This is a genomic window from Salinispora pacifica CNR114, from assembly GCF_000514775.1.
GTDB lineage: Bacteria > Actinomycetota > Actinomycetes > Mycobacteriales > Micromonosporaceae > Micromonospora > Micromonospora pacifica.
The window spans coordinates 1-57,069 of the sequence record NZ_AZWO01000006.1 but is presented as its reverse complement, the minus strand read 5'-3'; the positions used below and the strand labels follow the sequence as shown (position 1 = coordinate 57,069).

Genomic DNA, 57,069 nt, shown 5'->3' with positions numbered 1-57,069 from the left:
GCTCGGTACGCGATCGAGCACGGGGGCTGGTTCGGCACCGGGTTGGGCAAGAGTTCCCTGAAGTGGGAGGCGCTTCCGGCGGCGGAGAATGACTTCATCTTCGTGATCATCGCTGAGGAGTTGGGTGCGGTCGGGTGCGGTGTGGTCGTGGCGCTGTTCGCGGTGCTCGCGTACACCGGGCTGCGGATCGCCCGCCGGGTGGCCGGCCGGTTCCGGCAGCTCGCCGCCGCCGGGGCGACCGCCTGGCTGGTCGGCCAGGCGGTGATCAACATTGGTGGCGTGACCGGGTTGCTACCGCTGACCGGCGTGCCGCTGCCCTTCATCTCCGAGGGCGGGACCGCCCTGGTCGTCACGCTCGCCGCGGTCGGCATGCTCGCCTCGTTCGCGCGGGCCGAACCTGATGCGGCGAGAGCCCTGCATGCCCGTCCGCCGGCCCGATGGGTCCGACTAGTCTGGGCCCCGTTGCCGCCGCTCCCCGGCCGGCGCCGCCCGGGTTCCCCACCAGCTCCCCGGGGCCGGGTGCCCCGGGGGCGGCATGAAGACGACCAAGCCGCGCCGCGTGCCGTCCGGGCGAACCGGGCCCGGCGTGGGTCGGCCGAGGAGAGGAGACGGTGATGGGTCCGCTGCGTTCGGTGGTGCTTGCGGGAGGTGGCACCGGGGGGCACATCTACCCGCTACTCGCCTTCGCCGACTGCCTGCGCCGGCACGACTCCGGTATCCGGATCACCTGCCTGGGCACCCCAAAGGGGCTGGAGAACGAGCTGATCCCACCCGCCGGGTACGACCTGCGTCAGATCCCCGCGCACCAGCTGCCCCGCTCGGTCAACCTGGACCTGGTGAAGACCCCGGGCCGGATGTGGACCGCGGCCCGGGCAGCTGGCCGGGTCATCGACGAGGTGCAGGCCGATGCGGTGGTGGGGTTCGGCGGGTACGTCTCGGTCCCGGCGTACCTCGCCGCCTGGCGACGTGAGCTGCCGATCGTCATTCACGAGGTCAATGTGCCACCGGGGGTGGCCAACCGGCTGGGCATGAAGTTCACCAAACACCTCGCGGTGGGCTTCCCGCACCAGCCCGCGCAGGCCGAGTCGCTACGCAGGGCCCGGGTGGTGGGGGTGCCGCTACGCCGGGGCATCGCCGGTCTGGACCGGGCCGCCATGCGTACCGCCGCCCGCGCCCACTTCGGGCTCCGGCCGGACCTGCCGGTGCTCTTCGTCGCCGGCGGATCGCAGGGCGCCCGCTCGATCAACCTGGCGGTCGCCGGGGCGGCCAAGGAACTGGCCCGGAACGGAGTGCAGGTACTGCACGTGGTAGGCGCACGGAACGAGGCGGTGTCGGTGCCGACCGACCTGCCCGCGCCGTACGTGACGGTGCCGTATCTGTCGCAGATGGAGCTGGGGTACGCGGCGGCCGATCTGATGCTCGGCCGGGGTGGGGCGATGACCTGTGCGGAGGTGGCGGCGGTCGGGCTGCCGACGGTCTACGTGCCGTACCCACACAGCAATCAGGAGCAGCGACGAAACGCGGTGCCGGTGGTGGAGGCCGGGGGCGGACTACTCGTTGACGACGCCGAGCTGACCCCGGCCTGGGTGGAGAGCACGGTGATCCCGCTGATCCGGGACCCGCAGCGGCTGGCCACGATGGGGAGTGCCGCGGCGGCGTACGGGCATCGTGACGGCGATGAGGCGTTACTCAACTTCGTCTACGAGGCGGTGGCCCGGTGAGCGGGAACAGTACGGCGAAGTTCTCCCCGGCCGGTCAGCTGACGGCGGAGGACCTCGGCGCCATCCATCTGATCGGGGCTGGCGGGGTCGGGATGAGCGGCCTGGCCCGGCTCTTCCTCACCCGTGGGATCTCGGTCTCCGGCAGCGAACTGCGCGAGTGGCCATCCCTGGCGGGCCTGCGGGCGCTGGGTGGCACCATCCACATGACTCACGAGGCGGCCAACCTCGACGGTGTGGACACCGTCGTCTACTCCTCGGCGATCCCCTCCGATCACCTGGAGCTGGTGGAGGCGCGCCGGCGTGGCCTGCGGGTGCTGCACCGTTCCGAGGCGCTTGCGGCGGCGATGACCGGCCGCCGGACGGTCGCGGTGGCGGGCACCCACGGCAAGACCACCACCACCTCGATGGTGACCATGGTGCTTCAGCAGGCCGGGGTGGATCCGTCCTTCGTGATCGGCGGGGAGATATCCGAGGTCGGTTCCGGTGCGCACCATGGCACGGGTGAGTACTTCGTGGTGGAGGCGGACGAGAGTGACCGTTCCTTTCTGATCTATCGACCGTTTGTCTCGATCATCACCAATATTGAGGCCGACCACCTGAACACCTACGGTGACCTGGCCAATCTGGAGGCGGCCTTCGCCGACTTCGCCCGCCTCACCGACCCGGACGGCTTCATCATCACCTGCGCTGACGACGCGGGCAGCCGGCGACTGGCCGAGACGCTGCGCGCCGAGGGACGACAGGTGTACACGTACGGCACCTCGGCCGACGCGGATCTTCAGCTGACCGAGATGGCCTCCTCCACCCGGGGTATCCGTTACCTCGCCGAAATCGACGGCCGGTCGCTGGGCGAGTTCCGGCTGCCGGTGCCGGGGCGGCACATGGGGCTCAACAGCGCCTCGGCGGTGCTCGCCGAACACCTGTTGGACCTGCCGCTGGAGGCGGCGCAGGCCGCGCTGGCGGCCTTTCCCGGCGTTCGGCGGCGCTTCGAGCGTAAGGGTGTCGCGGACGACGTGCTCGTCTATGACGAGTACGCCTACCACCCGACACCGATTGCGCTGGCGTTGCGGACGTTGCGGGAGGTGGCCGGCGAGGGACGGTTGCTCGTGGTGTTCCAGCCCTATCGGCTCTACCGCACCCGCGACCTGCAGGCGGAGATCGCCGAGGCCCTCGCCATCGCCGACGAACTGGTGCTGTTGGAGGTCTTCGGCCCGGGGGAGCTCCGGGGGCCGGGGGAGGGCTCGGCGGAGCTGATCGAGGCGGTGCCGCTGCCGGCCGACCGGAAGATCTTCGTGGACTCCTGGGAGGCGGCGCCGGTCGAGGTGGCCCGCCGGGCCAGGTCGGGCGATGTCGTGGTGACGATGGGCGCGCCACCCAGCTCGCTCCTGGGCGACCAGCTACTTGACGCGCTGGCGAAGCGGGGCGTGGCGGGCACCGCCGGCGCCGTGCCCGGCGGTGACGTCGGGGGTGCGACGACGATCGGGGGTACCGTTCCCGACCTCCCGGGTAGCTCCACTCCCGACGCTTCTACCGCCGGATGACCTCGCGGCCTGGGCGTCGGCGTACCTCCGGGGTGGAGGGGGGCGTCGGTCGCCGGGGGCCGGCCCGCCGCTGGCAGCTGGTTCGGGCCGGTCGGGACGCGGTGCCCGCCTCAACCCGACGGTTCATGGCCCGTGCCCGGCGGCGCCGAATGCGCGCGGTTCTGCCCTGGGCGCTTACCACTGGCGGGCTGGCGCTGGCGGGTTTGGTCGGCTGGGTGCTGGTCGGCACTGGCCTGTTTGGGGTGCGTGAGGTGCGGGTGGAGGGGGCCGAGTTGGTGACCCCGGTGGAGGTGCGTGAGGTCGCGGGGGTGCCCGACGGCACGCCGCTGGCCCGGGTGGACCTTGCGGCGACCGCGGAGCGCATCGGTGGCCTGCCGGCAGTCGAGCGGGTTGACGTGACGCGGGACTGGCCGGATGTCCTTGTGGTCCGGCTAACCGAGCGGACCGGTGCGGCGGTGGTGCCGCAGGAGGGCCAGTTTCTCGTGGTGGACGCTGCTGGGGTTGTCTTCCGTCGGCTGTCGGTTCCCCCCGACGGCCTACCGGTGATCCGGCTGGCGACGCCGGGCCCGGCCGATCCGGAGACCCAGGCCGCTCTGGCGGTGCTCGCCGAGCTCACCCCGCAACTGCGGGCCGAACTCGTGGACGTCACGGTGGAAGGGCTGGCCCGACTCACGCTCCACCTGCGCGATGAGCGGCAGGTGGTGTGGGGGGATGCGACCCGGGGGGCGGACAAGGCGCGAATCGCCACCTCGTTGCTGAACGGGGCGGCGGCCACGATCGATGTCAGCGCTCCGGACGTGGTGACCGTCCGGTGATGTGTGATCTGCCCGCGGGGGCGACACGCCGCCGGGTTGCTTGGCACATTGGGCGGAGGCGCTTACGTTGCCCCGAAGAGGATCAGTGGTTGACATAAATGTAACCCTCTAGTAGAGGGTGAGGGTTTACACCCGAGCCCTGGTGATGGCCGCGTCGTCAACCGTTGATCCTGGGCAAGCCGAGTGGCGCGGCCCATGCCAATCTCGAGGGGGAAAGGACCTTCAGATGACACCTCCGCACAACTACCTGGCGGTCATCAAGGTCGTCGGTATCGGTGGCGGCGGCGTGAACGCCGTCAACCGAATGATCGAGGTTGGGCTCAAGGGCGTCGAGTTCATCGCGATCAACACCGATGCACAAGCACTGCTGATGAGTGACGCCGACGTCAAGCTCGACGTGGGGCGGGAACTGACCCGTGGTCTGGGCGCTGGTGCCAACCCAGATGTCGGAAAGAACGCGGCCGAGGACCACCGCGACGAGATCGAGGAAGTCCTGAAGGGCGCCGACATGGTCTTCGTGACCTGTGGCGAGGGCGGTGGCACCGGCACCGGCGGCGCTCCGGTGGTGGCGAACATCGCCCGCAAGCTCGGCGCGCTCACCATCGGTGTGGTCACCCGGCCGTTCTCGTTCGAGGGTAAGCGCCGCCAGGTGCAGGCAGAGGCCGGCATTGACGAGCTGCGGAACCAGTGCGACACGCTGATCGTGATCCCGAACGACCGGCTCCTTGCGCTCGGTGACCGGAACATCTCCATGATGGACGCCTTCCGTACCGCCGACCAGGTGCTCCTCTCCGGTGTCCAGGGGATCACCGACCTGATCACCACTCCCGGTCTGATCAATTTGGACTTCGCCGACGTCAAGAGCGTGATGAGCGGTGCCGGCAGCGCGCTGATGGGAATCGGTAGTGCCCGGGGTGAGAACCGGGCGGTGGAGGCGGCCGAGGCGGCCATCTCCAGTCCGTTGCTGGAGCAGAGCATGGACGGCGCGCGCGGCGTGCTGCTCTCGATCGCTGGCGGTTCTGACCTGGGGCTGTTCGAGATCAACGATGCGGCGCAACTGGTCACCGACGCGGCCCACCCGGAAGCCAACATCATCTTCGGCGCGGTGATCGACGACGCCCTCGGCGACGAGGTGCGGGTCACTGTCATCGCCGCGGGCTTCGACGGAGGCGCGCCCGCATACAAGGCGGCCGAGCCGGCGCGCAAGACGAATCAGAATCAGCCGGCACCGGCCACACCCGCGGCACCGGCGCCGCCAACCACTCCCGCCCCGCAGCAGTCGCCGCGTCGGGTTCTCTTCGACGACGTCGATGTTCCCGACTTCCTCAAGAACGGTTCCTGAGTCCCGCCGATGACCAACACCCCCGCCGCGGCGCCCACCGACCGGAGCGCCGATCTCGCAGCTGGCCTTGCCCGAGTCCGTACCCGAATCGCCGACGCCTGTGCGGCGGCCGGTCGGGACCCGGGGGAGGTGACCATGATCGCAGTGACCAAGACGTACCCGGCGAGTGACGTCGTCGCCCTGGTGGGGCTCGGGGCGACCGAGGTCGGGGAGAACCGGGACCAGGAGGCCGCGGCGAAGGCCGCCGAGGTGGCCGCGGCGGGGGTGACGCCCCGGTGGCACTTCGTCGGCCAACTGCAGCGGAACAAGGCGAAGTCGGTGGTCCGGTACGCCGACGTGGTGCACTCGGTCGACAGCGTCCGGTTGGCCCGGGCGCTGGATCGGGCGGCGGCCGAACGGGACCGACCGTTGGAGGTCCTCCTTCAGGTCAGCATCGACGGGGCGCTGGGTCGCGGTGGCGCGTTGCCCGGCTCCACCGACCTGGACGCGGGGCTCGATCCGGTGGCCGAGGTGGTGGCGGGTGCGGACGGGCTGCGGCTTGGCGGGTTGATGGCGGTGGCACCGCTGGGCTGGGAACCGGACCGGGCGTTTGCCCGGTTGGCGGAGGTAGCGGCCGGGTTCCGGGCCCAGCATCCGCAGGCGACGTTGGTGTCGGCCGGCATGAGTGGGGACCTGGAATCGGCGATCCGGTACGGCGCGACACATGTCCGGGTGGGCAGCGCGTTACTCGGAATGCGCCCCACGCTGCGGTAGCCTGGCCGCCAGGAGCAAATTACATCGGTGTTGTTTGGTAGGAGTGGCACTCCACTCGTCGGGTTGTGGCGCGCGACGCGAAACGCGCGCCCAGGGGGGTGCCGACCCGGCGAGCAGAAATGATCCACTTGCGGCAGGCGACGCGGCACGGGGGTGCGTGCCGCAGGGCGGACGGGAAGGGCGCGGGATGGGTGCGCTGCGCAAGGCGGGGGTCTGGCTCGGTCTGGTCGAGGAGGACGACGAGCGGGCTTACGACGACGGTGGCTACGACAAGGGTGACTACCGCGAGTCGCGGTATCGGTCGAGCCGATACTCCGAGGACTTTGGAGACGACGACGATGAGGAGGCCGCTCCGCCCCGCTCGCGGCTTGGCGACCGGGGGCGTCTGGAGCGGGCTGCGGCGCGGGCTGGCGACGCGGACCAAGACGAGGAGAACGAGCAGCCGGAGCGGGCCGAGCGCTCCAGTGTCCGGTCGATCACCCGGTCCGTCCCCGAGGCGACTGGTGCCCTGACCTACCACACCCGCGACAATCTGGCCCTGGCGCCGCAGGCGTCGGCTCGGGAGCGGGTCTCGGTGGAGGAGGAGCAGCGCTACCAGATCACCACGCTGCACCCGACCACCTACCGGGAGGCGCGGACCATCGGCGAGCACTTCCGAGATGGGGTCCCGGTTATCATCAACCTGACGGAAATGGACGAGGCGGATGCACGGCGACTGGTGGACTTCGCCGCTGGGCTCGCGTTCGGGCTGCGTGGCGGGTTCGAGCGCGTGACCAATCGGGTGTTCCTGCTTTCGCCGGCCAATGTCCAGGTCACCGCGGAGGACAAAGCCAAGATCGCTGAGGGCGGTTTCTTCAGCCTCAGTTGATCAGCCCGAGTGCAAGGGACGTCGCCAGCCGTGTTGTCAATCCTGCTCCAGGTCTTGTATCTGGTCTTGTATGTCTTTCTTCTTATCCTGTTGTCCCGATTTGTGTTAAGTGCGGTGCTCCAGTACGGTCGGCGTTGGCAACCAGGGCGTGGGGCTTCGGCAGGGCTGGAAACCGTGTGGAGCGTCACTGATCCCCCGCTCCACGCGTTGAGGCGTGTGATCCCTCCGCTGCGAATTGGTACCGTGAGCATCGACCTGGCCTCCCTTGTGCTCCTGGTTATCCTGTTCGTGCTGATGGAGTTCGTGTTAGGGCCGTCGATCACCAGCACCGCTGGATGACCGATGCGCTTTCGCGGCCGCAACTGACCCGAGGAGTTTCGATGCCGCTGACCCCGGCCGACGTCCACAACGTCGCCTTCAAAAAGCCGCCGATCGGCAAGCGGGGGTACGACGAGGAGGAGGTCGATGCCTTCCTGGACGAGGTCGAGCGTGAGCTGGCCCGTCTGATCGAGGAGAACAACGAGCTGCGCGCTCAGGTGGAGCGCGGTGGTCGCGGCGCTGGCCCCGCCGGTCCGGTCGGCCCCGGTGGTGACGCCCGGCTCGCCGCCGAGCTCAACGACGTGAAGGCGCAGCTCGACCGGGTCCAGCGGGACAAGGCCGGAGCCGAGCAGGCCGCCCGCGCGATGCAGGCGGAGCTGGAGCAGGTCCGTGGTGCCGGTGCCGTGCCAGCCGGCGGCGACGGCGAGCAGCAGGCGCTCCGGGTGCTGATGATGGCCCAGCGGACCGCCGACGAGCACGTCACTGACGCCCGCCGCGAAGCCGACCAGGTGCTCTCCGAGGCTCGGTCCAAGGCCGAGGAGGTCACCCTCGAGGCGCGGGCCAAGGCCGACGCCCTGGAGCGGGATGCCCGTCAGCGGCACCAGGAGGCCATGGGCGGCCTGGACACCAAGCGCACCGCGTTGCAGGAGCACATCGAGGGGCTCAAGCAGTTTGAGCGCGAGTACCGCACCCGCCTCAAGGCGTACCTCGAGAGTCAGCTGCGTGACCTTGACAGCCGTGGGCAGGGCCCGGATGTCGAGATTGACCGGACCGATGGTGGGGGCCGTGCCGGTGGCGGCAACGGACTTGCCGCAGCCGGTCTCGCCGGCTCCTACGGCGGCGGTCGCTCTGGTGCGTTGGAATCCGGTCGCTGACCACACCGGCGGGCGGTCGCCGCACTGACGGTTGCCCGGTCGCAGAATCGGAACGAGACGCGGGGGGTGGGCTTTGATAGTCGCCAGTATCCTGCTCATTCTCGTTGCCGTGGTGCTGCTGGTGGTGGGCCTCGCTGATGGATCCAGCAGCCTGCTGATCGTCTCCATCGCGGCCAGCCTGTTGGCTGCCGTCGCGCTCGTCATGGGTGCCCGCCAGGCAGCCGCGGCCCGGGCAGCGGCGGAGCAGACCCCGGCCGAGGCGGATCAAGGTGGTGGGAGCGCCGACCGGCAGCCGGGCGGCCGCATGCCTCCCGGCCAGCATGTTCCTCCGTCGATCGACCATGGCGGCACCGGGTGGCGGCAACCACCCGGGCCGCCGGTCGTGGGCTCCGCACCGGTTGTGGACGGCGAGCCAGCTCCAGCGGCGGTCACCCCGGCGGAGGCAGCACTGCTGGCCCAACTCGACCGGGAGGTGTGGGTGGTTGACGCCCACCCCCGCTACCACCTGGCCGGCTGTAGGGAGCTACTCGGCGAGCCCGAGCCGCTTCCCGTGGCCGAGGCGACAGACCTCGGCTTCACCCCTTGTGCCCACTGCGCCCCGGTCGCCGCCTTGTTGAGTGCGGAAGGGCGGATCGCCAGCGGCGGTGCCGGTGCCGGTCCCTGAGGCTGAGGCGCCAGCCGCCCACGGCGGTGACTCGTTGACTGTCGCGGTCCGGATCAAACCGGGATCGTCTCGGTCCCGAGTAGGGGGCTGCTACCTGGGTCCGCATGGCCCTGCTCTGATCATCGCGGTGACGGCACCACCGGTGGACGGGCGGGCCACCGAGGCAGCGCGCCGTGCCCTGGCCGAAGCGCTCGGTGTCCGGCGGGGAGCGGTCTTGCTGGGCGCTGGGGCGGCCAGCCGAAACAAGATCTTTTATGTCGGTGGGGTCAGTGCCGAGATCGCCCAGAGGCTGCGCCAACTCCGCGACGGATAGGGCGGGCCGGTCACCGCGCGCCCAGGCCCTGCGTCCGCAACTCGCCCTGGCTCCCGCTGCTACCGGCCCCGGCCTCGGTTCTGAGCCATCGCCCTGCCCGGCCCAAACCTGCTGTGCTGGGCAGCGGGTGCTGCTGGTTGGATGCGGGTGACCACTTTCCGTCGCGGCCGGCAACAACCTGCTCGCCGGGCATCCGAGGCGGTGGGACGCTTCCGCGGCGGCGGACCGAGGTGCAGCGGTGGCTGCGGCCTCTTATCCGGCAGCGGCGAGTGGGGTACGGGTTTGGCGATTACGGCGAGGGCCGGAGCGATCAGTCTGCTAGCGTTCTTTTTGCCCGAGATGTGTAAATTCGGGGTGGGCGTCAGGGCGTCGGTGCGCCACATTGTCCGACGCCTGTACGTTCCGTATCCTTGCGAACCTCCGGAGTGCGCGGCCAATGGCTGCGCGCCCGTTTTGTACCTGGGGGCGCCGAACGCGGCGGCCCCTGTCCAGGTGCCGCGGCCCTCCGCGGCTCCGCGGCTAAGGGAGCGACGATGGCGAAGCCAGCCGACACCAGGACCGCCGGCCGTAAGCCGGCGACCAAGTCCACCCGCAGCGCGGCGGAGACCGAGAAGATCCGGGCAGCCCTGGCGGCACGGCGGGACGAGCTTCGTGCCGAGTATGATCAGACGTTGAGCGAGATCACCGAGCTGCAGCGCGACCGGCTGACCGACTCGGCCGGGGATGACCAGGCCGACACCGGCACCAAGACGTTCGAGCGGGAGCAGGAGATTTCCCTCGCCAACAGCATCCTGGAACGGATCACGCAGGTCGAGCGGGCATTGGAACGGCTCGATGAGGGTGGCTACGGCTGGTGCGAACGGTGCGGCAACCCGATCCCGGTGGAGCGGCTGGCCGCCTTCCCGTCGGCGACCCTCTGTGTGACCTGTAAGCAGCTGGCGGAGCGGCGCTGAGACCTCGCTCTCCAGTAGCCCGGTGAGGCGGCGTCCGCCGCCGCGAGCGTCGATGGGGAGTAGATGACCGCAGGACCGACCCCGGGATCCGGCCGTGCCGAGGCGACCGGGTCAACCGGGCCCGCCGAGGGCCGTCCGGCCCCCGGGCCGGATGGCGCCGTCGAGGCGGATGGGCCGCCCGTTGCCGCCGAGTTGCCCGGTGCCGTCGAGTCGCCCGGCGCCGCCGACGGTGCGACGACCCGGCGCCGCGCCGCGTCGGTCCTGCTCGGCATCGGCCTCACCGTGCTGGCGCTCGACCTCGGGACCAAGCATCTGGCACTTCAGGCGCTGGAGGGCCGAGAGCCGGTCCAGCTCCTGGGCGGCCTGGTCTATCTCAGCCTCACCCGCAACAGCGGCGCGGCGTGGAGCATCGGCGCCGACCACACCTGGATCTTCTCGCTGATCACCATCCTCGTGATCGGCTGGATCCTCTGGACCGCGCTGCGCCTGCGCTCCCTGCCCTGGGCGGTGTCGTTGGGGCTGGTGCTCGGCGGGGCACTCGGAAACCTGATGGACCGCATCTTCCGTGCTCCGGGCTGGTTCGTCGGTCACGTGGTCGACATGATCAGTGTCCTGGAGCCGTACGGCCGGGCGTTTCCGGTGTTCAACGTGGCCGACAGCGCTCTGGTTTGCGGCGTCTTCCTCGCGGTGTTCCTGGAACTGACCGGCCGCCAGCGCGACGGCAGCCGGCTCGGCCGGGGCGGACGGCAGGCGACCCCCACGGCGCCCCGGGAGCGGGCATGACGGCGGCGTATGCGGCCGGCGGTGACCAACGATCGCTGCCAGTCCCGGACGGGCTCGACGGACTCCGCCTCGACCAGGCCGTTGCGCGGCTCTTCGGGCTCTCCCGGACGACCGCGGCGGCCCTGGTTGACGAGGGCGCCGCGCTGGTCGACGGCACGGTGCGGGCTAATTCCTACAAGATTCGGGCCGGGTCCTGGCTGGAGGTGACGCTGCCGGCGCCGGCGGCTCCGCCGGCCGTCGTGCCGCAGGCGGTATCCGGCCTGGGCGTCGTGTATGCCGACGACGACATCGTGGTGGTGGACAAGCCGGTTGGCGTGGCCGCTCACCCCAGTCCCGGTTGGACCGGACCGACCGTGATCGGTGGGCTTGCCGCGATCGGCCACCGGATCGCCACCAGCGGCGCGGCCGAGCGGCAGGGCGTGGTGCACCGGCTCGACGTCGGCACGACTGGGATCATGGTGGTGGCCAAGAGCGAGCAGGCCTACACCTTCCTGAAGCGGGCGTTCAAGTACCGCGAGGTGGAGAAGCGTTACCACGCCGTGGTGCAGGGGCACCTCGATCCGTTGCGGGGCACCATCGACGCTCCGATCGATCGGCACCCACACCACGACTACCGCTGGGCGGTGGTCTCGGGCGGTAAGCCCAGCATCACCCACTACGACACCCTTGAGGCGTTTCCGGCGGCCAGTCTGGTGGACGTACGGCTGGAGACGGGCCGTACCCACCAGATCCGCGTGCATTTCTCGACGCTGCGGCACCCCTGTGTGGGCGACCTCACTTATGGGGCCGATCCCACCCTCGCCAAGCGGCTCGGCCTGGATCGGCAGTGGCTACACGCCCGGGAGTTGGGGTTCCGCCATCCCCGCACAGGGGAGGAGGTCTGCTTCGTCAGCGGCTACCCTGACGACCTGGACCGTGCTCTGGGAATCCTGCGGGAATGAGCGCGGCCATGACCTGAACGATCCAAACGCGACGAGGGGGTCTCCGTCCGTGCGCTCCGGTGACCTGCTGCGCCAGCTGGACCAGCGGCTGTTACCCCACCTCGTGGGCGCGGCGAACCGGCTGGCCCAGGGTTCTGCCCAATTCGGGCTCCTCCTCGGGGCCGTGCTGCTCTCCTGCCTTGCGGTAGCGGTCACCGCGGTGTGGGGAACCGGCGCTCCGCCGGCCGGTGCTCCCACTGCGGACGAGATGACCCGGGTCGGGGTGGCCGCCGGGGAATCAATTCCCGGCTATCTGCAGGATGCCACGGATGACCTGGCAGCGCTACCGACGGCGGTCCCGTCCCCAGCGAGCGGCACCTTCGCGCTGGTCTCGCTGTCGGCGTACCTGACGCCGGATCAGGCCGCCAACGTCCTCGGTGACGTGCCGGTCGCCGCTGTCATCGGCCGGGTGCCGTTACCTGAGCGGCAGCCGGAGGTTGTCCGGATCGACGTGCCGGGCCTGCCGAAAGATGTGATCACCGCCATGGCTGACCTGGCGGCCCGCAAGGAACGGGAGGCGGGTGACTACCGGTCCCGGGCCGCCGCGGTCACTGATGAGAGACCGGAGCAGCGCGAGCAGCGCGAGTTGTACCTGAGCGCAGCGCAGATGGCGGAGGCCGAGGCAACGGCATACCGTGGCGGGTGTGCCTGCGTCTACGCGGCGGTGGTCCGCGCGGAGCCGGTCGAGTTGCGCCAGGTGGCGTCCCAGCCGGACGTGCGGGTCGTTGATCCCGCGCCGGAGGTGCGTCGGCTGGACCGTACCGTCTTCACCCCGCCCCTGCCAGAGCAGGATGCGGTGGCGCACCCCCTTGCGGACTCCGATCTGACCACCCCCGATCCGGTCTTCCCTGACCCGGTTGTTCCTGACCCGGTGGTCCCGGATCCAGCGGTTTCCGACCCGGTTGTTCCCGACCCGGCGGTCCCGGATCCGGTCACCACCCCCACCCCGGTGGTCCCAGACCAGGCCAGCCCCACCCCGAGCCCCGAACCGGTCACTCTCAGCCCGCCGACGCCGACGGAGGAACCCGTTCCCGGCCCAGCCCCAGAGGCGAGGAAGTCACCATCAATTTCACCAACCTCCGACCTCGCGTCTGGGGCGCCGCCCACGCCGGCCACCTCGGCGAACGTGGTCAGCAGCGGTGCCTCCGGGCCGGTTTCGGAAGCTGAGGTCGGCCCGGTGGCAGGCGGATCGGTATAGCCCTAATAGGCTTTCGTTCGTAGCCTGTCAGACGGGGCGGCAGCATGGAGCTGGGAGGGCGAGCCGTGGAGGGCAGCGAGACCGGCTGGGGCCAGCCCGCCGAACCGGCACCGCGGTGGCGGGCGTTGCTCGACCGGGCGAGGCTCGGTAGCCGTGCCGCTGAGCCAGCCGGGCCGGACCGGTCGGGGCATGCGGCTCAGGCCGAGTCATTGCCCCGACGGGCCGACGGCAACGGCTACGCGGCCCGCGTGCCGGCAGTCGGGTCGCACGTGCCGGGCTCGGGCTTGCCGCCCGCCGAGGTGTCGTATGGCGCGGAGGCGCGAACCTACGGGGCCGATCCGCGGGACGCGGGGCACCGGGGTGCTTACCGGGCCGAGCGGGGATTACCGGCCGATCCGGCGTATGGGGCTGATCCGGGCTACCGGGCCCCGCTGCCGCCGGCTCCGGAGCCCCGCTACTCCGAACCGGAGGCAGCGCCGGCGCCGTCCCGCTATGCCTTGCTGGACAACGGCTACCGGCATGCTCCGCCGGCAGCGAACGGCTACCGGACTCAGCCGGCGCACCCGGCTGAGCCCGGGTATCGGCCGGGGAACGACTATCGGCCTGAGCCGGCGTATCGGCCTGAGCCGGCTTACCAGCCCGCGGTAGGCCGGGGCTACGCTCGACTGGAGTGGCGGCCGCAGTCGGCGCGGAGTGGATCGGAGCGCGCGGCAAACGTACTCCGGGGGGAGCTCGGCGGCCCCCGGGTGCTGGCGTTCGCGAATCCCAAGGGTGGAGTGCACAAAACCACCGCGACCGTGCTGGCCGCCGCGACCGTCGGCAGCGTACGCGGCCGGGGCGTACTGGCCTGGGACGACAACGAGCTACGGGGCACGCTCGGGCTGCGTGCGGGCAGTGCCCGGCACGCCCGTACCATTCGGCACCTGATCAGCGACCTCGCGCACATCGAGATCAAGGATGGGCCGCAGCTGCTGGAGCAGCTCGACGACTATCTCCGGCACGCCTCAGACGGCTCGTACGACGTGCTGGCGGGTGAGGAGAGTCCCCGGTTCGCCCAACGGCTGGACCAGTTCACCGTCCGGCGGGTGCTGGAACTGCTCCGCCGCACCCACGACGTGATCTGCGTGGACACCGGCAACAACGTGGAGAGCCCCAACTGGCGTACCGTCATGCAGGCCGCCGACCAACTTGTGGTCACCACGGTGCCGCGGGAAGACGCCGCGTTCAGCGCGGACTGGATGCTCGACCTGCTACACGAGGTGGGCATGGGGGAGTTGGCTGACAACGCGGTGACCCTGATCTCGTGCCCGACCCCAGGGCACAGTGAGCTCCGGGCCGACCTGGAACGACACTTCGCTACCCGGACCCGGGCGGTGACTGTGGTGCCATATGACCCGATCCTGGAGTCCGGCTCGTCAATCGAGTACCACCAGCTCCAGCCGGCGACCCGGGAGGCGTGGTTGAGCGCCGCCGCGGTGATGCTGGAGCCGTTCGCCCGCTGAGTGGCGTGTCGTCCACCGGCGCCCCATGGCGCCGCCACTCCTGAGAGGATCATCGGGTGAGCGCGGACACCCCCGACCCCGACCGGCCCAGATCCGGGGCCGAACCGCCGTACGTCGAGTCGCTGGGCGATGGCCGCACGTCGCCGTACCCAGATCGTGCCTCGGCCGTCGGGCCGGTACCACCGGCCTCATTGACCTGGTACGAGGCGCCGTCCGTTGCCGCGGCGCCGCGGCAACGGCTCCGGCCGCAGCTCGGGTGGGCGGCGGCGGGAGCGTTCGGGGTGATGATCCTCGGGGTTCCGCTGGGGTTGCTCTGGGCCACGCTGGCCCCCGACACCCCGGTGCTGCAGACCGAGTCGGGTGCTGTCTACGGCGAGTCGCAGCCGGAGCAGCCGATCGCTGCCGACGGCTGGTTCAGCCTGCTCGGTCTCGGCTTCGGCGTCCTGGTCGCGGTCGGCCTCTGGTTCCTGCTGCGCCGCTCGCGGGGCCCGATCGGACTGGCTGCCGCCGTGCTGGGGTCGCTGGGCGCGGCGCTGGTCGCCTGGCAGGTTGGCCAACAGGTGGGGCTGGCCACCTTCGAGCACCTGTTGGCGACCGCCGCGGAGGGGCAGACCTTCGGACAACCCGCGCAACTGCGAGCCGGGGGAGTGAGGTGGGTGGGTCCCCTGCCGGTGCCGTACGGCAACGTGCTGCTGCCCGCGTTTGGCGCGGCGGTCGGCTACACCCTGCTGGCGGGCTGGTCCCGTTGGCCGTCGTTGCGCCCGGAGCCGACACCCGACTGGTCGACCGGGCCGGGCGTCAGTTGGGCGTCGGCGGAGACGCCAGCTCCTTCAGCGGCACCGGAACCGCCCGGACCCGGCGCAGCAGAGCCGCCTCGCGGGTGAGCAGTCGCAGCTCGGCGCGGAGCCGGTCAGCGGTGCCGTCGATGGCGAGTAGCCGCTGTCGGTCGGCGAGGGTCAGCGCGGCCGTCGCGGCGACCAGGTGCGACAGGACGGTTGGGTCCTCCGGGAGCTGCTCCGAGGCCTCCTCCGGTTCGGCGCGGATCAGGCCCAGGTACTGGCGGAAGACCGCGGTCACCCGGGCGGACAGCTCTCCCGCCTGGTCCGGGGGGTGCGGCTCGGGCAACCACTCGACCTCGGCAGTCAGGTACGGCGCGCTGGCCCGGTGGACGCTGTCTATCCGGAACCGCTGCCGACCCACGGTGACGATGTCGTAGCCCCCGTCCGGCAGCTCGGTCACCTGGCGCAGCTCGGCGGTGCAGCCGACCTCGTGCAGCGTGACGTCGGCGTCGGGCAACGGGCGGCCGTCCGGCGCGGTGGGAGCGACCTCCCAACCGGTCCGGATCGCCACCACGCCGAACTCGCGTGGCCGCTGCTCCGGGAGGGTGAGTAGGTGGCGCACCAGGGCCCGGTATCGGTCTTCGAAGATGTGTAGCGGCAGCACCAGACCGGGGAAGAGAACGGTCCCGAGCGGGAACACCGGCAGCCGCGCAGTCACGGGTCGAGGGTAGCCCGATCCGGCTCCGGAGGGTGTGTCTCGGCTCATCGTCTCGCCGTGTGGGCGGTGCCGGTCAGCCCGGACCCGAGCCGCCTAGACTCGCAAGGGTGTTGCACCGGATTGACCTACGTGGCGGGGTTCGTGACCCGCGCCGCCTGCTGCCCCGTGCCCGGCTCGACGTCTCCGCGGCTGTCGAGCAGATCCGTCCGCTCGTGGCGGCGGTGCGGGAGCATGGTTACCCGGCGATCCGGGCGGCGAGCGAGCGGTTCGACGGGGTCTCGCCGGAGGTGCTGCGGGTCCCGGCGGAGGCGATAGCCGAGGCTGAGGGCACGCTCGACCCGCGGGTTCGCGCCGCGTTGTCGGAGTCGATCAACCGGGCCCGCCGGGTGCACGCCGCGCAGCGTCGCAGCGACCACACCACGCAGGTCGTACCGGGCGGCACGGTGACCGAGCGCTGGGTGCCGGTTGACCGGGTCGGGCTCTACGTGCCCGGTGGTCTGGCGATGTACCCGTCAACGGTGGTCATGAACGTGGTGCCCGCGCAGGAGGCCGGGGTACGTGAGCTGGTTGTGGCCAGTCCACCGCAGAAGGACAACGGCGGGTTGCCCGAGCCGCGGGTACTCGCCGCCTGCGCCCTGCTTGGGGTGACCGAGGTGTACGCCGTCGGCGGCGCGCAGGCGGTGGCGATGCTCGCGCACGGCAGTGCGGTTGACCCGGACAGCACCGCCTTCTGTCCGCCGGTTGATCTGATCACCGGGCCGGGCAATATCTGGGTCACCGCCGCCAAACGGTTGCTGCGGGGTGTGGTGGGCATCGACGCCGAGGCGGGTCCCACCGAGATCGCGATCTTGGCCGACCACACCGCCGACCCGGTGCATGTGGCCGCCGACCTGATCAGCCAGGCCGAGCACGACCCGCTCGCGGCGAGTGTGCTGGTCACCCCGTCGGTGGAGCTGGCCGACGCGGTGGACCGGGAGTTGGCCCGGCAGGTACCGGCGACCCGGCACACCGAGCGGGTGAGCACCGCGCTCACCGGAGAGCAGAGCGGCGTCGTCCTCGTCGCGGACCTGGCGGCCGGGCTGCGGGTGGTGGACGCCTATGCGGCCGAGCATCTGGAAGTCCAGACCGAGAGTGCCCGCGAGTGGGCGCTGCGGGTGCGCAACGCCGGAGCGATCTTTATCGGGGCCTGGTCACCGGTGTCGCTCGGCGACTACTGCGCCGGCTCCAACCATGTGCTGCCCACCGGGGGCTGCGCCCGGCACTCGTCGGGCTTGTCGGTGCAGTCCTTTCTGCGCGGTGTCCACCTGGTGGAGTACACGCAGGACGCGCTGCGGGATGTGGCGCCGCACGTGGTCGCCCTGGCGACGGCGGAAGACCTGCCGGCACACGGCCAGGCGGTCACCGCCCGGCTGCCGGAGGGAGCGTCGTGACCAGCTGGGACGACCTGCCGATCCGGGCGGATCTGCGCGGGCTGACCCCGTACGGGGCGCCGCAGCTGGATGCCTCGGTTCGGCTGAACACGAACGAGAACTCGTACCCGGTGCCGGAGGCGGTGGCCGAGACGATCGGCCGGGCGATCGCCGCCGAGCTGCGGGACCTCAACCGGTACCCGGACCGGGACGCGGTGGCGCTCCGTGGCGACCTGGCGGCGTACCTGGGCGCCGGGTTCAACCTGGACCACATCTGGGCGGCCAATGGCTCCAACGAGGTCCACCAGCAGTTGCTCCAGGTCTTCGGCGGGCCGGGACGGACCGCGCTCGGTTTCCTGCCGGCGTATTCGATGCATCCGCTGCTGGCGCTCGGCACCGGCACCCGGTGGGCGCCGGCCCGGCGCGGCGTCGACTTCGGGCTGACCGTCGCCGCGGCGGTGGCACAGGTCCGTGAGCACCGCCCGGACGTGGTCTTTCTCTGCTCACCGAACAATCCCACCGGCACCGTCCTGGACCTGGCCGTGGTCACGGCGGTGCTGGCCGAGGCGCCGGGGATGGTGGTGGTCGACGAGGCGTACGCGGAGTTTGCCCGGGCCGGCACGGTCAGCGCCCTGTCGCTGTTGAGCGACCATCCCCGGCTGGTGGTGACCCGCACCATGAGCAAGGCGTTCGGGTTCGCCGGCGGCCGGCTGGGCTACCTGGCCGCCGACCCGGCGGTGGTGGCGGCCGTGCAACTCGTCCGGCTGCCCTACCACCTGTCGGCGCTGACGCAGGCGGCGGCGCGGGCCGCCCTGGCGCATCGCGACGAGTTGCTGAGCACTGTCTCGGCGATCCGGGTGCAGCGGGACCGGATCGTGACCGAGCTCCGGGCCCGCGGTCACCGGGTCGCCGACAGCGACGCCAACTTTGTGCTGTTCGAGGTCGGCGGGGACCAACGGGCCGCCTGGCAGGTCCTGCTCGACGCCGGGGTACTGGTTCGCGATGTCGGCCTGCCCGGCTGGCTGCGGGTCACCGCCGGCACCCCCGCCGAGACCGATGCCTTCCTAATCGCTGTGGAGAAGCTTTCGTCATGAGTCGCACCGCCCGGGTTGAGCGGGTCACCAAGGAAACCAAGGTTCTCGTCGAGGTCGACCTCGACGGTAGCGGCAAGGCCGACATCGAGACCGGTATCGGCTTCTATGACCACATGCTGCACCAGGTCGCCCGGCATGGCGGGTTTGATCTCACCGTGCACACCGTCGGCGACCTCCACATCGACGCGCACCACACGATGGAGGACACGGCGTTGGCGCTGGGCGTCGCGGTTGATCGCGCGCTGGGTGACCGGGCGGGCATCCGGCGGTACGGCTCGGCTACCGTTCCGATGGACGAGGTGTTGGTCCGGGCCGCCGTTGACCTCTCGGGTCGGCCGTACGTCGTGCACGACGAGCCGTCGCTCGCCCCGTACATCGGACCGGTCTACCCGACGAGCATGACCCGACACATCTGGGAGTCCTTCGGTCAGTCGGCCCGGGTCACGCTGCACGTTGACGTGCTGCGGGCGGCCCGGCCGGGCGGACATCCGGACGCCCATCACGTGGTGGAGGCCCAGTTCAAGGCGGTGTCCCGGGCATTGCGCGAGGCGACGGCCGTGGACCCGCGGACTGCCGGCGTGGTGCCCAGCACGAAGGGGAAGCTGTGAAAGTCCTGGTCGTGGGTGGAGGGTGGCGCTGATGGGTGGGGTGCTGCCGATCCTGCTGCTGATTCTGGCTGGGGTGCTGGTCGGCGGGGCGGTCTCGTTGCACCGACAGGGGGTGCCGCGGGGCGCGGTGCTCACCACCGCGGCGCTGGCCATGTTGGCGGCGGTTGCCGGGGGCCTGTGGTTGCTGCCGGGGGAGGGCTCGTGAGCAGGGTCGTGGTGCTGGACCACGGGTCGGGGAATCTCCGCTCCGTGGAGCGCGCCCTCGCGGCGGCCGGCGCGGAGGTGACGGTGACCGACGATCTGGCCGCCGCTGCCGAGGCGGACGGCCTGGTGGTCCCCGGTGTCGGGGCTTTCGCCGCCTGCATGGCGGGAATAGCGGCGTTGGGCGCCGGTCCGGTGATTGTCGAGCGGGTCGCCGCCGGCCGCCCGGTGCTCGGCATCTGCGTCGGGATGCAGGTGCTCTTCGAGCGCGGTGCCGAGCACGGTGTGGTGACCGATGGTCTCGGGTTGCTGCCCGGGCAGGTGGGTCAACTCCCCGCTGCGCGGCTGCCGCACATGGGCTGGAACACGGTCGCTCCGCCGGCCGATTCGGTGCTCTTCGCCGGTCTGGCCGAGAGCCGGTTCTACTTCGTGCACTCATACGCAGCGGACGGGGTGGCCGCGTTGGCTGCTGCCGGTGTCGCCGTAACCACCGCCCACCACGGGGCGGAGTTCGTGGCGGCCGTGGAGCGGGGTCCACTCAGCGCCGTCCAGTTCCATCCGGAGAAATCCGCCGATACTGGTGCCGCGCTGCTGCGCAACTGGTTGCGCACGCTTTCGTCGAGCGGTCAGCCGGCGACCGGCCACGCTGCTGGGGGCCGTCGGTGAGCAAGGAGCGGGCGCGGCGTCGGGCTGCTCGGGAGGCGGAGGCAGCGCAGCGGCGGGCGGTGCGGCAGCGGCAGCTCGCCCGGCAAGCCGAGCGGCGGGCGCTGCTTCGTCGGCTGACTCCGACGGTACGCCGGGGGCGGATCGGCCGGCTGCCCCGGCGGACCCGAGGTGAGCGCGCCGCGATCGTGCTGTCCACGGTGGCCGTGATCCTGATGATCTGGACCCTGGTAGATGATCTTGCGTTGCGGTTCGGGCTGGTCGCGCTCCTGCTGCTCGTACTGCCGGCGATCGTGGTGATCGCCCTGGACCGCCGTTCCTGATCCGAGGAGATTTGCTGTGAGCCTAACCCTGTTGCCCGCTGTTGATGTCGCTGACGGGCAAGCGGTCCGGTTGGTGCAGGGCGCCGCCGGTAGCGAGACCGCCTACGGTGATCCCTTCGACGCCGCATTGGCCTGGCAGCGGGACGGGGCGGAGTGGATTCACCTGGTTGACCTGGATGCGGCGTTCGGCCGGGGCTCCAACGCGGAGCTGCTCGCCGATGTGGTGCGTAGCCTGGATGTGCGGGTGGAGCTCTCCGGCGGAGTCCGGGACGATGCGTCGTTGCGGGCCGCGCTGGCGACCGGGGCCGCTCGGGTCAATATCGGCACCGCCGCGCTGGAGGATCCCCAGTGGTGCGATCGGGTCTGCGGCGAGTACGGCGACCGGGTGGCGATCGGCCTCGACGTGCGTGGGCAGACCCTCTCCGCCCGGGGCTGGACCCGGGACGGCGGCGACCTGTGGGAGGTACTGGCGCGGCTGGACCGGGCCGGCGCGTCCCGGTACGTGGTCACCGACATCACCAAGGACGGCACGATGCGCGGGCCGAACCTGGAGCTGCTTCGTGAGGTCTGCGCCCGCACCAGCGCACCGGTGATCGCGTCCGGTGGGGTCTCGACCCTGGCCGATCTGCGTGCGCTGGCCGCCCTGGAGCCGGTCGGGGTGGAGGGGGTAATCGCCGGCAAGGCGCTGTATGCGGGTGCCTTCACCGTGGCCGAGGCGTTGCGGACACTGGCCGACGCCTGATCGCACCCGACGCTTGATCTCACCCGGCGCCCTTGCCGGGCTGGCCACCCGCCGGCGTCGTCAGCCCAGCGTCCGGGTGTGTTGTCCCTCGTACCGGTGGTTTCTGAGCCAGGAGGGCGACGTAGCCCACGGTTTAGTTGTGCACAACTAAACCGTGGGCTACGCTTTTCTGGTGACCGATGATCTGGCGTTGCGGCGGCAGGTGTGCTTCGCGCTCTACACCGCGTCGCGCGCCATGGCCGATGTCTATCGGCCCATCCTCGCCGAGTTCGGGCTGACCTATCCGCAGTACCTCGTGCTGCTGGTGCTCTGGGAGGGCGAGCAGGAGCAGCTGCCGACCGTCTCTGACCTCGGCGCTCGGCTGCAGTTGGACTCCGGAACGCTCTCCCCCCTGCTCAAGCGGCTGGAGGCGGCGGGCCTGGTGACCCGGCGGCGGTCGGCGGCCGACGAACGACGGGTGGTGGTGGAGCTCACCCCGGCGGGGCGGGCCCTGCATGGGCGGATGGCCGACCTTCCCCGCCAACTGGCCCAGGCGACCGGGCTCGGCGCGGACGATCTCGTCGTCCTACGCGACACCCTCAACCGGATTACCAGTACGATCCACCAACACAAGGAGCAGTAGCGACCATGAGTAAGACCGCAAACCGCGAGATCCAACTAGCCTCGCGGCCGCAGGGTTGGCCGACCGAAGAGAACTTCCGGTTGGTCTCCACCGACATCCCCACCCCGGGTCCGGGGCAGATCGTGGTGCGGAACACCTTTATGTCCGTCGACCCGTACATGCGGGGGCGGATGAATGATGTCGCCTCCTACGTCCCGCCGTACGCGCTGGACGCGCCGCTCGACGGTGGGGCGGTCGGTGCGGTGGTGGCGAGCGAGGCCGACGACTTCGCCCCCGGCGATACGGTGCTCCACTCGCTCGGCTGGCGGGAGTACGCGCTGCTGGACGCGACGACCGTTCGGAAGGTCGATCCTGCCCTCGCCCCGGTCAGCACGTACCTCGGGGTGCTGGGAATGACCGGGCTCACCGCATACGCCGGACTGCTCGAGGTCGCCGCGATGCAGCCGGGGGAGACCGTCTTCGTCTCCGGCGCGGCCGGTGCGGTGGGGAGCATGGTTGGCCAGATCGCCAAGCTTCGCGGCGCCGGTCGGGTGGTCGGCAGCGCCGGCTCGCCAGCCAAGGTCGAGCGGCTGCGGGCGCTTGGCTTCGACGCTGCCTTCGACTACCACGAGGCCCCGGTGCGGGAGTCGCTCGGCGCCGCCGCGCCGGACGGGATCGACGTCTACTTCGACAACGTGGGCGGCGAGCACCTGGAGGCGGCGATCGGCGCGATGCGGCCGAACGGCCGGGCCGCGATCTGCGGGATGATCGCGCAGTACAACGCGACCGAGCCGCCGGCCGCCCCGCGCAACCTGGCAATGATCATCAGCAAGCGGCTCACCCTGCGCGGCTTCATCGTCTCCGACTACGGGCAGTTGGGCGAGCAGTTCGTGCAGGAGGTTGGCGGCTGGCTGCGCGACGGGAAGCTCAGCTACGACGAGACGATGATCGACGGCATCGAGAACGCCCCCGCGGCCTTCCTGGGCATGCTCCGCGGCGAGAACCTCGGCAAGATGCTGGTCCGGGTGTGAGTCGGGGTCCCGCCGCGCCTCGGCGGTAGGGACGCATCTTCCGCAACGCGATCCGCCGGTGGCCGGCCGCACACGATGGCCACCGGCTGATCGCGTTGGCTAGGCTGGCGGCATGTCCCTGGCCGTACGCGTGATTCCCTGCCTCGACGTGGACGCCGGGCGGGTGGTCAAAGGCGTCAACTTCCGTAACCTGCGGGACGCGGGTGACCCGGTGGAGCGGGCCGCGGCGTACCATCGGGCGGGCGCTGATGAGCTGACGTTCCTGGATGTCACCGCCTCGGTGAGCGACCGCGGCACGATGCTGGATGTGGTCCGCCGTACCGCGGAGTCAGTCTTTATTCCGCTCACCGTCGGTGGCGGGGTGCGGCAGGTCAGTGACGTTGACGCGCTGCTGCGCGCGGGGGCGGACAAGGTCGGCGTGAACACCGCCGCGATCACCCGCCCCGAGCTGATCGCTGAGGTCGCGGAGCGGTTCGGCCGGCAGGTGCTGGTGCTCTCCCTCGACGTGCGGCGCGCCCCCTCCGCCACCACGACCAGCGGGTTCGAGGTGACCACGCACGGCGGCCGGCGTGGTACCGGCATCGATGCCATCGACTGGGCGCGGCGCGGCGCCGAGCTGGGCGCGGGTGAGATCCTGCTCAACTCGATGGACGCCGACGGCACCAAGACCGGGTTTGACCTGGAGCTGATTCGCACGGTGCGGGAGATGGTCAACGTGCCGGTGGTCGCCAGCGGGGGCGCGGGGGAGGCGGGTCACTTCCCGCCGGCGATCGACGCCGGCGCCGACGCGGTGCTCGCCGCGAGCGTCTTCCACTTCGGCCAACTCACCGTCGGTGAAGTCAAGGACGCGCTGCGCGAGGGTGGTCACCTGGTCTGCTGAGCCGCCTCGCCGGTGGGTGGGCGGGCTGCGTCGGTCAGTCCCGGCGGGCGTGATGCCGCGAAGATTGTCGCCGCGTCGGGATGGAACGTACCGCGTACTCCTGGACCGCCGCCGCGTGCTCGGCCTCGTCGAGCTGCCAGTCCGCGTCGCCCGGGGTGTGCCGACGGCTCAACACGTCCTGCACGGTGTCGACTGTGGTGGCCAGGCCGGCGTGGGGACGGGTGCGCCAGAGCCGTTCCCCCTCCGGTGTGATCCGGAACCAGCCGTCGGTGACACTGACCAGGCCGGTGCCGACCAACCGGCGGACCGCCACCTCGACCTCATGCCGTTCGGGGATCGCGCGGTTGAGGTGGTCGGCGGTGGAGAGAACATCGGTGAGCCGAACCCCTAACGGCCGCCGGCTGGACGCTGCTCGGCGGTGCCGGCCGGCGCCATGTGCGATCACCAACGAAACGAAGATCCACGCATCCGTCCACTGCCACTGTCTCTCCCCCATGGCCAGATTGTGCCGATCCCGCGCCGGAAAGGAAACACCTCCTCCCTTTGGACTACAACGGGTCGTCCTTTGCGTCGCTAGCGGTGAGCCGGACAGCCGCCGGGGGGCGGCGGGACGGGGACGGTGCGCGGGAGCACACGGTTCAACCGGGAGCCGGGACTGGGGTGGGGTTGGGCGGAGGAGGGACCGTCACGCGGGGCAGCACGAACTGGGTCAGCGGGCCGATGGTCAGGGCATACGCCACCGTGCCGGGGCCGACCGCTCCGCCGAGCAGCCAGCCCAGCCCCAGTACGGCGACCTCGATGGTGGTGCGGACGAGCCGGATCGAGAATCGTGGCCGGCGGGCGACGAAGCCGGTCATCAGGCCGTCGCGGGGGCCGGGGCCGAGCCGGGAGCCGAGATAGAGCCCGCTCGCCGTGCCGTTGGCGACGATCCCGCCGACGAGTAGGGCGGTTCGGGTGGCGAGCGGCAGGTCCGCCGGTAGTAGGGCGAGGGTGGCGTCCACCACGAGCCCGACCACCACCACATTGCTGACCGTGCCGAGGCCCGGCCGCTGCCGTAGCGGGATCCACAGCAGCAGCACCAGCGCCCCGACTGCGATGGTCACCGTGCCGAAGGAGAGCCCGGTGTGCCCGGCGATCCCTTGGTGGAAGACGTCCCAGGGGTCCAGGCCGAGGCCGGAGCGGATTAACAGGGCCATGCTCACGCCGTAGAGGCCGAGTCCAGCGTAGAGCTGGGTCAGCCGTCGCGCGGGCCGGTAGCTGAGATTGCCAATCTGTTGCACGCATGCCAATCTAGTAACCAATTAGGCAACCAGTAGAGCCAATTATGGTGGAGTGGCCCCCATGGCGAGTCAGATACGTGGAAACCAATTAACCCGGCTGCTCGGCCAGTGGCATGCGCTCCCCGGTCGCCGGCGCAGCCCCGACTACGCGGCACTGGCCGCCGCCGTCCGGGGGCTGCTCGCCGACGGGCGGCTTCCGCTGGGCGCCCGCCTGCCGGCCGAGCGCGAGCTGGCCGAGGCGCTGCGGATCAGCCGCACCACGGTCACCGCGGCGTATCGGGAACTCCGGGACAGCGGCCACCTCGCCAGCCGGCGCGGTGCCGGCAGCTGGACCATGCTCCCCGGCAACCATCGGATGGCGGGGAGCGGCCTGTGGACTCCGCTGGACGATCGCGAGATGCTCGATCTTGGCGTTGCGGCCCTGGCCGCCCCGCCTGAGCTGCTGCCGGCCGCCCAAGCCGCCGCCGCAGACCTGCCCCGCTACCTGGGTGGGGCGGGCTACCACCCGACCGGTATCAGCGAACTGCGGGAGGCCATCGCCCGCACGTACGACGAACGGGGCCTACCCACCTCACCCGAGCAGGTCATGGTCACCAATGGCACCCAGCACGCCCTGGACCTGGTGCTTCGTCTCACACACGCTCCGGGTAGCGGCGTCCTGGTGGAGGCGCCCAGCTACCCGAACGCCCTGGCCGCGCTGCACGCCCGGCGGGCCCGCATCAGCACCCACGGACTCGCCCGGGACTATCCCGGTTGGGACGCTGAGCTCCTGCTCGGCGCCCTCCGTCAGGGGCGACCCAAGCTGGCCTACCTGATCCCCGACTTTCAGAACCCGACCGGCCATCTGATGCCGGCCCAGCTGCGGGAGCGCGTGGTCGCCACCGCTCACGCCGTCGGTTCCGAACTGGTGATTGATGAATCCTTTGTGGACCTATCCTTGGCCGGTGGGGTGATGCCTCCGCCCACGGCCAGCTTCGACCGACACTCCCGGGTGCTCACCGTCGGGGGGATGAGCAAGGCGTACTGGGGCGGGCTGCGGATCGGCTGGATCCGTGCCTCCGCGCCACAGGTGCAGCGGCTCGCCGCCGTCCGAGTCGGGGTGGACATGGCGAGTCCGGTACTGGACCAGCTGGTCGCCGTCCACCTGCTGGCGCAGCGGCCGGCGATCGTGGCGGCCCGGCGAGCCCAGCTCACCGCCCAGCGGGACGTCCTGCTCGGTGCCCTCGCCGAGCGCCTGCCCGAGTGGCGGGTGACCGTGCCGCACGGCGGAGTAACCCTCTGGGCGGAGCTCGACGGTCCGGTCTCCAGCGCACTCGCCCGCGCCGCCGAGCAGGCGGGCGTCCGCCTCGCCCCCGGCCCCCGGTTCGGTCTGGACGGGACGCTGGAGCGCTTCCTGCGGTTGCCGTTCACCCTGCCCGGCCCGGAGTTGGTGGAGGCGGTTAGCCGGATCGCGGCCGTCCGCTACGACCTGGACCGCGCCGGCCGGCCGCAGTGGTCGGAGCCGGCGGTCATCGCCTGAATCGGGTAGCGCCGGCGGAAGTCGCCCGCGGCAGCCGGTCCCGCTGGGAGACTGGCCGGGTGGAGCGCGAGAGCCGGGTCCGCTGGTCGCCGGCGATTCAGCCGGGCGCGCCCGGCTCCCGGACCACCCGCCTCGAGCTCTTCTACGATCTGGTCTTCGTATTCGCGTTTCTCAACGTCACTGAGCTGGCCGCCGTTGACCTCAACGTGCCTGTCCTCCTGCGGTCTCTGCTGGTGCTGGCGTTGCTCTGGTGGTGCTGGGTGGGCTTCGCCGCCCTCGGCAACGTGATCCGCGTTGATCAGGGCAGCGTCCCGCTGGTCGGGTTCGTCACCACGGCAGCGGTCTTCGTACTCGCGCTGAGTAGCCCGTCGGCGTTCGTGACGACACCCGAGGGCCTGGCCGGTCCGCTGCTCTTCGCTGCCTGCTACTGCCTCGTGCGGGTGCTCCAGGTGGGTGTCTTCGGCTGGGTGGCGCGGTCAAATCCGAAGTTGCGTCGGCGCTGGCTGCTGCTGCTCGCGCCGGCGTTGACCGCCACCGCCCTGTTGGTCGCCGCCGCGTTGGTGCCGCAGCACCTCCTCCAGGGCGACGCCGAGCGGCTGCTCCGGCTCACGCTCTGGATCGCCGCGATCGGTGTCGAGTACGGCGCGGGCCTGGGTGTGCGGGGGACGGTGACCTCCGCCGCGCACTGGGCGGAACGGTACGGCTTGATCGTGTTGATCGCCCTGGGGGAGTCGATCATCTCGCTGGGGCTCGGACCAAACCTGGCCGCCGACAGCCTGCCGCTGACCGCGCCAGTTGTGCTGGCGGCGGTGGTGGGTATCGCCATCATCGCCGTGCTGTGGTGGGCGTACTTCGACAGTCTCGCGGTCGGGATGGAGCACGCCCTGTACCGGACCCAGGATCCGGATGCGCGGCGCAGACTCGCCCGCTACGCCTACACCTATCTGCATCTGCCGCTGGTGGCGGGGATCATCCTGTTCGCCCTGGCCCTGAAGCGGCTGCTGCATGACCTGGCGGATCCGCAGACACCGGCTTGGGGGCTACCCCTGCCGGTCATTGAGGCGCTGAGCCTCTACGGCGGTGTGATCATCTACCTGGTCACCCTGATCGCGTTGGGCGCCGTGGCACCCCGCAAACTCCGCTGGCCGCCGGTCACCGCGGTCGCGCTGCTTCTCCCACTGATTCCGCTGTCCCACCGGCTGCCGGGTCTGCTCGCCCTGGTGTTGCTGTTGGCGGTGTGCCTGTTGCTGTTGATCGTGCAGTTCGTTGTGGACGCGCCGAACCGGCATCAGATCCGTGAGACGGCGCTGCGGGAACAGTTGGCAACCGAGGCCAAGCAGGACGAGTGGCGCGGCCGGAACCTGTGACCACTCCGGTATCGCCAGCCCGGACGGCGGGACAATCCCGCCGTCCGGGCGGTTCAGGCGCGGCTGGCCGGTGGCACTTTGCGACCGTGCGGTCGTTTCACAGCCCCAACTGGGCGTCGCGCAGCCGGTCGGCCGGGCCCGCCGGGCCGTCGATCTGCACCCGCGCCGCCCGTTGCCGTCCGCTCAGGAAGAGCACCAACTCGCTGGGGGCGCCCACCAACCGGAGCTGCTCGCCGCCCCGCCCGGCGGCTCGCTGCCCGTACCCCGGGGCTTGGACCAGCACCTCGGCTGGGAAACGGCGCAGCGTCAGCCGAGCCAGTCCCGCTGCCCGCTGCCACAGCGCCTGTTGCAGCCCCGCGGGCAGGTCGCGGGGCTGCCAGTCGGCCTGTGCCCGGCGAACGTCCTCGTGGTGGATGAAGAACTCCATCGTGTTGACCGCCCCGTCGAGCAGCGGATTGCTGATCGGGCTCCACACCGGCGGCCGTCGTACCTGGTCAACCAGGCTTTCCCAGGGGCGGGCGGCGAGCTTCTGGCGGACCCGCTCGGCGTACCCGCGCAGCGGCGGCAACAGGATGCCGGCGGCGGCGTCCGGGCGGCGTTCCCGCAACACCAGGTGGGCGGCGAGGTCCCGGGTAGTCCAACCCGCGTTGAGCGTCGGTGCGTCCGGTCCCAGCGTCTGCATAAGGTCGGCGAGCGTCTTCCGCTCCGATCGGGCGTACTGCGGCATCCCTTGATGGTAGGCCCATTACCTCCGGATACCTCGGTCGCGCCGCATGAGAATGGCCTCCGAGTCGTCGGACCTGCTTCCGGCAGGTAAGGATGGGGGAGACAGCGGCGACTTACGGCGGGGGAGAACGTGGCGAGCGGAACGAGTCGGGACGTGCTCTGGCGAGGGCTGGTCGTCCTCGGTCGGGCGATTCGGGAACAACCCAGGATCTTCGCGGTCGCGGCGAGCTCCAGTGTGCTCTTCGGGCTGCTGGTCGTCACCAGCGCGTACGTGGTGGGTGCGGTGGTCGGCGACGTGGTCGTACCGGCGATCGCCGAGGGCTCGGTGCCCACCGCCGCGCTTGCCCTGGCCGCCGCCGCGCTGTTCGGGCTCAGCGTGCTGCGGGTGGTCGGCATCCTCGGTCGTCGACTCGGCGCCGGCTACATGCAGTTTCGGCTCCAGGCCGCCTACCGTCGTCGGGTCACCCGCCGCTATCTTGACCTGCCGCTCTCCTGGCACCAGCGCAACGCCACCGGCACCCTGCTGTCCAACGCGAACTCCGACGTCGAGGCCGCGTGGCACCCGGTGGCCCCGCTGCCCTTCGCCGTGGGCACGCTGGTGATGTTGGTCGGTGCGGTGGTCTCACTCTTCGTCACCGACTGGGCGCTCGCCCTGGTCGGGTTGGGTGTCTTCCCGGCGCTCTTCGCGCTCAACGTCGTCTACTCCCGCCGGATGGCCCCCCGGCAGGCCCGCGCCCAGCGGCTGCGGGCCGAGGTCAGCGGTATCGCCCACGAGAGCTTCGACGGCGCGCTGGTGGTCAAGACGATGGGCCGGGAGGCGCAGGAGACTGAGCGGTTCGCCGCGCGCGCCCGCGACCTGCGGGACGCGCTGGTGTCCGTGGGCCGGCTGCGCGGCGTCTTCGATCCCATGCTGGAGACCCTGCCCGGCCTCGGGACGCTCGCCGTGCTGGTCGTCGGCACCCTCCGGTTGCGGCAGGGCGCGATCAGTGTGGCCGAGCTGGTCAGCGTCGCCTTCCTCTTCACCGTGCTGGCGTTCCCGGTGCGGGCGATCGGCTGGGTCCTGGCCGAACTGCCGCGTAGCGTCGCCGGCTGGGAACGGGTCCGGCGGGTACTCGACGCCACCGGCGAGATGCCGTACGGCCCGATGTCGTTCGACTCCGCCGACGCCGGCCCGGCAACGCTCACCTTCCGTGACGTCCACTTCGCGTACGAGCCGGCCGAGGCGCACCTGCCCGGCGCCGAGGTGCTGGGTGAGGTCGGTTTCACCGTGCCGGCGGGGCGGACGGTCGCCCTGGTCGGGCCGACCGGCGCGGGGAAGTCCACCATCGCCTCGCTCGCTGTTCGGTTGGTCGACCCGCGTGCGGGCGCCGTCAAGATCGACGGGATGGACGTACGCGACCTCACCGCGGACTCGCTGGCCCGTACCGTCGCGCTCGTGGCGCAGGTGCCGTTCGTCTTTGACGACTCGGTGCGGGCGAACATCACCCTGGACCGGCCCGGCCTCGGTGATGACCAGGTCTGGGCGGCGTTGCGGTTGGCGGGAGCGGATGGCTTCGTCGCGGCTCTCCCGGAGGGCCTGGACACCCGGGTCGGCGAGCGGGGCACGTCGCTGTCCGGGGGGCAGCGGCAGCGGCTCACCCTGGCCCGAGCCCTCGTCGGTCGGCCGCGTCTGTTGGTGCTGGATGACGCGACCAGCGCGGTCGATCCGCGGGTGGAGGCGGCGATCCTGGCCGGGCTGCGCGCCGCGGAGCCGGGGAGCGCGGCGACGTCGATCCTCGTGGTCGCCTACCGGCGGGCGACCATTGCCCTCGCCGACGAGGTGGTCTACCTGGAGCACGGGCGGGTGGTGGCCCGGGGCACGCACACCGACCTGCTCGCCACCGTGCCCGGCTACGCCGACCTGGTCACCGCCTACGAGCAGGCCGACGTGGAGCAGGCCAAACAGCAGGGGTACGAGGAGGTCCCGCCGCCGCTGACAACCGGCCTCGAACTGGAGGTGGACCGGTGAGGCAGTCGCGAGCGGAGGGTGGACTGGTGAGCGCGAGGAGTGAGCTTGCGAGCCCCGCAGTCGCGAGCGGAAGGTGGATCAGTGAGTAGTGGCACCATGGCGCCGGAGGCGGCGGCTGAGTCGACCTGGCGGACGCTGCGGCGGGGCTTGGCGCTCTCCCCGGAGTTGCGGGTCGGGTTGGCGGGCACGCTCGGCCTGGCGCTGGTCTACATGGTTGGTCGGGCGGCCGTGCCGGTGGCGGTGCAGCAGGGCATCGACAACGGTATCGCCGGCGGCCTCCGCCTGGATGTGGTCTGGGCGGTGGTGACCGTCACCACGGCGGTGCTCGTGGTGACCACGACCTGTGGCTACCTCATGATGCGGCGGTTGTTCACGGTCAGCGAGACCGCCCTCTCCAACGTTCGGGTGCGGGCCTTCCGACATGTCCACGACCTGTCGATGCTGCACCAACAGTCCGAGCGGCGTGGGTCGTTGGTGTCCCGGGTGACCAGCGACGTCGACCAGATCACCCAGTTCCTCCAGTGGGGCGGTGTGATCCTGCTGATCAACCTCGGTCAGCTGGTGGTCACCACCGCGGTCATGCTCACGTACTCCTGGCAACTGACCCTGGTGGTGTACGCGGCGTTCGGCCCGGCGGTGTTCGTGATCCGGCTGATCCAGCGGCGGCTCGCCGGCGCGTACGGGGTGGTACGGCAGCGCACCGGCGCACTGCTCGGCGCGATCGCCGAGAGCGTGGTGGGCGCGTCGGTGATCCGGGCGTACGGCATTTCCGGGCGCACCGGGCGCCGGTTGGACGAGGCGATCGACAGCCAGCGGCGGGCCCAGCAGCGGGCTATCCGGATCAGCATCCTGGGTAGCTCGGTCGGGGAGATCGCGGCCGGGTTGGCGTTGGCCGGCGTGGTGGTGTTGGGTGTGCTGCTCGGCGCCGACCGTACGTTGAGCGTCGGTGAGGTGACCGCGTTCCTGTTCCTGGTGACCCTCTTCGTGCAGCCGGTACAGATCGCCACCGAGGTACTCAACGAGGCGCAGAACGCGATCGCCGGCTGGCGACGGGTACTCGACGTGTTGGATGTCGAGCCGGATGTCGCGGACCCCGGCGAGTCGGGGCGGGAGCTTCCGCCGGGTCCGCTGGATCTCCGCTTCGTCGGGGTGGGTTTCGCCTATCCGGGCGGCGCACCGGTTCTGCACGACATCTCGGTGGAGATTCCGGCGAAGAGCCGGGTGGCGGTGGTCGGTGAGACCGGCAGCGGGAAGACGACGTTCGCGAAGCTGCTCACCCGGCTGATGGATCCGACCGAGGGGGACGTGCTGCTCTCCGGGGTGCCGTTGCGGGAGGTGCGGTTCGGCTCGCTGCGTTCGCGGGTGGTGATGGTCCCGCAGGACGGGTTCCTCTTCGACGCCACGGTCGCAGACAACGTCCGTTTCGCCCGACCGGACCTCACCGACGCGCAGCTCACCGCCACCTTCGTGGAGCTGGGGCTGGCGGACTGGCTGGACAGTCTCCCGGCCGGCCTGGACACCCCGGTGGGGGAGCGTGGTGAGGCGTTGAGTGTGGGCGAGCGGCAGTTGGTCGCGCTCGCCCGCGCGTACGTCGCCGACCCGGATCTGCTGGTGCTCGACGAGGCCACCAGCGCGGTCGATCCGGCGACCGAGGTGCGTCTGCAGCGCACCCTGGACGCGGTGACCCGGGGCCGGACCACGCTCGCCATCGCACACCGGCTCTCCACGGCACAGGCGGCCGACGAGGTGATCGTGGTGGATCGAGGGCGGATCGTGCAGCGGGGTGCGCACGAGGAGCTGGTCCGCGACGCCGAGTCGGTGTACGGGCAGCTCTACGCCTCGTGGCTGGAGCAGACCCGGTGACTGCGGCGGGGCGAGCCGAGCCTCAGCCCTCCGGCGGGGTGACCCGGCTCCGCCGGTGGGGTGGCTGGCCCTCCAGCGGGGCGGTGAGATAGCGCTGCATGGTGGGGCCGACGGAGCTGATGAGTGTTTCGGGGGCAGCGCTGGCGATCGGTTCGAGCCGGAGCACGTGGCGCGCCATCGCCAGGCCGAAGAGTTGGCTGGCCACCAGCGACCCGCGCAGCGGTGCCTGCGCCGGGTCCACGTCGAGGTGGTCGAGGACCGGGCGCAGTACCTGCGTGGTGAGGAATTCGCGCAGCAGCCGAGCGGTCCACTCGTTGCTGACCGCCGAGCGCAGCAGCGCCACCGCGGGGGTACCGGCGGGGGAGTCCCAGATGCTGAGGAAGGCGCCGACCAGCCGTTCTCCGATCTGGTCCGGGTCCCCGGCGAGTATCGTCGGCACCACCTTGGCCGGGTCGGCCGGGGCGTTCATCGCGGCGAGGAAGAGTTTGTCCTTACTGCCGAAATAGTGGTGCACCAGCGCCGGATCCACGCCGGCGGTGGCGGCGATGGCGCGGATGGAGGCTTGGTCGAAGCCCCGTTCGGCGAAGGTGGTCCGGGCCGCCGCCAGGATCGTCGCCCGGGTGTCCGGGTTGCCGGGTCGCCGTCCGATCCGCCGCGCCATCGTCGTCCTTCGCTCGTCGCCGTCGCCGGGTCAGCCGCTGCGTCGTCGCAGGGTGGCGGCGGCGAGTACCAGCGCCAGCACCGCGGCGCCGCCCACGATCGCAAGGTCGCGCCACATCGTTGCGGTCGGTTCGGCGTTCGAGCCGATTTCCTGCAACGCCTCGACCGAGTACGACAGGGGCAGGACGTCGCTGACCGCCTGGAGCCAGCCGGCCATCTCGGTGCGGGGGACGAAGAGCCCGCAGAGCAGTAGCTGTGGGGCGACCACGACCGGCATGAACTGTACGGCCTGGAACTCGGTTCGGGCGAAGGCACTGCAGAGGAGCCCGAGCGCGACCGCGAGCACGGCGTTGACCGCCGCGATCAGGATGACCAGCCCGCTGCTACCGGCGGTGTCGAGATCGAACAGCCAGTAGGCCACCGCGGCGGCGACCGCCGCCTGCACCACGGCGGCCAGGCCGAACGCGATGCCGTACCCGAAGAGCAGGTCGAGTTTGCCCAACGGGGTGGTGAGCAGCCGTTCCAGCGTGCCGCTGGTGCGTTCGCGAAGCATCGCGATGCTGGTCACCAGGAACATGATGATGAAGGGGAAGAACCCCAGCAGCACCAGCGCGATCCGATCGAACGGCGCCGGCTGGCCGGGCGGTGTCGGCTGGTCGACGTACATGTAGTAGACCACGGTGAGCAGCGCCGCCGGCACGACCACGAGCAGCGCGACCGTGCGCCGGTCATGACGCAGTTGGCGCAGGATGCGGCCGGTGGTGGCGGCGAGGATCCGGGGATTCACGACGCCTCCTGCCCGGCCGTACCGGCCTCGACTGCCTGGATCATTCGTAGGAACGCCTCCTCCAGGTCGTCCACGCCGGTCGCCGCGCGTACCGCTGCTGGTGTGTCGTTCGCGATCAGCCGCCCTTCGCGAATCAGCAGGAGTCGGTCGCAGCGGGCGGCCTCGTCCATCACGTGGCTGGAGATGAGCAGGGTGGTGCCGGCCGCGGCCAGCGCGTGGAATCGGGCCCAGAGCTCCGCTCGTAGCACCGGATCCTGACCGACGGTCGGCTCGTCGAGCACGAGCAACTCGGGGTCGCCGACCAGCGTGCAGGCCAGTGCGGCGCGGCTGCGCTGCCCGCCGGAGAGGGTGGCGACCAGCTGGCCGGCGGCTGCCCGCAGCCCGACGTCGGCCACGGCCTGGTCGGCCTGGGCGGCGCCTCGCCCCTGTAGGGCGGCGAAGTAGCGGGCGTTTTCCCGGACGGTCAGGTCCGCGTAGACGCTCGGCGTCTGGGTCAGGTAGCCGACTCGGCGGCGTAGCTGTGCGGCACCGGCCGGGTGGCCCAGGACGGTGACCGCGCCAGCGGTGACGACCTGCACCCCGACCAGTGCCCGCAGGAGTGTGGTCTTTCCGCTGCCGCTCGGCCCGAGCAGGCCGGTCACCGTCCCGCACGGCACGGTGGCGTTGATTCCGGATAGCACCCGTCGCCCGCCCCGGTCGACAACCAGGTCACGAAGGGCGATGGCGTCCTGCATCGCGCACCTCCGGGTAGAAGATCGACTGTTTAACTCAACGGTAGTTGAATTGTGCGGGGTGAGCAAGGCGCACGGGTGCCGTACCACCCGCCGGTCGGGTATCGGAGAATGGGTGACTATGCCCGTACCTGACGCGCCGTCGCCCGGCGCCCTGCCCGGCTCGGACCCGAGCGGCGGTCCGGCTCGGCCGTCCCGCCTGGACCCGGCCATCGCCGCGCGCCTCCGCCGTACGTCGGACGGGCTCCTCGCCGCGGTGGTCCGCCAGCACGGCTCCGCCGAGGTGCTGATGCTCGCCTGGATGGACGACGAGGCGCTACATCGGACGCTGACCACGGGCCGGGCCACCTACTGGTCTCGTAGCCGCGGCGAGTACTGGGTCAAGGGCGCGACCTCCGGACATCACCAGTACGTCCGCGCCGTCGCCCTCGACTGTGACGGAGACGCCCTGCTGGTCGACGTCGACCAGGTCGGCCCGGCGTGTCACACCGGCCGGCGGAGCTGCTTCCACAACGACCTGCCGGTCACCGGTGGGTCCGGCGAACGGCGGGCCCGGCCATGACCGACGGCACCGTCCGTCCGGACGAGACGAGCTTCGTCGAGCAGGCCGCCGGGAGGCGGGTGGTGCCGGTCACCCGGCGGCTGCTCGCCGACGCGGAGACGCCGGTGGGCGTCTACCGCAAGCTGGCCGGCGGTCCGGGCACCTTCCTCCTCGAATCCGCCGAGCAGGGCGTTGGTTCAACCGGCATGACCTGGTCCCGGTACTCCTTCATCGGGGTCCGCAGCGCGGCCACCCTGACCGAACGCGACGGCGTCGCGGTGTGGACGGGTCAGCCGCCGGCGGGGCTACCCATGGCTGGCGACCCGGTCGCGGTGCTTCGGGACACCGTCGCCGCCCTTGCCGGGTCACCCCCCGATGACACTGGCGGGCTGCCGCCGCTGACCGGCGGCATGGTCGGCTACCTCGGGTACGACCTGGTCCGGCACTTCGAGCGGCTGCCCGAGCGCACCGAGGACGACCTCGGTCTGCCCGCGTTGGGAATGATGCTCGCCACTGATCTGGTGGTGCTCGACCACTACGACGGTTCGGCGCTCCTGGTGGCCAACGCCGTCCTGCCACCGCCTCAGGCACCGGATCGGGCGGCGGCGGTCACCGCCGCGTACCACCACGCGGTCGGGCGGCTGGACGCGATGACCGCCGCGCTGTCCCGGCCGATTCCGCCGATGACCTCCACCGTTGGCGCAGCGCCCGTCGGGGACGTGCGCTGCCGTACGCCCAACGGCGGCTACCAGAAGGCGGTGGTGGCGGCCAAGGAGGCGATCAGCGCCGGCGAGTGCTTCCAGATCGTGCTGTCGCAGCGCTTTGAACGGGCGACCGACGCCGACCCGCTCGACGTGTACCGGGTGCTGCGGACCACCAACCCCAGCCCATATATGTACCTGCTGCGCTTTGACGGCTTCGACATCGTCGGTTCGTCTCCCGAAGCGCACCTGAAGGTGGCCACCGAGGTGGACGGAGAACGGCGCGCCCTGCTGCATCCGATCGCCGGCACCCGGCCGCGCGGCAGCTCGCCCGAGGCCGACGCCCAGCTCGCCGCCGAACTCCTCGCCGACCCCAAGGAGCGCTCGGAGCACGTGATGCTGGTGGATCTGGGCCGCAACGACCTGGGGCGGGTCTGCCGGCCCGGCACGGTCGAGGTACCCGAGTTCGCCACGATCGAGCGGTACAGCCACGTGATGCACATTGTCTCCACGGTGGTCGGTGTACTCGCCGAGGACCGCACCGCCTTCGACGCGCTCGTCGCGACCTTCCCGGCGGGCACTCTCTCCGGTGCCCCCAAGGTGCGGGCGATGGAGCTGATCGAGGAGCTGGAGCCGGTGCGGCGGGGGCTCTACGGCGGCACCGTGGGCTACCTCGGCTTCGGCGGTGACCTCGACATGGCGATCGCGATCCGTACCGCGCTGATCCACGGTGGGCGCGCGCACGTGCAGGCCGGCGCGGGCGTGGTGGCGGATTCGGACCCGGCGGCCGAGGAGCAGGAGACGCGGAACAAGGCGGCCGCCGTGCTGGCCGCCATCGCCGCGGCCGAGACCCTGCGTGCGGCCCGGTGAGCGCCGGGGACGGGGTCGGTCCGGGGCGCGCCGGGGACGGGGCCAATCCGGGGCGGCCCCGGCCCGGCCGGCGGGAACTGCTCTACGCCGTGCTCCTCGGGGTGGCCGGAGCGGGCCTTTCGATCTGGGCGGTGAGCCAGGCCTGGGTCGTTGAGCTGGCCCCCCGTCCGGCCCCGTTGCCACCGGTCCGCGTCGCCCGCACCGGCGCGCAGCTGTTGCCCTGGCTGCCCGCGCTGGCCCTGGTCACCCTCGCCGGATGGGGCGCGGTGCTGGCCACCCGGGGGCGGGTCCGGCGGCTCCTGGGCGGTGTGCTGACCGGGCTCGCGATGGCGGTGGCCGCTGGTGGTGGGTATGGCCTGGTCGCGGGGTTCAGCGGCGCGATTAGTCGGCAGTGGCCGTTGCTCTGCCTGTTCGGTGGGGGGTGTGCCGCGGTCGCCGGCGTGCTGACCGCGGTCCGGGGGGAACGGTGGTCGGTGATGGGTGCTCGATACGAGCGGCCGGCGGGGGCCACGACCGGCCCGGTGTCGGGCCGGAGCGCCAGGGACGCGTGGGATGCCTTGGACCGGGGCGCTGATCCGACGGACGACTGACGCCGACCGCCGGCCGCTGCCGGCGACCGCGGCCGGGTCCGGCTGCCCCGCCGCCTCAGCCCATCGGCCGCGGGTCGCGGTTCGTGTCGCGGTTCGTGGTGAACTCGGCGACGATCCGGTCCAGTTCGGCCCGCTGGTCGGCGCGGGCCTGGTCGGCGCAGACGGCTTCCCACGCGTTGCCCCGTGCGGTACGCGTCTGCGCCTCGCCGACCACGGCGCGTTCGAGCGTGTGCACCACGCCGACGGCGAGCGAGGCGACCGTACGGGAGATGGTGGTGAGGCCGATGCTCTCAGTGCTCATGATCAGTCCCGGAGATCGTTGGGTGGCGCGGGCGGATGCCGAACCGAGTCTGCCCGAGGGGAATGCTCATCGACTCACGTTTCGTCGGGGTGTCCGCCGTGTCAACCCTGGCTCCGCGGTGCTGACCTGGGAAGAGTCCACTGGCCTTGAGCTTGCTCACAGCCCTGCCCCGGGCTTTCAGCCGGTGGCTGGTCGGCCGGATTGGATCACATCAATGCCCAGGATGGTGGTGGTCGATGATCGTCGGCCTCGACTGACGACCGGGAGGTGATGGCTGTGTGTGAGCTCACCTTCACTGGAGGTTGGGCATTATGCCGCAAGCCGATTCGTGAGTAGCGCCATACCCCCGGCGGCCGGCATCGGGTACGCCGCCTAGCATCGGTCCATGACGCCCGGAGAGGGGAGCGTTGGTGACTGCGGAGCATGCGCACGCGGGAGGGAGCGACGCCGGTTCGGCGAAGCCCAGCGTGCTCGATGAGATTCTGGCCGGAGTGCGCGAGGACGTGGCTCGGCGGCAGGACCAGGTCCCGCTGGAGCGCATTCGAGAGCTGGCCGCCGCCGCCCCGCCGCCGCTGGATGCGTACGCGGCCCTGCGTCGGCCCGGCGTGGCGGTGGTCGCCGAGGTGAAGCGCTCCTCGCCGTCCAAGGGACGGCTGGCGGAGATCGCCGACCCGTCCGACCTCGCCAGCGACTACGCCGCCGGCGGTGCCCGGGCGATCAGCGTGCTCACCGAGGGGCGCTGGTTCGGTGGCTCGCTGGATGACCTCGCCGCCGTCCGGGCCGCGGTTGATGTTCCGGTGCTGCGGAAGGACTTCGTGGTCTCCAGCTACCAGGTGCATGAGGCGCGGGCGCACGGCGCCGACCTGGTGCTGCTGATCGTGGCGGCGTTGGAGCAGAAGGTGCTGGTCGGCCTGCTGGAGCGGATCGAGTCGCTGGGCATGACCGCCCTGGTCGAGGTGCACGACGAGGAGGAGGCGGACCGGGCGTTGGAGGCCGGCGCCCAGGTGATCGGCGTGAACGCGCGCGACCTGCGTACGTTGGAGGTCGACCGGTCGGTCTTCGAGCGGATCGCGCCCGGCCTGCCCAGCAGCGTTGTCAAGATCGCTGAGTCGGGGGTGCGCGGGCCGCACGATCTCATCCGGTACGCGTCGGCCGGTGCCGACGCGGTCTTGGTCGGTGAGGGCCTGGTTACCCAGAAGAGCCCCCGGGAGGCGGTGGCCGAGCTGGTCAACGCCGGTAACCACCCGGCGACACCCCGTCCGGCGCGCTGAGCGCGCGCTGGTCAGAACGAAGGGAGCCGCGATGAGCGTCGACACGCCTGCCGCGACCGTCCGATACCCGGACGCCGCCGGTCACTTCGGCCGGTTCGGCGGCCGGTTCGTCCCCGAGGCCCTGGTGGCCGCGTTGGACGAACTCGACGGCGCCTGGCGTACCGCGATCGGCGACGAGGCATTCCAGACCGAGTTCGCCGCCCTGCTCCGCGACTACGCCGGCACCCCCTCGTTGCTCTACCCCGCGCGGCGTCTCTCCGCCAAGATCGGCGCACAGGTGCTGCTGAAGCGGGAGGACCTCAACCACACCGGGGCGCACAAGGTGCGCAACGTGCTCGGCCAGGCGCTGCTGACGAAGCGGATGGGCAAGCGGCGTGTCATCGCCGAGACCGGCGCCGGTCAGCACGGGGTGGCCACCGCCACCGCGGCCGCCCTGTTCGATCTCGAGTGTGTGGTTTACATGGGTGAGGTGGACACCCAACGGCAGGCGCTGAACGTGGCGCGCATGCGGATGCTGGGCGCCACCGTGGTGCCGGTCACCACCGGGTCCCGCACCCTCAAGGACGCGATGAACGAGGCGATGCGGGACTGGGTTGCCAACGTCGACAGCACCCACTACCTGATCGGTACGGCGGCCGGCCCGCACCCCTTCCCCGCCCTGGTCCGCGATTTCGTCCGAGGCATCGGCGACGAGGCCCGCCAGCAGTGCCTTGACCTGGTCGGTAAGCTGCCCGACGCGGTCACCGCCTGCGTGGGCGGCGGCTCCAACGCACTCGGTGTCTTCCACGCCTTCGTTGACGACCCGAGCGTGCGCCTGTACGGCTTCGAAGCCGGCGGGGACGGGCCGGCGACCGGCCGGCACGCGGCCAGCATTACCGGTGGCTCCTCGGGCGTGCTGCACGGGACCCGGACCTACGTGCTGCAGGACGCCGATGGTCAGACCGTCGAGTCGCACTCGATCTCGGCCGGGTTGGACTACCCGGGCGTCGGGCCGGAGCACGCCTGGCTGCACGACACCGGCCGGGCGACGTACCGGCCGGTGAACGACGCCGACGCGATGGCCGCCTTCGAGTTGCTCTGCCGTACCGAGGGCATCATCCCCGCGATCGAGAGCTCCCACGCGTTGGCCGGCACGGTCGCGATCGCCCCGGAACTCGCCGCCGAACTGGGCCGGGAGCCGGTCGTGGTGGTCAACCTCTCCGGCCGTGGGGACAAGGACGTGCACACCGCCGGGGAGTACTTCGGCGTCCTCGACAAGGAGTGACAGCGTGAGTCGCATCGGGGTTGCGTACGACCGGGCTCGGGCCGAGGGCCGGGCTGTCCTGGTCGGCTGTATGCCCGCCGGGTTCCCGACCGTCGAGGGCAGCATCGCCGCGATGACCGCCATGGTCGAAGCGGGCGTGGACGTCATCGAGGTGGAGATTCCGTACTCCGACCCGGTGATGGACGGTCCGGTGATCCAACGGGCCAGTGACATCGCCCTGGCCGGCGGGGTCCGGGTCGCCGACACGCTGCGCATCGTCGACGCGGTCGCCGCCACCGGCGCGCCCGTGGTGACGATGACCTACTGGAACCCGATCGAGCAGTACGGCGTTGACGCCTTCGCCCGGGACCTCGCCGCGGCGGGCGGCACCGGGCTGATCACACCCGACCTGATTCCCGACGAGGCGCAGGAGTGGCTGGCCGCCTCCGACGCGTACGGGCTGGACCGGACCTTCCTCGTCTCGCCCTCCTCGACTGACGCCCGGCTGCAGATGACCGTCGAGCACTGCCGGGGATTCGTGTACGCGACCGCGCTCATGGGGGTCACCGGGGCCCGTGAGCGGGCTTCGGCGGCGGCCCCGGTGCTGGTGTCCCGGGTCCGGGCGGTTACCGACCTGCCGGTCGGTGTCGGCCTCGGGATCGGCAGCGGGGAACAGGCCGGCACGGCGGCCGGGTTCGCCGATGGGGTCATCGTCGGCAGTGCCCTGATCCGCTGCCTGCTCGATGCCGCGAGTCTACCGGCGGGGCTGACCGCCCTGCGTGAGCTGAGCACCGAACTCGCCGCGGGTGTCCGGACCCCGGCCTCCTGACGCCCGCCCCGGGGCCATCAGCCCGGCACCCCCGAGCTGAGCACACCCCGGGTCACGGGCCCGGCGCCCCGGAGATGAGCGCCACGGGTCGCGTGGGCCGGGGTGCCACGGCGGGGCCGAACGGCGGTAGCCTGTGCACTCGTGAACCTCGCCTCGCAGACCTCTATGGCGGCCCTGCCCAGTCCGACCACCGCCGTGTGGCAGCTGGGCCCGGTGCCGATCCGTGCGTACGCGCTTTGCATCCTCCTCGGCATCGTGGTGGCCTGCTGGATCACCGAGCGACGACTACGCCAGCGCGGGGTGGCGCCGGGGGCGGTGCTCGACATCGCCGTGTGGGCGGTGCCGGCCGGCATCATCGGCGCCCGGATCTACCACGTGATCTCCTCACCGGAGAAATACTTCGGCACCGGTGGCGATCCGCTCAAGGTCTTCGCCATCTGGGAGGGTGGTCTCGGCATCTGGGGTGCGGTGGCCGGTGGCGCGCTTGGTGCGTGGTATGCCGCCCGGCAGCTCGGTATTCCGCTCGCGGTGGTGGCGGATGCCCTCGCCCCGGGGCTGCCGCTGGCCCAGGCGATCGGGCGGCTCGGCAACTGGTTCAACAACGAGCTCTACGGTGGGCGCACCACGCTGCCCTGGGGCCTGGAGATCCACCGGATGGACCAGGAGTCGGGCCAGGCCCTGCGCGACGACACCGGGACACCCATCCTCGAGGCGGGGCTCTACCATCCGACCTTCGCCTATGAGGCGCTGTGGAACCTGGGTGTGGTCGCCCTCGTCCTCTTCCTCGACCGGCGACTGAAGCTGGGCCGCGGCCGAGCCTTCGCACTCTATGTGCTGGGCTACACGGCCGGCCGGTTCTGGATCGAGATGATCCGTACCGACGAGGCGAACATGATCCTCGGCGTACGGCTGAACGTCTGGACCGCGGCGGTGGTCTTCCTCGGTGCGTTGATCTACTTCCTGCGGGTGCGCGGACCGCGCGAGTACCTGATTCCGATCCGCGAGGTGCCGGCGTCCGCCCCCGAGTCGGACGTGTCGCAGGTCGACCTCTCCGCCCGCGAGGCGAGTGCCCGGCCGGCGGCGCCGGAGGGCTACCAGGTGGTTGGCGAGGAGCAGTTCCGGCACTGGCAGGAGACGGGCGAGGCGCCGCCGGGGCCGGAGGCCGGGGGCCCCGGTGACGGTCCGCCCACCGACCAGCCGGTGGATGCCGCCCCGCCCGCCGACCAGCGCGACAGCTGAGCGAGGAGGGCCGCATGCGTAGCGCGGTCGTGGTCGGCGCCGGTGTCGGTGGCCTTGCGGTCGCGGGCGCGTTGGCGCGCTCCGGTTGGCAGGTCACGCTGGTCGAGCGAGCCGACCGGATCCGTCCGGAGCCCACCGCGGTGCTGCTCTGGCCCAACGGGGTACGCGCACTGCGCGCCCTCGGTCTCGGCGCCGGGCTCGACGCGATCGCCACCCCGCTGTCGAGCGGTGGGGTGCGCCGACCCGACGGCCACCAGTTGGTGCGGCCCCGTCCGGTCCCGGCGGACCGAAGCCCGGTCGTGGTGCACCAGGAGGACCTGCACGATGCGCTCATCGCCGGGCTGGGTGACGGTGTGGAGTTGCGGACCGGCGTGACCCTCCGTTCGGTTTGCGCGGAGCCGGGCGACCGCCCGTCGGTCAGCGACGGCCGGCACACCTACGAGGCGGACCTGGTGGTCGCCGCCGATGGCCTCGACAGCGTGGCGCGGGCGCAGCTCGCACCGGAGGCGGCAGTGGTCAGTTGCGGCTCGGCCGCGTGGCGGGCGGTGATCCCGTGGTACCGGGCGCCCCAACTCCCCGCCGACCTGCCGCCGACCGGGGAGATCCTCGGTGCCGGGTACCGCTTCGTCTACGTGTCGCTGGGCGAACGGGGTGCGTCCGGGGCCTCCAGCCGCGGCGGGATCTACTGGGTGGCCACCGCCGCCGGTGCGCCCCGGCCGGAGTCGCCGGAGACCCAGCTCGCCCTGCTGCGTCGCTGGTACGCCGGCTGGCCCGCACCCATCGCCCAGCTGCTCGACGCCACCGACCCGGCCGACCTGGTCCAGCGGGAGATCCGCGAACTGCGCCCGCTGCCCCGCACATACGGCTTCCCCACCGGTCCTGGTGGGGCGGTGCTGCTCGGTGACGCCGCGCACGGCATGCCCCCGCACCTGGGGCAGGGGGCCTGCCTCGCCTTCGAGGACGCCGCCACCCTGGCCGGGCTGCTCCGGGAGTCCCGGCTGCCGGACGCGGTCGTCGCCTACGACCGGACCCGACGGCCCCGGGTGACGGCGACGGTCCGGCAGACCCGACGGATGTCGGCGGTGCTCCAGGCCCGGGGCCGGCTCGCACTTCGGGCCCGAGACGCTGTCCTCGGCGCCCTCACCCCCCGGCTGCTGGGCAGCGCCAGCACGACCGCCGACCAGTGGCATCCTCCGTCCTGACCAGCTCCGGATGCCAACCGACGGGAAGGCGGCCGAGGGTGGTGCGGTAATGGGAGTATCTTTCTCACACTCTGGAAGGTGTGATCAATCTGCACTGGCCTTGTGTGGCCCCCCCTAACGTAGACTCAAATGACCCTTGAGGGCCGACGTCGTCCCGACCAAGATTCAGCCTGAGTGACGACAGGAGGCCCGGGTGGCCGCTCCGTACCCGCACCGCATCCCGCAGCAGGTCCCGCACTCCGGCCCGAACGGGTCCACCGCCGGGCTCTACGACCCCGCCTACGAACGCGACGCGTGTGGGGTGGCGTTCGTGGCGGACCTGCGCGGCCGGCCGTCGCACGAGGTGGTGGCCAATGGGCTCGCCGCGCTGCGCCGGCTGGACCATCGGGGTGCCCGGGGTGCGGAGTCGAACACCGGCGACGGCGCGGGCATCCTGATCCAGGTGCCGGACGCGCTGCTGCGCGCGGTGGTGGACTTCCCGCTGCCCCCGATCGGTGAGTACGCGACCGGCCTGGTCTTCCTGCCCGACGACGACGAGGCCGAGCTGCGGGCCCGCCGGGTGGTGGAGAAGTACGCGTTGGTCGAGGGCGCCGACCTGCTGGGGTGGCGGGACGTACCGGTGGATCCGGCGGGCCTGGGTGCGACGGCGCTCGCGGCGATGCCCCGGGTCCGGCAGCTCTTCGTCACCGCGCACCGGCTCACCGACTCGGCGACGGGCCCAGCTGGTTCCCGGTTGACCGGCATCGAGTTGGAGCGGGTGGCGTACCGCGTCCGCAGGCAGGCCGAGCGGGAGTCGGCGGAGCGTGGCGTGCCGGCGTACTTTCCGTCGCTCTCCGGCCGCACGATGGTCTGGAAGGGCATGCTCACCCCGGACCAGCTGCCGGAGTTCTACCCGGAGCTGACCGACGAGCGGATGCGCAGCGCCATCGCGCTGGTGCACTCCCGCTTCTCCACGAACACGTTCCCGTCCTGGCCCCTGGCGCACCCGTTCCGGTTCATCGCCCACAACGGCGAGATCAACACCATCCGGGGCAATCGGAACTGGATGCAGGCGAGAGAGTCGATGCTCGCCGGTGGAGCCGGTGCGGCGCTGCCCGGCGACATTCGTCGAATCCTCCCGGTCTGCACCCCGGGGGCATCCGACTCGGCCAACTTCGACGAGGTCCTGGAGCTGCTGCACCTGGCGGGGCGAAGCCTGCCGCACGCGGTGTTGATGATGATTCCGGAGGCCTGGGAGAACGACCCGGACATGCCCGCTGACCAACGGGCCTTCTACCGGTTCCACGCCAGCCTGATGGAGCCCTGGGACGGGCCGGCGTCGGTGGCGTTCACCGACGGCGAGATCGTCGGGGCGGTGCTGGACCGCAACGGCCTCCGTCCCGGCCGCTGGTGGCAGACCGCCGACGGGCTGGTTGTGCTCGGCAGCGAGGCGGGTGTGCTGGACCTGGATCCGGCCACCGTGGTCGCCAAGGGGCGCCTGCAGCCCGGTCGGATGTTCCTGGTGGACACCGTGGCTGGCCGGATCGTGCACGACGACGAGATCAAGGCCGAGCTGGCGGCGGCCCAGCCGTACCAGGAGTGGCTCCACGCCGGTTTGATCGAGCTGACCGACCTGCCGGCCCGGGAGCACATCGTCTACACCCACGACTCGGTACGCCGCCGGCAACAGGTGTTCGGCTACACCGACGAGGAGCTGAAGATTCTCCTCGCGCCGATGGCGCGGGTCGGCGCCGAGCCGATCGGCTCGATGGGGACGGACACCCCGATCTCTCCGCTCTCCACCCGGCCCCGGCTGCTCTACGACTACTTCCACCAGCTCTTCGCCCAGGTCACGAACCCGCCGCTGGACGCCATCCGGGAGGAGTTGGTGACCAGTCTCCAGACCACGATCGGGCCGGAGGGCAACCTGCTCGAGCCGGGGCCGGCGAGCTGTCGGCAGCTCGTGCTCCCCTATCCGGTGATCGACAACGACGAGCTGGCGAAGATTCTCTCCATCGACGAGGACGGGGACCTCCCCGGATTCAAGGCGGTCCGGGTCTCCGGCCTGTACCGGATCCGGGAGGGCGGCGCGGGCATCCGGGCGCGGCTGACCGAGATCTGTCGGCACGTCTCCGAGGCCATCGAGGACGGCGTGCGCATCCTCGTCCTCTCCGACCGGGACTCCAACGCCAACCTCGCCCCGATCCCGTCGCTGCTGCTCACCGCGGCGGTGCACCAGCATCTGGTTCGGGAGCAGACCCGGACCCAGGTGGCGCTGATCGTGGAGTCCGGCGACTGCCGGGAGGTGCACCACGCGGCCGTGCTGGTCGGGTACGGCGCGGCGGCGGTGAACCCGTACCTGGCGTTCGAGTCGGTGGAGGACATGATCTCGACGGGGGCGCTGGTCGGCGTCGAGTCGGGCACCGCGGTCCGCAACTACGTCAAGGCGCTCGGCAAGGGCGTTCTGAAGATCATGTCCAAGATGGGTATCTCGACCGTGTCGTCGTACTGCGGCGCCCAGGTCTTCGAGGCGGTTGGGCTGGACAGCCAGCTGATCGAGCGGTACTTCCGGGGCACTCCCAGCAAGATCGGCGGGGTTGACCTGGACGGGATCCACGTCGAGGTCGCCGCTCGACACGCCCACGCCTGGCCGGAGCCGGGGACGGCGACGAGCGACCGGCTGGCCGTCGGTGGCGAGTACCAGTGGCGGCGTGAGGGCGAGCTGCACCTGTTCAACCCGGAGACCGTCTTCCTGCTCCAGCACGCCACCCGCAGCCGGCAGTACGACGTGTTCCGGGCGTACACCTCGAAGGTGGACGCGCTGGCCGCCCAGGGGGGTGCGCTGCGGGGTCGGTTCGCGCTCCGTACCGGAGTGCGCCCGCCGGTGCCGATCGAGGAGGTCGAGCCGGCCACCGAGATCGTTCGACGCTTCGCCACCGGCGCCATGTCCTACGGGTCGATCTCGGTGGAGGCGCACGAGACCCTCGCGATCGCGATGAATCGGCTCGGCGGCAAGTCCAACACCGGCGAGGGCGGTGAAGACGTCGAGCGACTACACGATCCGACCCGCCGCTCCGCGGTCAAGCAGATCGCCAGCGGTCGGTTCGGGGTCACCACCGAGTACCTGGTGAACGCCGATGACCTGCAGATCAAGATGGCGCAGGGCGCCAAGCCCGGCGAGGGTGGCCAGCTTCCCGGCAACAAGGTCTGGCCGTGGATCGCCCGGACCCGCCACGCCACCCCGGGGGTCGGCCTGATCTCTCCGCCACCACACCACGACATCTACTCCATCGAGGACCTGGCCCAGCTCGTGCACGACCTCAAGTGCGTCAACCCGGCGGCGCGGGTGCACGTCAAGCTGGTCAGCGAGGTCGGGGTGGGTACGGTGGCGGCGGGCGTGGCGAAGCTGAAGGCCGATGTCATCCTCATCTCCGGGCACGACGGCGGCACCGGTGCGTCCCCGCTGAACTCGCTCAAGCACGCGGGCACCCCGTGGGAGCTGGGCCTGGCTGAGGCGCAGCAGACCCTGCTGCTCAACAAGCTCCGGGACCGGGTCACCGTGCAGGTTGACGGCCAGCTCAAGACCGGTCGGGACGTGCTGGTCGCGGCCCTGCTCGGGGCGGAGGAGTTCGGCTTCGCCACCGCCCCGCTGATCGTCGAGGGCTGCGTGATGATGCGCGTCTGTCATCTGGACACCTGCCCGGTCGGCATCGCCACCCAGAACCCGGTGCTGCGCGAGCGGTTCACCGGCCGACCGGAGTTCGTGGAGAACTTCTTCCTCTTCCTCGCCGAGGAGGTCCGCGGGTACCTCGCCGAGCTGGGTCTGCGCTCGATCGACGAGGCGATCGGCCGGACCGAACTGCTCGATGTCGCCCCCGCAGTTGATCATTGGAAGGCGACCGGTATCGACCTGAGCCCCGTGCTGCGCCTGCCGGAGCTACCCGAGGGGACCGCTCGACGGGGTGTTCGCGTCCAGGACCACGGTCTCGGGCTGGCGTTGGACAACGAGTTGATCGCGCTCGCCGAGCCGGCGCTGCGTTTCGGTACCCGGGTGCGGACCCGGGTGCCGGTGCGCAACGAGCACCGCAGCGTTGGCGCGATGCTCGGTGGCGAGGTGGTCCGCCGCCACGGCGGGGCCGGCCTGCCCACCGACACGATCGAGTTCGACCTGTACGGCACCGTGGGGCAGTCGTTCGGCGCGTTCCTGCCGTCCGGGGTCACCCTGCGCCTGCACGGCGACGCCAACGACTACGTCGGCAAGGGGCTCTCCGGTGGGCGGCTGGTGCTCCGACCGGACCGGGCCGCGCCCTTTGTCGACGCGGAGGCCATGCCGGGCCGGCGGGCGGAGGATCAGATCATCGCCGGCAACACCATCCTCTACGGTGCCACGGCAGGTGAGGTCTTCCTCCGCGGTCGGGCGGGGGAGCGGTTCGCGGTACGCAACTCTGGGGCGGCTGCTGTCGTCGAGGGCGTCGGCGACCACGGCTGCGAGTACATGACCGGCGGTACGGTCGTGGTGTTGGGGCCGACGGGGCGGAACTTCGCGGCCGGGATGTCCGGCGGGACCGCGTTCGTCTGGCGGCTGGATCGTCGGCGGGTCAACACGGAGTTGGTGGACCTGACGCCCCTGAGCGAGCAGGAGCAGGCAACCCTTTATGACCTGGTCCAGCGGCACTACACCGAGACCGACTCCGCGGTCGCGGAGGAGCTGCTCAAGCGTTGGTCGGAGGCGGTGGAGGAGTTCACCGCCGTGGTGCCCCGGGACTACCGCCGGGTGCTGGAGATCATGCGGGCTGCCGAAGCCGCCGGCTACGACGTGGACGACGCGGTGATGAGCGCCCTGGCGGCGCCGGCAGCGCAGCCCACGTCGTCCGCACCGTCCACGCCGGTGTCGCCCGTCGCGCGGGTGGCTGTCCAGGAGGTAGCTCGTGCCTGATTCGTTTGGTTTCCTGCGGTACGACCGGCAGCTTCCCGCCCGACGGCCCGTTCCGGTGCGGATCATGGACTGGCGGGAGGTCTACCCACCGGCAGGTGAGGAGCTGATCCGGGAGCAGGCCACCCGCTGCATGGACTGCGGCATTCCGTTCTGCCACGACGGCTGCCCGCTGGGCAATCGCATCCCGGACTGGAATGACCTGGTCCGCACCGGTGGCTGGGACGCCGCGGTGGAGACGCTGCACGGCACCAACAACTTTCCGGAGTTCACCGGTCGGCTCTGCCCGGCCCCCTGCGAGGCGGCCTGCGTACTCGGCCTCGGCGGCCAGCAGCCGGTCACGATCAAACAGGTCGAGGTGGAGATCGCCGACGCTGCCGTGGCCCGCGGCGGGCTACGGCCCTGGTCGGTGCCGCCGGCCAGTGGCCGTGCGGTGGCGGTGGTCGGCTCCGGGCCCGCCGGGCTCGCCGCCGCGCAGCAGCTGGCCCGGGCCGGGCATGCGGTCACCGTGTACGAGCGGGACGACGCCCTCGGCGGCCTGCTGCGGTACGGCATCCCGGACTTCAAGCTGGAGAAGCACCACATCGATCGGCGGCTGGCACAGCTCGCCGCCGAGGGGGTGCGGTTCCGGACCGGGGTGGAGGTCGGTGTCGACGTGACCGCCGAGCAGCTGCGGGCCGAGCACGACGCGGTGCTGCTGGCCTGCGGTGCCCTGGCCAGCCGGGACACCCCGGCGACTCCGGGGCGTTCGCTGCGCGGGGTGCATCAGGCGATGGGGCACCTCGTCGCGGCCAACCGGGTGGTGGCCGCCGCGGGGACCAACCCGCCGGCCACCGCGGTGCTGCCGGACGGCACGCCGATCGACGCGGCGGGCCGCAACGTCGTCATCATCGGTGGCGGAGACACCGGCGCGGACTGCCTCGGCGTCGCCCACCGGCAGGGCGCCGCCGCGGTGTACCAGCTCGACCTCTACCCGCAGCCGTCCCGGGAGCGGGACGAGGCGCGGGATCCGTGGCCGACCTGGCCGTGGATCCTGCGCGAGTACCCGGCGCATGAGGAGGGCGGGGAGCGGGTCTTCGCCGTCGCCGTGCAGGAGTTCGTGGACGACGGCAGTGGGGCGGTGCGGGCGGTCCGGATCGCCGAGGTGACGGTGGAGAAGCGCGATGGCCGGCGGCTCGTCACCCCGGTGCCGGGCACTGAGCGGGAGCTGCCGGCCGACCTGGTGCTGCTGGCGATCGGTTTCGACGGTACCGAGCCGCAGCCGCTGCTTGAGCAGTTCGGGGTGTCCCGTGACGAACGGGGCGCGGTAGCGGCCCGTGCGGACTGGCAGACCGATGTGGATGGCGTCTTCGTCGCCGGGGACATGCACCGGGGCGCGTCGTTGGTCGTGTGGGCGATCGCCGAGGGCCGGGCCGCCGCTGCCGCCATCCATTCGTACCTGGACGGGCGGGGTTCGCTGCCGGCGCCGGTGGGATCGGACGCTCGGCCGCTGGCCGGCTGAGGGGCGGGTCGCCGGGGGCGCGGGTGGCCGGGTGAAACGATTCACTTTGGTGAATTGTTTCGGTAGCATTACCAGCTAGTAACAAGCTCGACCCTGGCCACGCGCGCGGTCTCTGGGCTCCCCACCCCCCCGGCCCTGTGGAGGTCCACATGCCACCCCGTGCACCCGCCCGCGCCCTGGCGGCGCTGGTCGCCCTCTGCGTCGCCGTTGTCGGCGCGGTGCTGGTCCCCAGCGCCGCGCAGGCCGCGACCATCAACTACGTCGCGCTCGGCGACTCGTACTCCTCCGGCGTCGGCGCCGGCCCGTACGACGGATCCAGCTGCCTGCGCAGTCAGAAGTCCTACGCCCCGCGCTGGGCTGCGGCGAATGCGGTGACCAGCTTCCAGTTCCCGGCCTGTGGTGGCGCGGTCACCGCCGACGTCATCAACAACCAGGTCGACTCGCTCAGCGCCAGCACCACGATGGTGACGGTCACCATCGGTGGTAATGACGTCGGCTTCGCCAGCGTGATGCTGACCTGTCGGTTCGGCAGCACCTCGGCCTGCACGGAGGCCATCGACGAGGCCCGGGACTTCGCCCAGACCACCCTGCCCGGCCGGCTGGACGCCACCTACGCGACGATCCGGGACCGGGCGCCGAACGCCCAGCTGATCGTGCTCGGCTACCCGCGACTCTTCGAGACCGGCTGGTGTGGCCTGTTCGGGATGAGCGCCACCAAGCGACAGCAGCTCAACGACGCCGCTGACCTCCTCAACAGCATCACCGCCGGCCGTGCCGCCGCGGCCGGTGCCGCCTTCGCCGACCTCCGTCCCCACTTCGCCGGCCATGGCGTCTGCGGCGACGAGCCCTGGATCAACGACGTCACCAGGATCATCGAGGCGTACCACCCCAACGACGAGGGCTACCGCGACGGCTACCTGCCGGCGCTGAACGCCGTCACCGGCTGATCCCGCCCGTCGGCCGGCAGTCCCAGGTGGACGGCCGGCCGACGGTGGCGGCGGGTGTGGACATCGACGTCGCCGCCCGCCGCCGTTGCTTCACGCTGGGCGGCGGTTCCCGACAGCGGCATCACCGATGCGGGGAAACGGTTCGATCGAGAAGACCACCTCGACCGGCACCTCGAAGTGGGCGGCGATCCGCAGCGCCAGGTGCAGGCTGGGCCGAAACTCCCCCCGCTCCAGGTAGCCGATCGTCTGGTAGTGCACTCCGAGCGCGTCGGCGAGCTGCCGTCGGGAGATGCCCCGTTCGGCGCGCAGTACCGCGATTCGGTTGTGCACGGTCTCGCTCATCAATGCCCTCTCATCCGACCCGCTGCATGGCCTGCTCCCGTCGGGCCGCGACCCGCGAGCCGGACTCCCGGCGGGCCATCCGTCGCAGCAGCACCGGCGCCAGCACGAGTCCGAGCACCGCCCACGCCCCGAGGACGGCAACCATCTCCAGATGGCGCCAGGATTCGCCGATCTCGACCGCCGCCAGGTCAGCCGGAAGCAGCGCGGAGCGCATGCCCAAGCCTAGCCAGTAGAGCGGGAAGACCTGGGCGGTGCCCTGGAGCCAGTCGGGCAGGCCGGTGATCGGGTAGAAGATGCCAGAGATGCCGATGAGCCCCATCACCGGCAGCACCACCAGCCCCATGTTGCGCGGGTTCTCGATCAGGGAGCCGATCATCGCGCCCAGCGGGAGCGTCGCCACCAGCCCGAGCGGCACCACCCAGGCCAGCGTGAACCAGGCGCCGGGGTCGCCCAGCCGGAGCCCGTCCAGGAAGAGCATCCCGGGGGTCAGTTGGATGACCAGGCCGATCATCGCGACCGAGGAGACCAGCACCAGTTTGCCGACCAGGTAGCCGAGCATCCCGTTCGGGATGGCCTTGGCCCGCAGCAGGGTACCGTCCTCCCGGTCCACGACGAGTTGCTGGGCCAGCCCGAGCAGCCCGCCGAAGAGTAGGCCCATGCCCAGCGCGCTGGGCAGCGTCCGCGCACCGAGGGAGAAGTCGGTGCCGGGTACGGTCGCCCCCCGCATGAAGAAGACGGCGACCAGCAGCACCACCGTGGGGAAGAAGTAGTTCCACAGGTCCTGGCCGTTGGTGAAGGTGCTGCGCAACTCGATGGCTCCGCGCCGCAGGCCGACCCGGAGTGCGGTGGTCTTCGGGTTCATCGGGTCTCCTCCTGCTGCTGCCACACCCGATCGGCCCAGCCGGTACGGATTCCGGTCTCCTCCTCGTGCACCAAGGCCAGGTACGCGTCCTCCAGGTTGGCTCGGCGTACCTCCAGCTCCTGCACCCCGTCGCCGTGGTCGCGGAGCAGGTCGCGCAGGAACCCGGTGGCGTCCATGGTGGCGTGTACGTGGCGCTGGCCGTCGCAGGTCCAGCGGATCTCCGCATCGGTGGTCAGCCGGCGGGAGAGCTGGTCCGGCGAGCCCCGGGCGATGATCCGGCCGTTGGCCAGGATGACGATCAGGTCGGCGAGCTTCTCCGCCTCGGCCAGGTCGTGGGTGGTCAGCAGGATGGTGGTCTGGTCCAGGTCGGCGAGGCGGTGCACGAGCTCGTGGAACTCGCGTCGGGCCGCCGGGTCAAGGCCGACCGTCGGCTCATCCAGGAAGAGCAGCTCTGGCCGGCCCACGATGCCGACCGCCACGTCGAGGCGCCGCCGTTGCCCGCCGGAGAGCCGGGACACCCGAGCGTTGGCGTGTGCGGTCAGCCCGACAGCCGCCAGCAGGTCGTCCACCGGCCACGGGCGTTGGATCAGGTCGGTCGCGTACGGCGCGTAGTAGTCGCCGAGGTGGGAGAGGAGGTCCCGGACCCGCCACCGGCCGTGGTCACGCCAGGACTGGAGCACCACGCCGATCTGGGCACGCCACCGCTCGTCCCCGCGGGCGGGTTCAACGCCGAGCACCCGGACCGAACCGGCTGAGGGCAGCCGGAACCCCTCAAGGATCTCGATGGTGGTGGTCTTGCCGGCACCGTTCGGCCCGAGCAGCGCGATCACCTCCCCTCGCTGCGCGGTGAGGTCGATGCCGTTCAGCACGTCCACGGTGCCGTAGCGCATGCGTAGGTCTCGAACGTCGAGGACCAAATGATCGTCGGGACTTCGGGGGGCCTCGACAGCCTCCGACCGTTCGACTGTAGTCATGCTCTTGAAGATAGCACCTCTACTACAGGATTAGGTATAGCAACTCTCTCCTGACGGGGTTGAGGCGGTGTCGTGGTGTGGGGGTTCCGCGAGTCGTATCCCTTTGTGGGGTCTTTGTCAGGATCGCCGGAGTGTGCCGTAGGTGGAACAACAGGTTACTGGGAGGTAGCTAGGCATTGACGAACGAGAATTACTGCCCGCATCATCGTTCGCACCGGTCGATCGGACTCGCACCGCACCCACCACCCTCATGGAGGTGCAGCCCATGCTGCTTCGAAAGACCGCCGTCGTGCTCGCGTTCGCGCTCGGCGCCACGCTCACCGTCCCCGGTGTCGCCGCCAGCGCAGCACCCGCCATCCCGGAGGGCGCCGTCAGTGCGGCACCCGCCGGTGCTGCGGCTGAGCAAACGTCCACCCACGACGCCCCGGCGAGTAGCTCCGGTGCCGCCGCAGCCGGCCCGGCCGTGGCGACCAACAACCCGGTAATCATCGTTGGCGGGTTGAGCGGTTTCGCCTTCGCGTACGAGCCGCTCGCCGCGCGTCTGGGCGCCGATGGCTTCCGTCCCTTCATCTATGAACTGCCGGGGCTGGGCTTCGGCGACATCCCGACCTCGGCCCGCGCCTTCGCCGACTACGTCGATCAGGTTCGCGCCACCACCGGTGCCACCCGGGTGGATCTGGTGGGGCACTCCGAGGGGGGCTTGGTGGCCCGCTACTACCTGAAGCGACTCGGTGGCACCGGAGCCGTCGACCGATACGTCAGCCTCGGCAGCCCGCAGTACGGGACGTACGTGGCCAACGTCATCGCCTTCCTCGGGCTCGGCAGCTGCGCCGGTGTGGTGGCCTGTCAGCAGATGAGGATCGGTTCGGACTTCCTCGCCGACCTCAACGCCGGCGACGACACCCCCGGCGCGGTCAGCTACACCACGGTTCGTACGTGGCAGGACGAATTGGTGCGGCCGGTGCGCAACGCCGCGCTGGATGACGGGGCGAAAAACGTACTGATCCAGTCCTGGTGTCCGCTGCGGTTGGTCGGGCACCTCGGGCTGGCGCTGGACGGGACCACCTACACGGTGATTCGGCAGGCGCTGCGCGACGAGTCGATTCGCCCCAACTGCTGGGCCGTCTAGGCATGTCTTCCGGTGGGGCGGTCGGCACGTAGACCGCCCCACCGGGCTGTGCCGGCTGATCCAGTTGTCGCCCGGGCCGCGTGCCAAGCTGCTTCGGCCCTCCCGTGGCGTGCGTTCCCGGTCGCAGTGGGGCGGGGATCGGGCAAACCGGCGAGCGAGGTCGAATGTCCCCGCGCTGTTAACCCATGCCTTTCGGCCCGGCTTACCGTGGGCGGTACGATCTCGGGGCGCGCGGTCGCCGACGCCCGCCCCCCACGACGTTCCCGGCGGTTATCCACTGCCGGCCGTGCAGCCGCGCAACGTCGGAGAACGTGTTCGCACTGCGACAGGGGTCGGCCCGCGGACCGGCCCGGAGGAGAGATTAGCCTGATGGGCGTGACACGCCGCGCAAAGATTGTTTGCACACTCGGCCCCGCCGTCTCCTCGCCGGAGCGTATTCGTGGCCTTGTTGAGGCCGGAATGGATGTGGCGAGGCTCAACTTCAGCCACGGCAGCCACGCCGATCACGAGGCGGTTTGCCGGCTGGTGCGGGAGGCGGCCGAGGCGGCGGGGAGGCCGGTCGCGGTTCTCGCCGACCTCCAGGGTCCCAAGATCCGGCTTGGCCGGTTCGCTGACGGTCCGCACGAGTGGCGCACCGGTGACTCGGTGGTCATCACCGGTGATGACGTTCTCGGCACCCGGGACCGAGTCGCCTGCACCTATCGGAAGCTGCCCGAGGAGGTGAAGCCCGGCGACCGGCTGCTGATCGACGACGGCCGGGTCGCGGTCGAGGTCACCGACGTCACCGGCAACGACATCCGTTGCCTGGTCACCGAGGGCGGACCGGTCTCCAACAACAAGGGCGTCTCGCTGCCGAACGTGGCGGTCAGCGTCCCCGCGCTCTCCGAGAAAGACACCGAGGACCTGCGGTTCGCCCTCGGCCTCGGCGCCGACCTGGTGGCGCTCTCCTTCGTCCGCTCCGCCGACGACATCAAGCTGGTCCACGCCATCATGGCCGAGGAGGGTGTGCACCGGCCCGTGCTGGCCAAGGTGGAGAAGCCGGAGGCGGTGGATCAGCTCGGGGCGATCGTCCTGGCCTTCGACGGGATCATGGTGGCCCGGGGTGACCTCGGCGTGGAGATGCCGTTGGACCAGGTGCCCCTGGTCCAGAAGCGCGCGGTGCAGCTCTGCCGGGAGAACGCCAAGCCGGTCATCGTCGCCACCCAGATGCTTGACTCCATGATTGAGAACTCTCGGCCCACCCGTGCCGAGGCCTCCGATGTGGCCAACGCCGTGCTGGACGGTGCGGACGCGGTGATGCTCTCCGGTGAGACCAGTGTTGGAAAGTACCCGGTGCTCACCGTGAGCACCATGGCGAAGATCGTGGCGACAACGGAGGCGGGCTCGATCTCGGTGCCTCGGCTCCAGCACGATCCGCGTACCCACGGGGGCGCGCTCACCGTCGCCGCCTCGTCGATCGCCCGGGCGATCGACGCCAAGGCTCTGGTGGCGTTCTCGCAGACCGGCGACACCGTCCGACGACTCTCCCGGCTGCACTGCGACCTGCCGTTGCTCGCGTTCACCCCGGTGCCGGAGGTGCGCGACCAGCTCGCCCTCTCCTGGGGTGTACAGACGTTCCTGATGCCCTTCGTTGAGCACACCGACGCCATGTTCCGGCAGGTTGACGAGGCGCTGCTCGGCCTCGGTCTGGCCAACCCCGGCGAATACGTCGTGATCGTCGCCGGTAGCCCGCCCGGAACCCCCGGCTCGACCAACACCCTGCGGGTGCACCAGCTCGGGTCGCTGGTTGACCTCGCTGCGGCCCGGGCGCTCCAGTGAGCGTTCGGAGCGAGCCGGGCCCGCGATCCCCGCGGACGCGACGGGGGGTCCGGTGAGCGAGTCCGGTGCGGTGGTCGGTCAGGCCGCGGTCGATCAGCTGCTGGAGGTGCTGGACCTCAGCCCGACCGGCGAGCGAACCTTCCGGGGGATGAGTCCGCAGGTCGGCCCACAGCGGGTGTACGGGGGGCAGGTCGCCGGGCAGGCGTTGGTCGCCGCCGGGCGGACGGTCGATCCGGAGCGCTCCGTGCACTCCCTGCATGGCTACTTCGTGCGACCGGGCGATCCGAGTGAACCGATCGACTATCAGGTCGAGTGCGTCCGTGACGGTCGTTCCTTCTCCGTCCGCCGGTCAGTGGCGCTGCAGCACGACAAACCGATCTTCTTCATGTCGGCGTCTTTCCAACGTCAGGAGGAGGGGCTGGACCACCACGCGCCCTCCCCGCCGGACGTGCCCGGCCCGGACGAGGTACCGACGATGAGCGATCGGCTCGCCCGCTACCCGGAACGGCTGGGCATCTGGGCGCTGATTCCCCGGCCGATCGATGTCCGCTATGTCGGCGAGCCCGGCTGGGTGCGCCCTGGTGACCGTCCGGCCGAGCCGAACCAGCGGGTGTGGATGCGGATCGACGGCAAGCTCCCGGACGATCCGCTGCTGCACGCCTGTGCTCTGACGTACGCCTCCGACCTCACCCTGCTGGACTCGGTGCTGTCGGTGCATGGAGAGGTGTGGGGGCCCGGCGGGGTGGTGGGCGCAAGTCTCGATCACGCCCTCTGGTTCCATCGGTCGTTCCGCGCCGACGAGTGGTTCCTCTACGACTGCTGGAGCCCGTCGGCCTCCGGTGCGCGAGGGTTGGCGACCGGTCGGATGTTTACCCGGGACGGCCGGCAGATCGCCAGCGCGGTGCAGGAGGGCTTGCTGCGTAAGGTCGGGGCCTGACGCGCTTGTTGTCCCCGGGGAGGGCCGACCTTTCCACCGATTGACCGTTGGAAAGGGTCGGCCCAAACAGTTCACGACGATGGCGCCTGATGGCGGTTTCATGCCGGTTTGGGGTGCGGTCGGGGGCACGGTGGTGGCGGAATCCCGGCCGCCGTCAGGGCGTTACACCATGCGTACGACCGAGCCGGCGTTCCGCCGATGGCGGATGCCAGCCGTGCGTGAGCCCCGGAATGTTGGCGGCCCG

At 71.1% G+C, this 57,069-nt stretch carries 56 protein-coding genes (1 of these 56 only partly in view); 45 read left to right on the top strand and 11 right to left on the bottom strand.

Annotated elements, in window-relative coordinates:
• The 17 genes from B118_RS0104885 to B118_RS0104805 form a co-directional block, all read left to right on the top strand.
• Positions 1–615: the end of an FtsW/RodA/SpoVE family cell cycle protein gene (locus tag B118_RS0104885; protein ID WP_238323862.1), read on the top strand. Its footprint begins 792 nt before the window's first position; 615 of the gene's 1,407 nt are visible here — the last part of the coding sequence; the start codon falls outside the window, past its left edge; it ends in the stop codon at positions 613–615.
• Complete coding sequence (gene murG, locus B118_RS0104880; RefSeq protein ID WP_020493370.1) at positions 615–1,721, top strand: undecaprenyldiphospho-muramoylpentapeptide beta-N-acetylglucosaminyltransferase; 1,107 nt, start codon at positions 615–617, stop codon at positions 1,719–1,721. The genes B118_RS0104885 and murG overlap by 1 nt, the downstream gene beginning before the upstream one ends.
• The gene (murC, locus tag B118_RS0104875) at positions 1,718–3,262 is read left to right on the top strand and encodes a UDP-N-acetylmuramate--L-alanine ligase (RefSeq protein WP_028192451.1); all 1,545 of its coding nucleotides are present in this window, start codon (positions 1,718–1,720) and stop codon (positions 3,260–3,262) included. The genes murG and murC overlap by 4 nt, the downstream gene beginning before the upstream one ends.
• Before the next feature lie 32 nt (positions 3,263–3,294).
• A complete protein-coding gene (locus B118_RS0104870) occupies positions 3,295–4,077 on the top strand; it encodes a cell division protein FtsQ/DivIB (protein ID WP_028192450.1) in 783 nt (260 codons plus the stop codon).
• A gap of 226 nt (positions 4,078–4,303) precedes the next feature.
• Positions 4,304–5,419: a cell division protein FtsZ gene (ftsZ, locus tag B118_RS0104865; protein ID WP_018216362.1), complete on the top strand. Its 1,116-nt coding sequence runs from the start codon at positions 4,304–4,306 to the stop codon at positions 5,417–5,419.
• Positions 5,420–5,428: 9 nt separating this feature from the next.
• Positions 5,429–6,172 carry a YggS family pyridoxal phosphate-dependent enzyme gene (locus B118_RS0104860; protein ID WP_018810896.1) on the top strand — a complete coding sequence of 248 codons (744 nt, stop codon included), beginning with the start codon at positions 5,429–5,431 and terminating at the stop codon, positions 6,170–6,172.
• Positions 6,173–6,359: 187 nt separating this feature from the next.
• The gene (locus B118_RS0104855; RefSeq protein WP_018223273.1) at positions 6,360–7,040 is read left to right on the top strand and encodes a cell division protein SepF; all 681 of its coding nucleotides are present in this window, start codon (positions 6,360–6,362) and stop codon (positions 7,038–7,040) included.
• 30 nt (positions 7,041–7,070) lie between these two features.
• Complete coding sequence (locus tag B118_RS0104850; RefSeq protein WP_018223274.1) at positions 7,071–7,379, top strand: YggT family protein; 309 nt, start codon at positions 7,071–7,073, stop codon at positions 7,377–7,379.
• A gap of 41 nt (positions 7,380–7,420) precedes the next feature.
• Positions 7,421–8,233, top strand: coding sequence for a DivIVA domain-containing protein (locus tag B118_RS0104845; RefSeq protein WP_018223275.1), 813 nt, complete (start codon positions 7,421–7,423; stop codon positions 8,231–8,233).
• Between the two features lie 109 nt (positions 8,234–8,342).
• The gene (locus tag B118_RS0104840; protein ID WP_018810897.1) at positions 8,343–8,897 is read left to right on the top strand and encodes a hypothetical protein; all 555 of its coding nucleotides are present in this window, start codon (positions 8,343–8,345) and stop codon (positions 8,895–8,897) included.
• Positions 8,878–9,210, top strand: a complete 333-nt coding sequence (locus B118_RS0104835; protein ID WP_018223277.1) for a DUF167 domain-containing protein — start codon at positions 8,878–8,880, stop codon at positions 9,208–9,210. Before B118_RS0104840 ends, B118_RS0104835 begins: the two co-directional genes overlap by 20 nt.
• A gap of 533 nt (positions 9,211–9,743) precedes the next feature.
• A complete protein-coding gene (locus B118_RS0104830; protein WP_012014414.1) occupies positions 9,744–10,163 on the top strand; it encodes a TraR/DksA family transcriptional regulator in 420 nt (139 codons plus the stop codon).
• Between the two features lie 63 nt (positions 10,164–10,226).
• Positions 10,227–10,946 (top strand): signal peptidase II, encoded by a 720-nt coding sequence (gene lspA, locus B118_RS0104825; RefSeq protein WP_018223278.1) that lies wholly within the window; start codon positions 10,227–10,229, stop codon positions 10,944–10,946.
• Positions 10,943–11,887, top strand: a complete 945-nt coding sequence (locus B118_RS0104820) for an RluA family pseudouridine synthase (protein WP_018223279.1) — start codon at positions 10,943–10,945, stop codon at positions 11,885–11,887. The genes lspA and B118_RS0104820 overlap by 4 nt, the downstream gene beginning before the upstream one ends.
• Before the next feature lie 49 nt (positions 11,888–11,936).
• Positions 11,937–13,124 (top strand): hypothetical protein, encoded by a 1,188-nt coding sequence (locus B118_RS0104815; RefSeq protein ID WP_018810898.1) that lies wholly within the window; start codon positions 11,937–11,939, stop codon positions 13,122–13,124.
• 44 nt (positions 13,125–13,168) lie between these two features.
• Positions 13,169–14,626 (top strand): AAA family ATPase, encoded by a 1,458-nt coding sequence (locus tag B118_RS0104810; protein ID WP_018810899.1) that lies wholly within the window; start codon positions 13,169–13,171, stop codon positions 14,624–14,626.
• Positions 14,627–14,682: 56 nt separating this feature from the next.
• Positions 14,683–15,510 (top strand): DUF2567 domain-containing protein, encoded by an 828-nt coding sequence (locus B118_RS0104805; protein WP_018223282.1) that lies wholly within the window; start codon positions 14,683–14,685, stop codon positions 15,508–15,510.
• On the opposite strand, the gene B118_RS0104800 is transcribed toward B118_RS0104805, so the two are convergent.
• Positions 15,425–16,123, bottom strand: coding sequence for an LON peptidase substrate-binding domain-containing protein (locus B118_RS0104800; protein ID WP_018223283.1), 699 nt, complete (start codon positions 16,121–16,123; stop codon positions 15,425–15,427). The two genes, B118_RS0104805 and B118_RS0104800, sit on opposite strands and share 86 nt — an antisense overlap.
• A gap of 107 nt (positions 16,124–16,230) precedes the next feature.
• Here B118_RS0104800 and hisD point away from each other — a divergent pair, with 107 nt between their 5' ends.
• From hisD to hisF, 10 genes are all read left to right on the top strand, one after another.
• Positions 16,231–17,553 carry a histidinol dehydrogenase gene (gene hisD, locus B118_RS0104795; RefSeq protein ID WP_028192449.1) on the top strand — a complete coding sequence of 441 codons (1,323 nt, stop codon included), beginning with the start codon at positions 16,231–16,233 and terminating at the stop codon, positions 17,551–17,553.
• A complete protein-coding gene (locus B118_RS0104790; protein ID WP_018223285.1) occupies positions 17,550–18,626 on the top strand; it encodes a histidinol-phosphate transaminase in 1,077 nt (358 codons plus the stop codon). Before hisD ends, B118_RS0104790 begins: the two co-directional genes overlap by 4 nt.
• Positions 18,623–19,234: an imidazoleglycerol-phosphate dehydratase HisB gene (gene hisB, locus B118_RS0104785; protein ID WP_018223286.1), complete on the top strand. Its 612-nt coding sequence runs from the start codon at positions 18,623–18,625 to the stop codon at positions 19,232–19,234. The genes B118_RS0104790 and hisB overlap by 4 nt, the downstream gene beginning before the upstream one ends.
• Positions 19,235–19,265: 31 nt before the next feature.
• Complete coding sequence (locus B118_RS32330; RefSeq protein WP_018223287.1) at positions 19,266–19,439, top strand: hypothetical protein; 174 nt, start codon at positions 19,266–19,268, stop codon at positions 19,437–19,439.
• Positions 19,436–20,101, top strand: a complete 666-nt coding sequence (hisH, locus tag B118_RS0104775; RefSeq protein ID WP_018810900.1) for an imidazole glycerol phosphate synthase subunit HisH — start codon at positions 19,436–19,438, stop codon at positions 20,099–20,101. The genes B118_RS32330 and hisH overlap by 4 nt, the downstream gene beginning before the upstream one ends.
• Positions 20,098–20,421, top strand: a complete 324-nt coding sequence (locus B118_RS0104770) for a hypothetical protein (protein WP_018810901.1) — start codon at positions 20,098–20,100, stop codon at positions 20,419–20,421. The genes hisH and B118_RS0104770 overlap by 4 nt, the downstream gene beginning before the upstream one ends.
• A 16-nt stretch (positions 20,422–20,437) precedes the next feature.
• The gene (gene priA, locus B118_RS0104765; protein WP_018223290.1) at positions 20,438–21,163 is read left to right on the top strand and encodes a bifunctional 1-(5-phosphoribosyl)-5-((5-phosphoribosylamino)methylideneamino)imidazole-4-carboxamide isomerase/phosphoribosylanthranilate isomerase PriA; all 726 of its coding nucleotides are present in this window, start codon (positions 20,438–20,440) and stop codon (positions 21,161–21,163) included.
• A 172-nt stretch (positions 21,164–21,335) separates the two neighbouring features.
• Positions 21,336–21,785 carry a MarR family winged helix-turn-helix transcriptional regulator gene (locus tag B118_RS0104760; protein WP_026270608.1) on the top strand — a complete coding sequence of 150 codons (450 nt, stop codon included), beginning with the start codon at positions 21,336–21,338 and terminating at the stop codon, positions 21,783–21,785.
• Between the two features lie 5 nt (positions 21,786–21,790).
• Entirely contained in the window at positions 21,791–22,795 is a 1,005-nt protein-coding gene (locus B118_RS0104755; protein WP_018223292.1) for an NADP-dependent oxidoreductase, read from the top strand.
• 112 nt (positions 22,796–22,907) lie between these two features.
• Positions 22,908–23,675: an imidazole glycerol phosphate synthase subunit HisF gene (hisF, locus tag B118_RS0104750; protein ID WP_018810903.1), complete on the top strand. Its 768-nt coding sequence runs from the start codon at positions 22,908–22,910 to the stop codon at positions 23,673–23,675.
• 34 nt (positions 23,676–23,709) lie between these two features.
• Here the strand turns inward: hisF and B118_RS0104745 are convergent, their stop codons facing one another.
• Entirely contained in the window at positions 23,710–24,171 is a 462-nt protein-coding gene (locus B118_RS0104745; RefSeq protein ID WP_018223294.1) for a hypothetical protein, read from the bottom strand.
• Between the two features lie 142 nt (positions 24,172–24,313).
• The gene (gene yczE / locus B118_RS0104740) at positions 24,314–24,955 is read right to left on the bottom strand and encodes a membrane protein YczE (RefSeq protein WP_018223295.1); all 642 of its coding nucleotides are present in this window, start codon (positions 24,953–24,955) and stop codon (positions 24,314–24,316) included.
• Between the two features lie 61 nt (positions 24,956–25,016).
• Between yczE and yczR the strand changes: the two genes are divergently transcribed.
• Positions 25,017–26,474, top strand: coding sequence for a MocR-like transcription factor YczR (gene yczR, locus B118_RS0104735; protein WP_018810904.1), 1,458 nt, complete (start codon positions 25,017–25,019; stop codon positions 26,472–26,474).
• A gap of 59 nt (positions 26,475–26,533) precedes the next feature.
• Positions 26,534–27,841: a low temperature requirement protein A gene (locus tag B118_RS0104730; protein ID WP_026185802.1), complete on the top strand. Its 1,308-nt coding sequence runs from the start codon at positions 26,534–26,536 to the stop codon at positions 27,839–27,841.
• A 97-nt stretch (positions 27,842–27,938) separates the two neighbouring features.
• Here B118_RS0104730 and B118_RS0104725 read toward each other — a convergent pair whose 3' ends face one another.
• A complete protein-coding gene (locus B118_RS0104725; RefSeq protein WP_018810905.1) occupies positions 27,939–28,568 on the bottom strand; it encodes a TIGR03085 family metal-binding protein in 630 nt (209 codons plus the stop codon).
• Positions 28,569–28,697: 129 nt separating this feature from the next.
• On the opposite strand from B118_RS0104725, the gene B118_RS0104720 reads away from it, so the two are divergent.
• Both B118_RS0104720 and B118_RS0104715 read left to right on the top strand, forming a co-directional pair.
• A complete protein-coding gene (locus B118_RS0104720) occupies positions 28,698–30,575 on the top strand; it encodes an ABC transporter ATP-binding protein (protein ID WP_050592783.1) in 1,878 nt (625 codons plus the stop codon).
• A gap of 96 nt (positions 30,576–30,671) precedes the next feature.
• Entirely contained in the window at positions 30,672–32,438 is a 1,767-nt protein-coding gene (locus B118_RS0104715) for an ABC transporter ATP-binding protein (protein ID WP_043541017.1), read from the top strand.
• A 22-nt stretch (positions 32,439–32,460) separates the two neighbouring features.
• On the opposite strand, the gene B118_RS0104710 is transcribed toward B118_RS0104715, so the two are convergent.
• From B118_RS0104710 to B118_RS0104700, 3 genes are read right to left on the bottom strand one after another with little or no spacing between them, the layout of a single operon-like run.
• Positions 32,461–33,099, bottom strand: a complete 639-nt coding sequence (locus B118_RS0104710) for a TetR/AcrR family transcriptional regulator (protein WP_018810907.1) — start codon at positions 33,097–33,099, stop codon at positions 32,461–32,463.
• A gap of 30 nt (positions 33,100–33,129) precedes the next feature.
• The gene (locus tag B118_RS0104705; protein WP_018223302.1) at positions 33,130–33,885 is read right to left on the bottom strand and encodes an ABC transporter permease; all 756 of its coding nucleotides are present in this window, start codon (positions 33,883–33,885) and stop codon (positions 33,130–33,132) included.
• A complete protein-coding gene (locus B118_RS0104700; RefSeq protein ID WP_018223303.1) occupies positions 33,882–34,619 on the bottom strand; it encodes an ABC transporter ATP-binding protein in 738 nt (245 codons plus the stop codon). Before B118_RS0104700 ends, B118_RS0104705 begins: the two co-directional genes overlap by 4 nt.
• Positions 34,620–34,737: 118 nt before the next feature.
• On the opposite strand from B118_RS0104700, the gene hisI reads away from it, so the two are divergent.
• The 3 genes from hisI to B118_RS0104685 are packed head-to-tail and all read left to right on the top strand — an operon-like array spanning position 34,738 to position 37,318.
• The gene (hisI, locus tag B118_RS0104695) at positions 34,738–35,178 is read left to right on the top strand and encodes a phosphoribosyl-AMP cyclohydrolase (RefSeq protein WP_018223304.1); all 441 of its coding nucleotides are present in this window, start codon (positions 34,738–34,740) and stop codon (positions 35,176–35,178) included.
• Positions 35,175–36,728: an anthranilate synthase component I gene (locus B118_RS0104690; RefSeq protein ID WP_018223305.1), complete on the top strand. Its 1,554-nt coding sequence runs from the start codon at positions 35,175–35,177 to the stop codon at positions 36,726–36,728. The genes hisI and B118_RS0104690 overlap by 4 nt, the downstream gene beginning before the upstream one ends.
• Positions 36,725–37,318: a Trp biosynthesis-associated membrane protein gene (locus B118_RS0104685; RefSeq protein WP_018810908.1), complete on the top strand. Its 594-nt coding sequence runs from the start codon at positions 36,725–36,727 to the stop codon at positions 37,316–37,318. Before B118_RS0104690 ends, B118_RS0104685 begins: the two co-directional genes overlap by 4 nt.
• Before the next feature lie 55 nt (positions 37,319–37,373).
• On the opposite strand, the gene B118_RS0104680 is transcribed toward B118_RS0104685, so the two are convergent.
• The gene (locus B118_RS0104680) at positions 37,374–37,619 is read right to left on the bottom strand and encodes a hypothetical protein (protein ID WP_018223307.1); all 246 of its coding nucleotides are present in this window, start codon (positions 37,617–37,619) and stop codon (positions 37,374–37,376) included.
• Between the two features lie 467 nt (positions 37,620–38,086).
• On the opposite strand from B118_RS0104680, the gene trpC reads away from it, so the two are divergent.
• The 8 genes from trpC to B118_RS0104640 all read left to right on the top strand — a co-directional run bounded on the left by trpC (position 38,087) and on the right by B118_RS0104640 (position 50,763).
• Positions 38,087–38,890, top strand: a complete 804-nt coding sequence (trpC, locus tag B118_RS0104675) for an indole-3-glycerol phosphate synthase TrpC (protein ID WP_018223308.1) — start codon at positions 38,087–38,089, stop codon at positions 38,888–38,890.
• Between the two features lie 31 nt (positions 38,891–38,921).
• On the top strand, positions 38,922–40,154 hold the full coding sequence (gene trpB, locus B118_RS0104670; protein WP_028192446.1) for a tryptophan synthase subunit beta: 1,233 nt from the start codon (positions 38,922–38,924) through the stop codon (positions 40,152–40,154).
• Between the two features lie 4 nt (positions 40,155–40,158).
• Positions 40,159–40,962 (top strand): tryptophan synthase subunit alpha, encoded by an 804-nt coding sequence (gene trpA / locus B118_RS0104665; RefSeq protein WP_018223310.1) that lies wholly within the window; start codon positions 40,159–40,161, stop codon positions 40,960–40,962.
• 141 nt (positions 40,963–41,103) lie between these two features.
• Entirely contained in the window at positions 41,104–42,201 is a 1,098-nt protein-coding gene (gene lgt, locus B118_RS0104660) for a prolipoprotein diacylglyceryl transferase (protein ID WP_018223311.1), read from the top strand.
• 14 nt (positions 42,202–42,215) lie between these two features.
• On the top strand, positions 42,216–43,403 hold the full coding sequence (locus B118_RS0104655; RefSeq protein WP_018810909.1) for an FAD-dependent oxidoreductase: 1,188 nt from the start codon (positions 42,216–42,218) through the stop codon (positions 43,401–43,403).
• 193 nt (positions 43,404–43,596) lie between these two features.
• A complete protein-coding gene (gene gltB / locus B118_RS0104650) occupies positions 43,597–48,318 on the top strand; it encodes a glutamate synthase large subunit (RefSeq protein WP_028192445.1) in 4,722 nt (1,573 codons plus the stop codon).
• Positions 48,311–49,816 carry a glutamate synthase subunit beta gene (locus B118_RS0104645; protein ID WP_018810911.1) on the top strand — a complete coding sequence of 502 codons (1,506 nt, stop codon included), beginning with the start codon at positions 48,311–48,313 and terminating at the stop codon, positions 49,814–49,816. The genes gltB and B118_RS0104645 overlap by 8 nt, the downstream gene beginning before the upstream one ends.
• A 149-nt stretch (positions 49,817–49,965) precedes the next feature.
• Entirely contained in the window at positions 49,966–50,763 is a 798-nt protein-coding gene (locus B118_RS0104640; protein WP_028192444.1) for an SGNH/GDSL hydrolase family protein, read from the top strand.
• 90 nt (positions 50,764–50,853) lie between these two features.
• Here the strand turns inward: B118_RS0104640 and B118_RS0104635 are convergent, their stop codons facing one another.
• The 3 genes from B118_RS0104635 to B118_RS0104625 are packed head-to-tail and all read right to left on the bottom strand — an operon-like array spanning position 50,854 to position 52,941.
• Positions 50,854–51,105, bottom strand: coding sequence for a helix-turn-helix transcriptional regulator (locus tag B118_RS0104635; protein WP_018223316.1), 252 nt, complete (start codon positions 51,103–51,105; stop codon positions 50,854–50,856).
• A 10-nt stretch (positions 51,106–51,115) separates the two neighbouring features.
• On the bottom strand, positions 51,116–51,967 hold the full coding sequence (locus tag B118_RS0104630) for an ABC transporter permease (RefSeq protein WP_018223317.1): 852 nt from the start codon (positions 51,965–51,967) through the stop codon (positions 51,116–51,118).
• Complete coding sequence (locus B118_RS0104625; RefSeq protein ID WP_026185804.1) at positions 51,964–52,941, bottom strand: ABC transporter ATP-binding protein; 978 nt, start codon at positions 52,939–52,941, stop codon at positions 51,964–51,966. Before B118_RS0104625 ends, B118_RS0104630 begins: the two co-directional genes overlap by 4 nt.
• Before the next feature lie 265 nt (positions 52,942–53,206).
• On the opposite strand from B118_RS0104625, the gene B118_RS0104620 reads away from it, so the two are divergent.
• The 3 genes from B118_RS0104620 to B118_RS0104610 all read left to right on the top strand — a co-directional run bounded on the left by B118_RS0104620 (position 53,207) and on the right by B118_RS0104610 (position 56,825).
• Entirely contained in the window at positions 53,207–54,070 is an 864-nt protein-coding gene (locus tag B118_RS0104620) for an esterase/lipase family protein (protein WP_027647435.1), read from the top strand.
• A gap of 369 nt (positions 54,071–54,439) precedes the next feature.
• Positions 54,440–55,888 carry a pyruvate kinase gene (gene pyk, locus B118_RS0104615; RefSeq protein WP_026270611.1) on the top strand — a complete coding sequence of 483 codons (1,449 nt, stop codon included), beginning with the start codon at positions 54,440–54,442 and terminating at the stop codon, positions 55,886–55,888.
• A 52-nt stretch (positions 55,889–55,940) separates the two neighbouring features.
• The gene (locus B118_RS0104610) at positions 55,941–56,825 is read left to right on the top strand and encodes an acyl-CoA thioesterase (RefSeq protein ID WP_018223321.1); all 885 of its coding nucleotides are present in this window, start codon (positions 55,941–55,943) and stop codon (positions 56,823–56,825) included.
• The last annotated feature ends 244 nt before the right edge of the window (positions 56,826–57,069 follow it).

Excerpts from the sequence above, each read along its gene's own strand:
- murG (WP_020493370.1), top strand. The coding sequence starts at position 615 with ATGGGTCCGCTGCGTTCGGTGGTGCTTGCGGGAGGTGGCACCGGGGGG.
- ftsZ (WP_018216362.1), top strand. The coding sequence starts at position 4,304 with ATGACACCTCCGCACAACTACCTGGCGGTCATCAAGGTCGTCGGTATC.
- B118_RS0104860 (WP_018810896.1), top strand. The coding sequence starts at position 5,429 with ATGACCAACACCCCCGCCGCGGCGCCCACCGACCGGAGCGCCGATCTC.
- B118_RS0104855 (WP_018223273.1), top strand. The coding sequence starts at position 6,360 with ATGGGTGCGCTGCGCAAGGCGGGGGTCTGGCTCGGTCTGGTCGAGGAG.
- B118_RS0104845 (WP_018223275.1), top strand. The coding sequence starts at position 7,421 with ATGCCGCTGACCCCGGCCGACGTCCACAACGTCGCCTTCAAAAAGCCG.
- B118_RS0104830 (WP_012014414.1), top strand. The coding sequence starts at position 9,744 with ATGGCGAAGCCAGCCGACACCAGGACCGCCGGCCGTAAGCCGGCGACC.
- lspA (WP_018223278.1), top strand. The coding sequence starts at position 10,227 with ATGACCGCAGGACCGACCCCGGGATCCGGCCGTGCCGAGGCGACCGGG.
- B118_RS0104820 (WP_018223279.1), top strand. The coding sequence starts at position 10,943 with ATGACGGCGGCGTATGCGGCCGGCGGTGACCAACGATCGCTGCCAGTC.
- B118_RS0104810 (WP_018810899.1), top strand. The coding sequence starts at position 13,169 with ATGGAGCTGGGAGGGCGAGCCGTGGAGGGCAGCGAGACCGGCTGGGGC.
- hisB (WP_018223286.1), top strand. The coding sequence starts at position 18,623 with ATGAGTCGCACCGCCCGGGTTGAGCGGGTCACCAAGGAAACCAAGGTT.
- B118_RS32330 (WP_018223287.1), top strand. The coding sequence starts at position 19,266 with ATGGGTGGGGTGCTGCCGATCCTGCTGCTGATTCTGGCTGGGGTGCTG.
- B118_RS0104755 (WP_018223292.1), top strand. The coding sequence starts at position 21,791 with ATGAGTAAGACCGCAAACCGCGAGATCCAACTAGCCTCGCGGCCGCAG.
- hisF (WP_018810903.1), top strand. The coding sequence starts at position 22,908 with ATGTCCCTGGCCGTACGCGTGATTCCCTGCCTCGACGTGGACGCCGGG.
- B118_RS0104745 (WP_018223294.1), bottom strand. The coding sequence starts at position 24,171 with ATGGGGGAGAGACAGTGGCAGTGGACGGATGCGTGGATCTTCGTTTCG.
- yczR (WP_018810904.1), top strand. The coding sequence starts at position 25,017 with ATGGCGAGTCAGATACGTGGAAACCAATTAACCCGGCTGCTCGGCCAG.
- B118_RS0104725 (WP_018810905.1), bottom strand. The coding sequence starts at position 28,568 with ATGCCGCAGTACGCCCGATCGGAGCGGAAGACGCTCGCCGACCTTATG.
- B118_RS0104715 (WP_043541017.1), top strand. The coding sequence starts at position 30,672 with ATGGCGCCGGAGGCGGCGGCTGAGTCGACCTGGCGGACGCTGCGGCGG.
- B118_RS0104710 (WP_018810907.1), bottom strand. The coding sequence starts at position 33,099 with ATGGCGCGGCGGATCGGACGGCGACCCGGCAACCCGGACACCCGGGCG.
- B118_RS0104700 (WP_018223303.1), bottom strand. The coding sequence starts at position 34,619 with ATGCAGGACGCCATCGCCCTTCGTGACCTGGTTGTCGACCGGGGCGGG.
- hisI (WP_018223304.1), top strand. The coding sequence starts at position 34,738 with ATGCCCGTACCTGACGCGCCGTCGCCCGGCGCCCTGCCCGGCTCGGAC.
- B118_RS0104690 (WP_018223305.1), top strand. The coding sequence starts at position 35,175 with ATGACCGACGGCACCGTCCGTCCGGACGAGACGAGCTTCGTCGAGCAG.
- B118_RS0104680 (WP_018223307.1), bottom strand. The coding sequence starts at position 37,619 with ATGAGCACTGAGAGCATCGGCCTCACCACCATCTCCCGTACGGTCGCC.
- trpB (WP_028192446.1), top strand. The coding sequence starts at position 38,922 with ATGAGCGTCGACACGCCTGCCGCGACCGTCCGATACCCGGACGCCGCC.
- B118_RS0104655 (WP_018810909.1), top strand. The coding sequence starts at position 42,216 with ATGCGTAGCGCGGTCGTGGTCGGCGCCGGTGTCGGTGGCCTTGCGGTC.
- B118_RS0104640 (WP_028192444.1), top strand. The coding sequence starts at position 49,966 with ATGCCACCCCGTGCACCCGCCCGCGCCCTGGCGGCGCTGGTCGCCCTC.
- B118_RS0104635 (WP_018223316.1), bottom strand. The coding sequence starts at position 51,105 with ATGAGCGAGACCGTGCACAACCGAATCGCGGTACTGCGCGCCGAACGG.
- B118_RS0104630 (WP_018223317.1), bottom strand. The coding sequence starts at position 51,967 with ATGAACCCGAAGACCACCGCACTCCGGGTCGGCCTGCGGCGCGGAGCC.
- B118_RS0104625 (WP_026185804.1), bottom strand. The coding sequence starts at position 52,941 with ATGACTACAGTCGAACGGTCGGAGGCTGTCGAGGCCCCCCGAAGTCCC.
- B118_RS0104620 (WP_027647435.1), top strand. The coding sequence starts at position 53,207 with ATGCTGCTTCGAAAGACCGCCGTCGTGCTCGCGTTCGCGCTCGGCGCC.
- pyk (WP_026270611.1), top strand. The coding sequence starts at position 54,440 with ATGGGCGTGACACGCCGCGCAAAGATTGTTTGCACACTCGGCCCCGCC.